Here is a 57,671-nt window from a genome sequence, read left to right on the forward strand (position 1 = left end):
CTGGGGATCGGGGCCTGCGCGGTTGCGCCACCCGGAGCCGGCGTCGTGAGACCCGGGATGTCGGGAATCTCGATCGGCGGGATCACGATGGAATCCGGCAACGGCAGGTATTTCAGATCGGAGAGCCGTAGATCGGGCAACGGCAGGCCGGTGAGCTCCTGCAGCGGAACGACGATGTCCGGTGCAGCGCTCAGCGCGGTCTCGACGATCTTCGTCGGCACGGTGACCGGGGTTGTCTCGTTGGCCGGTCGAACTCCGGTGGTCGTGCTGTCTGTCAGCCCTGCGACCGCAAACGGGGTCGCGACGGCGAGTAGTGCGACAGCACCGAGAACGATCGACGGCTTCGTTCGACGGTTCGGCAAGGCGGTACTCCCTGGTTGGTGGTAGGTACGCGTCGTAGGATCTCCACTGCTGAACAACATGAATCACATCAGCAACATGAGTCCCATCAGACACAAGGCTAAACCTTAGCTTGACAGTTAGCCACAGCCGGGAAGTTCCAGTGGCGCGGCGCGTCGGGGCTTGCATTCCTGGGTCATTCCGCAGGCTCCACTCCCGCCTTCATGGGTCATTCCGCAGGCTCCACTCCCGCCTTCATGGGTCATTCCGCAGGCTCCACTCCCGCCCCCTACGCTTTCCACCTGTGACTGTGCACTTCATCGGAGCCGGACCCGGAGCGGCAGACCTGCTCACGTTGCGGGCCGTCGAGTTCCTGCGATCCAGTCCGGTGTGTGTCTACGCCGGTACCTATATCGACGACGCGATCCTCGAACATTGCTCGGCCGGTACTCGCCTGGTCGACACCGCGAAGCTCGATCTCGATGCCATCACCGCCGAACTCGTCGCCGCCGACCAGCGCGGGGACGACGTCGCGCGCCTGTGCTCGGGTGATCCGTCCCTCTACTCCGCGATCGCAGAACAGTCGGCTCGACTCGACGCCGCGGGTGTGCCGTGGGACATCACGCCGGGAGTGCCCGCCTACGCGGCCGCTGCGGCCACGTTGGGCGTCGAGCTGACCGTTCCCGAAGTGACGCAATCGGTGGTGCTCACCCGCGCGCAGGCCCGCTCGACGGCGATGCCCGATACCGAAGCGCTGAAGAACTTCGCCGCTACCAGGGCAACGCTTGCGCTGCACCTGGCGATCACACGCACCCGCATCATCGCCGACGAACTGACGGAGTTCTACGGTCCGGAGTGCCCCGCCGCAGTCGTCTTCCACGCCAGCAAGCCGGACGAGCTGATTCTTCGCGGCACCCTGGGCGACATCGCCGACCAGGTCGAGGCCGCCGGGCTGCGGCAAGCTGCGGTGATCCTCGTCGGTCCTGCTCTGGCTCGTCGCGTCGTCGCCGAATCCCACCTGTACGACGCCTGCCGGGACCGCTCGTGAAAATCCATCTGATCGGCATCGGCGGTGGTCACCCGGATCAGGTGACGGTGCAAGCCGTCGAGAAGCTGCGGGCTGTGGACGTGTTCATCGTGGCCGACAAGGGCGCGTCCGTCGGGGATCTGGCAGCAGCCAGGCAGGAGATCCTCGAGCGCCACCACGGTGGCAGCTACCAGGTCGTCGAGGTGCCCGACCCCCCACGCGACCGGTCACCTCGGCAGTACGAGACCGCCGTCCTCGATTGGCACGACGCCCGCGCCCGGGCGTACGCCGACGTGCTCGACGGTCTCGCCGACGGCACCGTCGTCGGGTTTCTCGTCTGGGGCGACCCGGCGCTCTACGACAGCACTATCCGCGTCGTCGAGCGGATCGCCGAACTGCGCGGCGACATCGAGTTCGATGTCACACCCGGCATCTCCAGCGTGTCCATGCTGGCGGCGAGTCATCGACTCGTGCTCAATCGCATCGGGGGCCCGATCGTCATCACCACCGGCAGAAACCTGGCCGGCGACGTCGCAGCCGGGCTGGACAACCTCGTCGTCATGCTCGACGGCAACCTGGCCTGCAGTGCGCTGACCGGCGCAGGCTGGGGCATCCACTGGGGAGCCAACCTGGGTACGACCGACGAGAAGCTCGTGGCCGGGCCGCTCGACGCCGTGCTCGACGACATTCGCCGCGCCCGCGCCGAGGTCAAAGAGGCGCACGGCTGGGTGATGGATACCTACCTGCTCCGACGCCTGCCAGGTTGACACCGGACCGGCCGGGCGGTGCCTGGCGGGGTGGAGCCGTCACGATCGTCGGATACCCTGGTTGCCCGTGACTGCTGTAAGCCCCGAGACCACCTCTTCCGACGCCACCGCGACCGGCCGCTACGACCTCATCGTCGTCGGATCCGGGTTCTTCGGTCTGACCGTGGCAGAACGGGCGGCGTCCCAGCTGGGCAAGCGTGTTCTCGTTCTCGATCGGCGGCACCACCTGGGCGGCAACGCGTACTCGGAGGCCGAGCCCGAGACGGGTATCGAGATTCATAAGTACGGTGCGCACCTGTTCCACACGTCCAACAAGCGCGTGTGGGACTACGTCAACCAGTTCACCGACTTCACCGGCTACCAGCACCGCGTCTTCGCGCTGCACAACGGTCAGTCGTACCAGTTCCCGATGGGCCTGGGGCTGATCTCGCAGTTCTTCGGAAAGTTCTTCTCCCCGGCCGAGGCGCGGGCCCTGATCGAGGATCAGTCCAGTGAGTTCGACTCCAAGGACGCGCAGAACTTCGAGGAGAAGGCGATCTCGCTGATCGGACGTCCGCTGTACGAGGCATTCATCCGGGACTACACGGCCAAGCAGTGGCAGACCGATCCGAAGGAACTCCCCGCGGGCAACATCACCCGGTTGCCGGTGCGCTACACCTTCGACAACCGCTACTTCAACGACACCTACGAGGGTCTGCCGGTCGACGGCTACACCGCGTGGCTCGAGAACATGACACGCGACGAGAAGATCGACGTTCGCCTGAACACCGACTGGTTCGACGTTCGCGACGAGTTGGTCGCCGAGAGCCCAAACGCCCCGATCGTCTACACCGGGCCGCTGGACCGCTACTTCGACTACTCCGAGGGCGAACTGGGCTGGCGCACCATCGATTTCGAGACCGAGGTGCTCCCGGTCGGCGATTTCCAGGGAACGCCGGTGATGAATTACAACGACGGCGACGTGCCGTTCATTCGGATCCACGAGTTCCGCCATTTCCATCCCGAGCGTGAGTACCCGACCGACAAGACGGTCATCATGCGCGAGTTCTCACGTTTCGCCGAGAGCGGCGACGAGCCGTACTACCCGATCAACACCCCCGACGACCGGCAGAAGCTCGAGGCGTACCGCAACCGCGCGAAGGCCGAAACTGCCTCCAACGGAGTGCTGTTCGGTGGCCGACTCGGCACGTACCAGTACCTCGACATGCACATGGCCATCGCGAGCGCACTGAACATGTACGACAACACCCTGGCCCCGCACTTCGAGACCGGCACCGCCCTGGCGGGGGACAAATGACCGCCAAGCACCTGCTCGAGGACGGGGTGGCAGACGTCGCGCCGGTCCTCGGAAAATCGCTGTTGCAGCGTGTACTGCTGCCCCGTTCGGGTGAGCCGCTCGACGTGCGCACGCTGTACCTCGAAGAAGCGACCACCAATGCCAAACGCGCGCACTCGCTCTCGCGTACCTCGCTCACCATCGGCGGCGAGTCCGAGGTGTCGTTCTGCACGTACTTCAACGCATTCCCGGCGAGCTACTGGCGGCGCTACAGCATCCTGAAGTCCGTGGTGCTGCGCGTCGAGGTGTCCGGCCACTGCCGAATCGACGTCTACCGGTCCAAGGCCGATGCGTCGCGCATCCACGTCGAGGGCCGCGAGGCCGTGGACGGCGATGCGGCGCAAGAGTTTCTGATCGACCTCGGCCCGTTCGAGGACGGCGGGTGGATCTGGTTCGACATCACCTCCGATTCCGAGGTGGTCCTCGAGAGTGCCGGTTGGTACGCGCCGATCGACGCTCCCGGTGAGGCGACCGTCGCCGTGGGTATCCCCACATTCAACCGACCGACCGACGCCGTCAAAGCGCTTGTCGCCCTTGGCTCGGACCCGCTGGTGCTCGACGTGATCCAGGCCGTCATCATGCCGGATCAGGGCACCCGCAAGGCAAAGGACGAACCCGGCTTCGACGAGGCCGCAGCGGCCCTCGGCGGGCGACTCGCCATCCACGATCAGGCGAACCTCGGTGGGTCCGGCGGCTACAGCCGGATCATGTACGAGGCGCTGAACAACACTGCCTGCCAACACATTCTGTTCATGGACGACGACATCGAGATCGAGCCCGACTCGATTCTGCGGGCGTTGGCGATGTCGCGTTTCGCCAAGGTGCCCACGCTCGTCGGCGGCCAGATGCTGAATCTGCAGGCGCGTAGTCACCTGCACGTCATGGGTGAAGTGATCGACCGCGGGAACTTCATGTGGACCGGCGCGCAGAACGTCGAATACGACCACGACTTCTCCGAGGATCCGCTGCGCACCAGCAAGCTGCTGCACCGCCGCATCGACGTCGATTACAACGGCTGGTGGATGTGCATGATCCCGCGCGTCGTCGCCGAGGAACTCGGGCAGCCACTGCCCCTGTTCATCAAGTGGGACGACGCCGAATACGGCTTGCGTGCACGCGAAGCCGGCTACCCGACGGTGACGCTGCCGGGTGCCGCGATCTGGCACATGGCGTGGAGCGACAAGGACGACGCCATCGACTGGCAGGCGTACTTCCACCTGCGCAACCGTCTCGTTGTTGCGTCGCTGCACATGCCGGGCGACGGCAAGGGCCTGGTGCTCGACACGATCAAGGCCACCGTCAAGCACTTGCTGTGCCTCGAGTACTCGACGGTCGCCATCCAGAACCTCGCGATTCGTGACTTCCTGGCCGGTCCCGAGCACATCCTCGAGATCTTGCCCACGGCACTTCCGACGGTGCACGCACTGCGCAAGGAATTCCCCGACGCCGTCGTCGTCGGCAGTTCCACGGAGTTGCCGCTCGCATCGGGTGAGGAAGTCGGAGCCGTCGGCCTGCCGACCAACCCGATCTCCAAGGTCCGTCGTCTGGCCAAGGGCTTGTTGCACAACGTCAAGCCTGCGCACGAGCAGCACCACGAGCGTCCGCAGCTCAACGTGCCGACTCTCGACGCACGATGGTTCCTGCTGTCCCAGGTCGACGGCGTCACCGTCACGACAGCGGACGGCCGAGGTGTCGTCTACCGCAAGCGCGACCGCGCGCAGGCCGCGGCATTGCTGAAGGAAGCGCTGTCGTTGCGCAAGCAGTTGGCAGCCGAATTCCCTGCTCTCAAGGCTCGATACCGTGATGCCGTGCCGCACCTGACCAGTAAGGAAACGTGGGAACGTGTCTTTCGTTACCAGGCGTAAAGGCCAGACCGAGGTGCCGACCGAAGTGCGCATCCTCGAAAAGGTGCAGGCCACGGTCGGTAGCGCCCCCGGTGCGATCACCGTCGCGCGCGGGATGTCGCACTTCGGCGAACATGCCCTCGGCTGGGTGGCGATCGCAGGTATCGGCGCTGCTCTGGACGCGCCGCGGCGACGCCAGTGGGCGTCGGTGGCCGTCGGTGCCGTCGGATCACATGCCGCGTCCATCGTCATCAAGCGCATCGTGCGCAGGCCGCGTCCCCACGATCCGGCCGTCCGGATCAATGTCTCGACGCCGAGCAAGCTGAGTTTCCCGTCGTCGCATGCGACATCCACCACAGCGGCTGCGGTTCTCCTCGGCCGCGTGACCGGGCTACCGTTACCGGCGGTCCTCGTCCCACCCATGTTGCTCTCGCGCTTGGTGCTCGGAGTCCATTACCCCACCGATGTGCTGGCCGGATCTGCACTCGGCGCGTTGACGGCTGCTGCCGTCGTGAAGTTCGAAGGAGACAAATGAGCGAGGATGCCGCACCCGTAGGCGCACCGCCGAAGAATCTGGCGGACGGCATCGTCAAGGCGCTTCGCCCGCGTCAGTGGGTCAAGAACGTGCTGGTCCTGGCCGCGCCGTTGGCGGCAGGCTCGGTCACCGATCGCGACGTGCTGCTGTCCGTCGCGCTCGCGTTCATCGTGTTCTGCTTCGCCGCCTCCGGTGTCTACCTGGTCAACGACGCCATGGACGTCGAGGCCGACCGCGCGCACCCCACCAAGCGGTTCCGGCCGATCGCGGCAGGAGTCCTGCCCGTCACGATCGCCTACGCGATGGCCGTGGTGTCGCTCGGACTCGCCGTCGGCCTGTCGTTCTTCGCGAACTGGAAGCTCGCGCTGGTCATCGGCGTCTACATCGTCATCCAGCTGGCGTACTGCTTCGGCCTCAAGCACCAGGCCGTGCTCGACATCTGCATCGTCTCCTCGGGCTTCCTGCTCCGCGCGATCGCCGGTGGCGTCGCTGCCTCGATCCCGCTCTCGCAGTGGTTCCTGCTGATCATGGCGTTCGGCTCGCTGTTCATGGCGGCGGGCAAGCGCTACGCCGAGCTGCAACTGGCCGAACGCACCGGGGCGAAGATCCGTAAGTCGCTCGAGAACTACACCACGACATATCTGCGCTTCGTGTGGACGCTGTCCGCGACGGCCGTCGTCATCTGCTACGGCCTGTGGGCTTTTCAGCAGGACGCCGAAACGGACTCCAACTGGTTCGCCATCTCGATGATTCCGTTTACTATCGCAATCCTGCGATACGCAGTGGATGTAGACGGCGGCGAGGCAGGCGAACCCGAAGAGATCGCGTTGGGAGACAGGGTTCTCCAGCTACTCGCCATAGCGTGGATCGGAGTGGTTGGTGTCGCTGTCTACCTCGCCTGACCAGCGAGACACGCGAGAAGACACCCCGGCACCGGCGGTCTCGACCAGGGCGGTCTTCTGGGTCGGGACCGTCGTCACCGGTGCCCTGTTTCTGTGGGGTGCCTGGGAACGTCGCTGGATCGCCGACGACGGCCTGATCGTCCTGCGCACCGTCCGCAACCTGTTGGCCGGCAACGGCCCGGTGTTCAACGCGGGCGAGCGGGTCGAGACCAACACCAGCACCATCTGGACCTACCTCGTCTACGCGGGTAGCTGGCTCAGCGACGGCCGGCTCGAGTACGTGGTCCTGACGATCGCGCTCGTGCTGTCCACAGCGGCCGTCGTCATCGCGATGATCGGCACATTCGCCCTGCGTGGGCGCACTGCGTCACGCACTCTCTTCCTCCCCGCGGGCGTCCTGGTGTACATCGCGGTACCGCCGGCCCGTGACTTCGCGACGTCCGGGCTGGAGACCTGCCTGGTCATCTTCTGGCTGGCGGTTTTGTGGCTGCTGATGGTGCGCTGGGGGCAGCGCCGCGGAGGTGGCGTCGAACTGCTGCTGCTGGCCTTCTTCGCGGGCCTGGGCCCGCTGGTGCGCCCCGAGCTGTCCATCGTGTCGGTTCTGGCACTGGCGATGATCTTCCTCGCCCCGCAGACGTGGTTGTCGAGGCTGCGCGTGTTCGCATTCGCGGGCGCGGTTCCCGTGCTGTACCAAATTTGGCGCATGGGCTACTACGGCCTTCCGTACCCCAACACCGCAGTGTCCAAGGACGCCGGCGGTGCCAAGTGGTCGCAAGGGTGGGCGTATCTGACCAACCTGATGGGACCGTACCTACTGTGGCTCCCGCTGGTGCTGCTCCTGCTCGGTGCCGCCCTGTCGGTGACACGAGTGCGCCCGACGCTGCCCAGAACAGTGGGCGGCCTGCTCGCCGCGTTGCGCACGCCGACCGCTGTCGTCGTATTCGTGCTCGTCAGTGGATTGTTGCTCGCGGTCTACGCGATTCGAGTCGGTGGCGATTTCATGCACGGGCGAACATTGTTGCCCGCCCTGTTCACGCTGCTGTTGCCCATTTCGATATTGCCCGTCGCGCTCCCGCAACGATGGTCCGGTAATCGTGCGACTGCTGTTTTCGTCGCAGATGTATTCGTCTGGGGTGGGATCGTCGTCTGGGCTCTGATTGCGGCGAACACGACGGGAATGCCCCAGGGCTCGATCGTCGGACGAAGCGGAATCGTCGACGAACGAGCGTTCTATTCGCTCAACACCGGGCACGCTCATCCGATCCTGGCGTCGGACTATCTCGACTATCCGCGGATGCGGGCAATGGTTCAGGCGATCGACGACACCCCGGACGGCGGATTGCTGCTGCCGTCCGCGCAATTCACCTACTGGGATGTCGTCCCGCCGCCCCTCCCGATCCCCGAGGGTGGATTCGGTCACACCGTCTACTTCCTCAACCTGGGGATGACGAGCATGAACGTCGGCCTCGACGTGCGGGTCATCGATCAGATGGGGCTCGCGTACCCGTTGGCATCGCACACCGAACGCCTCGAGAACGGCCGTATCGGTCACGACAAGAACCTCTACCCGGACTGGGTCGTCGCCGATCTGGGACTGGTCGGCATCCATCCGTACCTGCCCTGGTACATGGACGAGGACTGGGTGACCGAAGCTCAGGTGGCGTTGACCTGCCCGGACACCCAGGAAATGCTGACGTCCTACCGAGCACCGTTGACGAAGGATCTGTTCGTCCGGAATGTGAAACGTTCGTTGTTCTATGCCGGTTATCGATTCGACCGGGTGCCGAAATACGAAATACAGCGATGTGATCTTCCGGCGCCTGTATTGAAGGCCGATAATTAGCCAGCAGAACACGAGAAGATCACCGGGTTGCGCCGATTCGGTCTCGACGCGAAGATGAGCTGTCTCGATCCTGTAACGGACGACGTACTTCGTGCGATAAGTGCGGAGGATATGTATGCGCCAGACCCTGGGTCGGGCGCGTACATGATGAACTTGCGAGATCAATCGTTGATTGCGTAACCGATGTGACGAAGCTGCTGAGAGGTCGAGTGCATGCTGGGTAGATGGAAGAGCCGGTCCGGGGACAAGCGAGCGGGCTCCTGGGGACGCCGCGCCGCAACATCCATGCTGATGGCAGTGGTGCTACCACTGGGATTGGCCGTGGCGGGCGGTGGCGCAACTGCCAACGCAGCGTTCGACGGCAATGCCATCGACGTCTGGACGGACTCGAGCATGGGCCCGATCAAGAGCCGGGTGTGGCGGGCAGCGGACGGTAACACCAACCGCGTCGTCTACCTGCTCGACGGCCTGCGCGCCACGACGGACATCTCGGGCTGGGAGCACGAGACCGACGCCGGAGCAGTTCTCGCCTCGTGGAACATCAACGTCGTCGAGCCGGTCGGTGGACAGTCGAGCTTCTACTCCGACTGGTACGCACCGTCCAACTTCAACGGTCAGAAGACCACCTACAGGTGGGAAACCTTCCTGACGCAGAACCTCCGCGAGAACCTGCGCGCGAACTACGGCTTCAACCCGAACCGCAACGGTGTCATCGGCATCTCGATGGGCGGCTCCGCAGCCCTCACGCTGGCTGCATACCACCCGGACCAGTTCAGCTATGCCGGTTCGCTGTCGGGCTACCTGAACATCTCCGCACCCGGCATGCGCGAGGCCATGCGCCTGGCACTGCTGGACTCCGGCCGCTACAACATCGACGCGATGTGGGGCCCGCCGTGGGATCCGGCGTGGCTGCGCAACGACCCGTTCGTCTTCGCGCCTCGCTTGCGTGACAACGGCACGCGCGTGTGGGTCTTCGCAGGCAGCGGTCTGCCCGGCGGTCTCGATCGCCCGCAGAGCTTCATCGATTACTACAACACCGCGAACGGTATGGGCCTCGAGGCCATCGCCTTGGCGAACAGCCGTGCCTTCCAGATCCGCATGGCGAGCATCGGTGCCAACAACGTCACGTATGCATTCCCGGCCGTCGGTACCCACCAGTGGGGCTACTGGGGCGAGCAGATCCGCGTCATGGCACCGGACCTGAGCGCCAACATCGGTAACTGATCCACCCGGCAGCGTTTGCTGTCGCAGTCCCCGCTTTCGGCCCTGTAGTGATATTTCACGACTTTTCAGGGCTGTTCAGCGGGGACCGCGCAGGATAGTCTCCTGTTTCAGAAACTCGCAGAGGCGAAACTGGGACGCTGATCACAGTTTTGCCTTGGAACCGCTCGATGGAATAACCTCCATCGAGCGGTTCGCCTGTTATGCAGCAGAACCTCGACGTTTCGACACACCACAGCTTCACCCCGGCCTCATGGGCCGTCAGTCAGCCCTGTTCGATTGCCGGGGGCCGCTACGACAGCGGAGACCGCGTAGATGAGAGAGAGCACGATTCATGCGATTTGCCGGCCTCAGCAGTAACCCGAAGGCGTCATCACGCTGGCGTCAGCGCCTGCTCGGCGTGGGTGCTGCCGCACTCGTTCTGCCGATCGCAGCCGGTGTCGTCGGCGGCGCAGTCGCAGTCGCTGCCCCCACTGCCGTCGTCCATCAGACCCCGGCCGGTGGCCGCGAGGACCTGATCGTCCCGTCCGAGATGGGTCCGATCAAGGTCCAGGTCCAGTGGGCGGCACGCGGCGGAAACGCTGCTCTCTACCTGCTCGACGGCCTGCGTGCCCGCGACGATCGCAACGCCTGGACCTTCGAGACCAACGCGCAGGATCAGTTCGCCAACGACGACGTGACTCTGGTCATGCCCGTCGGTGGACAGTCCAGCTTCTACAGCGACTGGTACACCTCGTCGAACTTCAACGGCCAGGAAGTCACCTACAAGTGGGAAACGTTCCTGACGCAGGAGCTCCCGGCGTTCCTGGAGAACTACGGCGTCTCGCGCAACAACAACGGTGTTCTCGGACTGTCGATGGGTGGTTCGGCTGCCCTGACGCTCGCCGCGTACCACCGCGACCAGTTCAAGTTCGCCGGCTCGCTCTCGGGTTACCTGAACATCTCGGCCCCGGGCATGCGTGAGGCGATTCGTATCGCGATGCTAGATGCCGGCCGCTTCAACGTCGACTCCATGTGGGGACCGCCCTGGAACCCGGCGTGGCTGCGCAACGACCCGTTCGTCTTCGCACCCAGGTTGCAGGGTCTGTCGCTGTACATCTCCGCAGCCAGTGGCCTGCCCGGCCAGTTCGACCGCCCGGCCGCGCCGATCGATTTCTACAACACCGCCAACGGCATGGCGCTCGAGGCACTCTCGCTGGCCAACACCCGTGCATTCCAGATCCGCATGGGCACCCTCGGCATCCCGGCGACCTACAGCTTCCCGGCCAACGGAATCCACGCCTGGCCGTACTGGGGTGCCGAGCTGTGGAAGGCACGCACCCAGATCCTGGACGCGCTGAACGCCTGATTCGGTTCCGTAACGTGCTCTTCGACAATGCCGCCCCACGCTCTCGCGTCGGGCGGCATTGTCGGTTCGAGCGCCGGCTCTCCGAGCCTCCCCAATTCACATTCGCACCACCAGTCACAGCGAGTCTGCTGTTCGTGGCCATCGGGCACGTGTAGAAAGACATACGAAGCATGTCTCGAGACGAGACCTTCGGTTGTCACAGGAAAGAGAGTCACCATCATGCGCACTGGGCTTGTTCGGTTCGGTCGTACCCCATCGGCCGGCACACGGGCTCGGCGAGCGGCAGCAGCAGTGACTGTCGCCTCCGCGCTGATGATTCCCTTCGCGACGACGACGCTGGCCACTGCAGCCCCGGTTGCTCATGCCGCCCCGATGGCGCAGACCGGCCCCGCCTACACCCAGACCGGTGGAGCAACCGTCACCTCGGTGGACTGGCTCTCCGATCGCCGCGTCGCGCTGTGGATCCAGTCGCCCTCGATGGGAACGCCCATCCAGGTGCAGCTGCTGCTCGCGCGTGACTGGAACATCAACCCGCAGGCCACGTTCCCGCAGGTGTACATGTTGGACGGCCTCCGGGCGACCGACCAGGAGAACGGCTGGACGGCCGAGACCGACGCCGAGGCCTACTTCGCCGACAAGAACGTCAACGTCGTGCTGCCGATCGGCGGACAGTCCAGCTTCTACTCCGACTGGGTCGATCAGGACAACGGCAAGAACTACCAGTGGGAGACGTTCCTGACCAAGGAGCTGCCGCCCATCCTGGCCAAGGACTGGCGCAGCACCGACAACCGTGGCGTCGTCGGGTTGTCGATGGGTGGCACGTCGGCGATGTTCCTCGCGGCCCGCAACCCCGGCTTCTTCAAGTTCGCCGGTTCGCTGTCGGGCATCCTGACCACCACCTCGCTCGGCATGCCGCAGGCCATCCAGTACGCGATGACCGACGCCGGCGGCTACAACTCCAAGGCCATGTGGGGCGCACCGTCCAACTCGCTGTGGGCTCAGCACGATCCGTACCTGCTGGCCGACAAGCTCAAGGGCGTCAGCCTCTACATCTCGAGTGGCAACGGCTCGACCGGCCCGTACGATCAGCCGTCGCCGATTCCGGGCGTCAGCACCAACTACGCGGGTATGGGGCTCGAGATCCTCTCGCGACTCACTTCCCAGTCCTTCGCCACCAAGCTCAACCAGCTCGGAATCCCCGCGCAGGTCAACTACCGCCCGTCTGGCACGCACTCGTGGCCGTACTGGCAGTTCGAGTTGCACCAGCTGTGGCCGCAGCTCGCCACGGCACTCGGCGTCGAGGTCGACAAGCCCGCCTGCAGTGTCGCGGGCATGATCGGCAATGCGAGCGGCGCGAACTCGTGGCTGGGTCCCTGCCTCACCGCGGAGTACAACGTCGCAGGCGGACGAGCTCAGGACTTCACCTTCGGTCGGGTCTTCTTCACGCCTGACACCGGGGCGCAGGTGGTTGCCGGCGCTATCGGCGGTATTTACCAGGGCAACAAGGGCCCCGAGGGTGCGCTCGGCTTCCCGAAGACCGGCGAGATCGCCACTCCCGACGGCCGCGGCCGCTTCAACGCCTTCCAGAACGGCATGGTCTACTTCACGCCGCAGACCGGAGCCCATGTGGTCAAGGGTGCCGTGCTCGACGAGTGGGCAGCCCAGGGGTACGAGGGCGGTCCTCTGGGATACCCGGTGCTCGACGAGGTGGCAACACCCAACAAGCCCGGCTCGGTGCAGGGCTTCGAGATCGGCGCGATCTACACCTCGCCCGACGCGGGCGTGCATTCTGTGCAGGGCATGATTCTCGGTAAGTACGGTGAATTGGGTTGGGAGAGTGGACCTCTCGGGTTCCCCAAGTCCAACGAGATCGGCCCCATCCGGGACGGCGGACGGTTCAATCAGTTCGAGACCGGCAACATCTACTGGAGCCCGGTCAGCGGAGCCTGGTCCATGCCGTACGGCCCGATCTTCGACGCCTGGGGATCGGTGGGCTACGAAGGCGGCCGCCTCGGCTACCCCACCAGCGATCAGTTCGACATCGACGGTGGCGGTAAGCAACAGAACTTCCAGTTCGGCATCATCACCGTCAAGGACGGCAAGGCCACGATCGCTCCGTGACCGGAGCAGTCACGGCTTCAGAGTTCTCTCAGAGCGTGGCTGTACTCTCGCCTGCGACCCGACGACCGAAGGATTTCGATCGATGACGCGTAACTCTCTGGCCAGAACTCTGTCACTCGGCGTGCTCGCCGTGGCGGCGAGCTCGATGCTGGTGGCGTGTGGAAGTGACGACTCGACGGCCACCGGCGCGCCGACCAGCACCACCACGGCAGCTGCGACGACGACCGAGGCGAGTTCGTCGACGTCGGCGGCCGAGAGCACCACCACTACTGTCGCTCCGACCACCAGTCCGGGCGAGGCGGCGACGGCACCGCCGGAGCAACCCCAGGCCGTGCCGGACGACTTCCCGGGGCCGACGGAGAGCCAGATCGACAACCGTGGCCAGAGGTTCCTCGACGAGCTGAAGAGCAAGGGCGTCACTCCGGCGGGCAACGGCGACATCGCGGTGTCGACGGCCAACTACATCTGTGCCGCGCAGGCGCAGGGCGTCGCAGCCGACGAAATCACGACCTACGTCACCGCGAACGTCGGCGTCGAGGCGAGTGCAGCCGGAACGCAGATGAACGAGACGCAGGCCCAGCAGGCTGCCCAGACCTACATCGCCGCCGCGCAGGCGACGTACTGCACGCCGTAGTTCGCGCTGATGGCCAAACGTAAACGCAGAGTTCTGCCGGTGATCGCCTTCGCGGTGATCATCGGGCTCGTCATCGTGGCCCTGTGGTACCTCCTCGCCGGGCGTCTCGGACCCGGACCGGGACCGGTACCGCCGCCGGGGCCCGAGCAGCCGACCTCACAACCGGCGGACTGCCCGGACGTTCAGGTCATTGCCATCCCGGGTACGTGGGAGTCCTCGTCGACCGATGACCCGTACAACCCGACCGCCAATCCGGTGTCGCTGATGCTCAACGTCACCCGGCCGCTGCAGGAGCAGTTCCCCGGATCTCGCGCGGACGTCTACACGGTGCCCTACGTCGCACAGTTCTCGAACCCCATCGCGCTGCCGCCGGACGGCCAACAGTCGTACAACAACAGCCGTACCGAGGGCAAAAGCGTTGCGGTGCAGAAGATGTCGGACGTCGCAGCGCGGTGCCCACTGACCAACTTCGTCATGGCCGGCTTCTCTCAGGGAGCAGTCATCTCCGGCGACATCGCGGCCGACATCGGCGCGGGTAACGGACCCATCTCCGCCGATCGTGTCCTCGGCGTCACCCTCATCGCCGACGGCCGCCGCGACGGAGTGTCGGGTACCGACGTGCCGGGACCGCTCGACGGTGTCGGAGCCGAGGTCGCCCTCGGGGGACTCGACCTCCCCGGCATCACCATGACGGGGCGTCGGGACGGCGGATTCGGCGCGCTCGACGACCGGACCAATCAGATCTGTGCGCCCGGCGACCTCATCTGTGCGTCCCCGTCGGATGGACTGTCGCTACGCAACATTCCGCAGAGCATCCAAATTCTGATCGGGGCGGCGGGCAATCCGGTGCACGCGTCGTACAACAGTTTCGTCGTCGACGGTTCCGGCACGACGGCCACCCAGTGGACGGCGGCATGGGCGGCCGATCTGATCGAGAATGCGCCGACGCCTCCGCACTCGTGATCGGGTCGTGTGGACGACGGCGTGATCGGGGTCGTGGGTAGCGCAGTGACCGGTGTCATCGATAACGGACAGGTCACAACGCGGCGTGTCGCCAACTGGTGCAGGGCACAAACCTGTGGTCTGCGACCCCCAGTCGGTGGGATCCGCTCCCGCGAGCGGCTAGAGTGACGCCTTGGACCTGCGCGGATCGGCCCCGGCCGACTGCCCCGCACGGTGTGCCCAGACCCCCGGTGCCGACCACCTCAGACCCCAGGTGCCGGCCGCTCCAGACCCCAGAGGAGAGCAATAGATGAGTTCCGCCGAGGCCGCGACCCCCGGGCCGCGCAAATTCCGCTTCGCTGCAGGCGGAGAGGGAAACGCGGAGGAGGGCGGGGCTCGGAAGTTCATCAAGCTGGCTCAGCAGGCCGAGGAACTGGGTTACGACAGCTTCATGATTCCCGATCATCTCGGTAATCAGGTCGGGCCGATCGCGGCGCTCGGAGCTCTCGCCGTCGCCACCGACAAGATTCGGCTCGGCACGGCGGTGCTCGCCAACGGCTTCCGCCATCCCGCGGTGCTCGCCAAGGACGCGGCGACCATCGATGTGCTCTCCGGCGGACGGCTCGAACTCGGACTCGGCGCGGGCTGGATGCGCGAGGAATACGACAAGGCCGGCATCACCTACGACCGTCCCGGCGTCCGCATCGAAAAGCTCGCAGAGACCCTCGACATTCTCGACGTGTTGCTGCGCGGTCAGGAATGCAACTACGAGGGCAAGCACTACACGATCACCGGTCTCAAGGGCAGCCCTCGTCCGCGTCAGGGACCGCGTCCGCCGATCTGCATCGGCGGCGGCGGCCCCAAGATGCTCGCGCTGGCGGCCAAGCACGCCGACATCATCTCCGTGGTGCCGAGCACCTCGAAGGAAGGCAAGTTGCTGCTGTCGGGCATGACCATCGAGAAGACTCTCGAGCGCGTCGAGCTCATCCGGGCTGCCGCAGGGGATCGGTTCGACGACATCGAGCTGAACTGGGCGATCACCACCATCGTAGTCACCGACGATCGCGAGCAGATGGCCGAGATGGCGTTGGCCGCGCTGGACAACGGTTATCCGCCCAACGTGGACGTCGACGTCAAGCTCACGGTCGAGGACATTCTGTCGTCGCCGTACCTCGCCTTCGGAACGTACGAGGAAATCGCCGATCAGATCCGTAACGTTCGCGCGCGGACGACGATGTCCTATGTCGGGGTTTTCCCCACACAAATGGAAGCATTCGCTCCGGTTGTCGACTTGCTGAAAGGCGAGTGACGCAGGCGCGTGTCGGTAGCATGGAGTCGGCCTCGAGGTCGACCGAAACCGCCACCGCTGGAGTTACCACTTAGTAACATAAAACGCTGTTCGGGGTCTGCATCGATGAACGTCGTCAATGCAAGGCCAGGTCACGCACGATGTGTGGCAGCGATTCGTGTCGGAGGAGATTGAAGCAAATGAGCCACACGTTCGATGATTTCATCGATGAGAACGGCCACATCACCATCGGTGAAGGGCAGACACTCGTCCGCCACGTCGAGGCGAACGTCGAAGAGAACGCCGACACGCTCGCGTACCGGTTCATGGACTACTCCCGGGAACGGGACGGTGAAGCGCACGAGTTGACCTGGTCACAGTTCGGCAAGCGGCTGCGCGCTGTCGCCGCCCGTCTGCAGCAGGTCACCGAGCCCGGTGACCGCGTGGCGATCCTCGCTCCCCAGGGCCTCGAGTACGTCATCGCGTTCTTCGGTGCGATCTACGCGGGCACCATCGCGGTGCCGTTGTTCGATCCCGACGAGCCCGGCCACACCGACCGCCTGCATGCCGTCCTCGGCGACTGCAAGCCCAGCGCGATCCTCACCGCCAGCAACTCCGCGGCGGGCGTTCGGGCGTTCTTCCGCGCGCTCCCCGCTGCCGAGCGGCCCCGCATCATCGCCGTCGACGCCGTTCCCGACAGCGTCGGCGAGACGTGGGTCGAGCCCAATGCAGGGTTGGACGACATCGCCTACCTGCAGTACACGTCCGGTTCGACGCGAACCCCGGCCGGCGTCGAGATCACGCACCGCGCGGTCGGCGTCAACGCGCTGCAGATGGTCGACAGCATGGAGATCAACTACGACTCGCGCGGCGTCACCTGGCTGCCGATGTTCCACGACATGGGTCTGCTCACCGTCATCCTCCCGGCCCTCGGTGGCAAATACATCACGATCATGAGCCCGCGCGCGTTCGTGCAGCGGCCGTGGCGCTGGATCAAGGAACTCGCCGCTGTCTCCGACGGAGCAGGCACGTTCGCCGCGGCACCGAACTTCGCGTTCGAGCACGCCGCCCAGCGCGGACTGCCCAAGAACGGTGAAAGTCTCGACCTGTCGAACGTCATCGGCCTGATCAACGGCAGCGAGCCCGTCACCACGTCGTCGATGAAGAAGTTCAACGAGGCCTTCGGCCGGTACGGTCTGCCGAAGTCCGCGATCAAGCCGTCGTACGGCATGGCCGAGGCGACGCTGTTCGTCTCGACGAGCAAGCACGCCGACGAGGCCAAGGTCGTCTACGTCGACCGTGTCGAGCTGAACGCAGGCAACTTCGTCGTCGTCGCACCCGACGATCCCGGAGCCATCCCGCAGGTATCGACCGGAACCGTCGCCCGGAGTCAGTGGGCCGCGATCGTCGACTCCGAAACCGCCACCGAGGTGCCCGACGAACACGTCGGCGAGATCTGGCTGCACGGCGAGAACATCGGCAAGGGCTACTGGGGTCGCGAGACCGAGACCAGCGAAACCTTCCACAACAAGCTCGTCCACCGCGTCGCCGACGGGTCGCACGCCACCGGGGCCCCCGAGGGCGCCAACTGGATGCGCACCGGAGACTTCGGCGTCTATCACGACGGCGAGCTCTACATCACCGGCCGCGTGAAGGACCTCGTCATCGTCGACGGCCGCAATCACTACCCCCAGGACATCGAGTTCTCGGCGCAGGAAGCAAGCAAGGCTCTGCGGCCGGGCTTCGTGGCGGCGTTCGCGGTGCCGCTCAACCAGCTGCCCGACGTCGTGTTCGAGTTCAGTGGTGCCGCGTTGACCAAGGATTCGGACGACAGCTCCGAACAGCTCGTCATCGTTGCCGAGCGCGCTCCCGGCTCGGGCAAGGCAGACCCGGCTCCGATCGCCGACGAGGTGCGCACCGCAGTCTCGGCGCGGCACGGCGTCACGGTCCGCGACGTCCTGCTCGTCCCGGCCGGTTCCATCCCGCGTACGTCGAGCGGCAAGATCGCCCGACGCGCGTGCAAGGCCGCCTACATCGAGGGCACCCTGCGCGGCGGTTACCAGCAGACGGCATTCCCGGACGCCGAACTACCCGACTGATCTCTGGGCCTCCCGTTCCTTCGATACATAGCTTGGTGAGTAATGGCTGAACAAGAGACAGACAAGATTCAGAGTGCCGACGGGACGGACCTCACGGTCGCCCAACTGCGGGATTGGCTACGCAACTGGGTTGCAGACGCGACGGGTCAACCCGCGTCGGCCATCTCCGACGACCGTCCAATGGAGGAATTCGGTCTGTCCTCTCGCGATGCCGTCGCACTGAGCGGTGAGATCGAGGAGCTGGTGGGGGTCACGCTGACCGCGACCGTCGTCTACCAGCACCCCACCATCGCGTCTCTGGCCAAGATCATCATCGAGGGCGAACCCGACGAGCCGGTGGGTACCGTCGACGACGCGTTCTACACCAGCGGAGTGCAGTCGGGCGACGCCCACGACATCGCGATCGTCGGACTGTCGTCGCGCTTCCCCGGCACCGGTCACACCCCCGAGGAGATGTGGTCGCTGCTCATCGAGGGCCGCGACGGCATCACCGACCTGCCCGAGGGCCGGTGGAAGGAATTCACCTCCGATCCCGTCATCGCCGCAGCCGTCGATGCGACGGTCACCAAGGGTGGCTACCTCGACGACGTCAAGACCTTCGACGCAGAGTTCTTCGCGATGTCGCCCAACGAGGTCGTCAACGTCGACCCGCAGCAGCGCCTCGCGCTGGAACTGACCTGGGAAGCGCTCGAGCACGCGCACATCCCGGCCAGCTCGGTCAAGGGCAGCCAGGTCGGCGTCTTCATCGGCAGCTCCTCCAACGACTACCAGCTCATCGCCGTCAGCGACCCGGCCGTGCACCCCTACGCACTCACCGGCACCTCCACCGCCATCGTCGCCAACCGCGTGTCGTACTTCTACGACTTCCGCGGGCCGTCGATCGCCGTCGACACCGCCTGCTCGTCGTCTCTCGTGGCCGTTCACCAGGCAGTACGCAGCCTGCGCACCGGCGAATCCGATCTCGCCGTCGCAGGCGGGGTCAACATGCTGCTCGCCCCGCCGATCACCGTGGGCTTCGGTCAGACCGGCGTCCTCGCTCCCGACGGCAAGATCAAGGCGTTCTCGTCCGACGCCAACGGCATGATTCGCTCCGAGGGCGGCGGACTCGTCGTGCTCAAGCGACTCGAGGACGCCGAGCGAGACGGCGATCAGGTGCTCGCCGTCATCGCCGGATCCGCCATCAACCAGGACGGCCGCTCCAACGGACTCCTCGCGCCGAACCCCGACGCACAGGCCGACGCACTCCGATTCGCATACCGCGACGCCGGCATCAACCCGTCAGGCGTGGACTACATCGAAGCGCACGGCACCGGAACCATCCTGGGCGATCCCATCGAGGCCGACGCGCTCGGCCGCGTGGTCGGCCGTGGCCGCGACGCGGACAAGCCGGCACTGCTCGGCTCGGCGAAGACCAACTTCGGACACCTCGAATCTGCTGCGGGCGCAGCAGGTTTGATCAAAGTTGTGCTGGCGATGCAGGAGAACAAACTCCCGGCGTCACTGAACTACGTGGGCCCCAACCCGTACATCGACTTCGACAAGGCACACCTGAAGGTCATCCCGGAGGCCACCGACTGGCCGCGGTACACCGGCAAGGCCGTCGCCGGCATCTCCGGTTTCGGCTTCGGCGGCACCAACGCCCACGTCGTCGTGCGCGAGTACGTACCGGGTGAGACCTCGGCCGAATTCGACTCTGCTGCCGTGGATCCCGAGGCCGCGGTGGTGGAGGGCGTCTACGAGGAGCAGCTCGATGCCGAGACGACCAGCCCGGTCGCCGAGGCCGAGACCATCCTGGCGGAGTCCGACAGTGCGCCGGAGACAGTGATTCTCGCGGTGTCGGCCGCGTTGCCGTCGCGTCGTAAGCGCGCGGCGTCGGAACTGGCCGACTGGCTCGAGACCGAAGAAGGCAGCACGACGCCTCTCGTCGATGTCGGCCGCACGTTGGCTCGGCGTAACCACGGGCGTTCGCGCGCAGTGGTTCTCGCGTCCACCACAGCCGAGGCCATCGCCGGATTGCGCGCCATCGCGGCAGGCAAGCCCGGACCGGGCGTGTTCTCCGCGGACTCGCCTGCGTCCAACGGCGCAGTGTGGGTGTTCTCCGGATTCGGCTCGCAGCACCGCAAGATGGCATCGCGGCTGTACCGAACCAACGCCGTGTTCGCCGCCGAGGTGGACAAGGTGGACGAGCTGCTCGTCGACGAAGCCGGCTACTCCATCCGCGAGATCATCCTCGACGACTCGCAGACCTACGAGTTCGAGAACTCCCAGGTCGCCATCTTCGTCATCCAGATCGCCTTGGCCGCAACGCTTCGCGCACACGGTGCCGAGCCGTCGGCCGTGATCGGCCACTCGATGGGTGAGGTCGCGGCAGCGTATGTCGCCGGAGGCCTCAATCTCGAAGACGCCGTCCGCATCATCTACGCCCGCTCGCGGCTGCTGGCCGAGGGCCAGGACGGCCTCGGTGCCGCCTCGCAGGGGGCCATGGCACTCGTCGAGTACACCCCCGACGAGGTCAAGACCCTCACCGATCAGTTCCCGAACGTGGAGCCCTGCGTGTACGCCGCGCCGACGCACACCACGGTCGGTGGACCCCGCGCCGAGGTCGAAGCCCTCGTCGAAAAGGCCGAGGCCGCAGGCAAAATGGCCCGTCTGCTCGACGTCAAGGGAGCAGGACACACCGCAGCCGTCGACGTACTGCTCGGTGAGCTCGCCGCCGAGCTCGCCGGAATCGAACCGAGCAAGCTCACCGCCGGGGTCTACTCCTCGGTCGATCGTGAGGCGCACTACCGCGTCGGACATGCGGCGATTCACGGCGTCGACTACTGGACCAAGGGAATGCGTCACCCGGTCTGGTTCACCCAGGCCGTCAATGTTGCTGTGGGAGACGGGCACACAACGTTCGTGGAGCTCGCCCCGAACCCCGTCGCGCTGATGTCGGTCGCTGCTACCGCGTGGGCTGCCGGCCTGGCCGACGCCACGTTGATTCCGACGCTCAAGCGCAAGGAAGACGAGGCAGACACGTTCCTCGCCGCGCTGGCGCAGCTGTACGTGCACGGTCATGCGCTGGAACTGGCGACGCTGTTCGAGTCGGGTCCGTACGCTGCAATCCCGCGAACTGCGTACTTGCGCAAGGAGTTCTGGCTCAACTCGCAGGTCAGCTCCAGCGGTAACTCTCGCGTTCCCGGTGCCCGGGTGGCACTGCCCGACGGCCGCCATGTCTGGGAAGTCCAGGCCTCGGCCGTCTCGGGATTCGATGCGTTGGTCACCGCCGCTGCCTCGCAGGTGTTCTCCGATGTGGCGCTGGGTGCTTCGGTCTCGCATGCATCGGTGCCAGCGGTCGGCACGGTCGTCACCACGTTGACCTCGCACCTCGGTGGTGCGTCGGTCCAGGTCCATGCACACGAGGGCTCGGCGTTCACCCTGCTGCACGACGCTGTCGTCACCTCGGGCGATGTGCGGCCGGAACCCGTTGTCGCAGTGGAGGAGCGATCCTCGTCTCCGATGGAAGAGTTGCCCGAGGTCGTCGAGACGTTCGGTGACCGCTGGGATCCCAACGGCAATCAGAAGCTCGAAGATCGACTGGCGATCATCGTCGCCGAGTCGATGGGCTACGCACCCGAGGACCTGCCTCCCGAGGTGCCGCTGATCGAACTGGGGCTGGATTCGCTCAGCGCCGTTCGGATCAAGAACCGCGTCGAGTACGAATTCGACATCCCCACAGTGCAATTGCAGGCCGTGCGTGATGCGAACCTGCGTGAGGTGGAGAAGTACCTGCGCTACGCGATCGAGAACCGCGACGAGGTGCAGGCGCTGGCAGACAAGCAGGCAGCCGAAAAAGCTGCCGAGCAGGCTGCCGAGAGTGGCGCGACTGCACGCGACGAAGCGTTGGAGACGGCCGTCGCCGCACCGGAGACCGCGGTGCCGAGTGCGGAATACCAACCCGCACCGGTGGTCGCAGCGCAGACCGACCTGGGCGGCAAGGAAGCGTTCGCCGAGGCCGCCGGATCCGATGTGCCCCCACGTGACAACGCCGAGCGGATGACGTTCGCGACGTGGGCAGTGGTGACGAAGGAATCGGCCAAGGGCATCTTCAACACCCTGCCGATCCTCGACGACGAGACGGCCGAGAAGTTGGCCGCTCGCCTGACCGAGCGGGCCGGCGGCGAGATCACCTTCGACGACGTACTGGACTCGGAGACCATCGAGCAGCTCGCCGACAAGGTGCGCCCGCACCTCGAGGACGGCGAGATCGACGGTGTCGTGCGCAATCTTCGGGCCCGTCCCGAGGGCTCCACGGCCACACCGGTATTCGCGTTCCACTCGGCCGGTAGCTCCACCGTCGCCTACGAGCCGTTGCTGCGGAAGTTGCCGGCAGGCACGCCCATGTACGGCCTCGAGCGCGTCGAAGGACCCATCGCCAAGCGCGCCGCGGAGTACGTGCCGCTGATCAAGGCGATCCAGCCCGAAGGACCGTACGTGTTCGTCGGATGGTCGCTCGGCGGCATCCTCGCCTACGAGGTGGCGCGTCAGATGGAAGAGGAAGGCATCGAGGTCGCCTACGTGGGGCTGCTCGATACCGTCATGCCCGGCACCAAGATCCCCGACACCAAGGACGAAGTCCGCAAGCGTTGGGAGCGGTACGCCGCGTTCGCGAAGAAGACGTACAACGTCGACTACCCGATCCCGTACGACAAGTTGGTCGACTCCGACGACGAGGGTCAGATTCGGATCATCACCGATCTGGTCAAGCTCAGCGGGGCAAAGATTCCCGGCGGCATCATCGAGCATCAGCGGACGTCGTGGCTCGACAATCGGGCTATCCAGACGGCCGAGCTCAAGGAGTACGGCGGGCACGTCACGCTGTACCTCGCCGACAAGTACCACGACGACGCGATCGCCCTCGAGCCCGCATACGCCACCCGCGAAGAGCACGGTGGTTGGGGACCGGTGGTCAAGGACCTCGAGATCGTCTACGTCGGAGGCGACCACCTCGCGGTCGTCGACGAGCCGTACATTGGAAAAATTGCGGCCCATCTGTCGAAGACGCTCGAGAACATCGAGTCTGCAAGAACCGGAGCGTAGATTTTGAGTGGCACCACTGCGGAGAAGCTGGCCGAGCTACGGGCGAGGCTGGAACTGGCCAAGGAACCGGCCGGCGAGATCGGCATCGCCAAGCGCGCCAAGAAGGGCATACCCAGCGCCCGAGATCGCGTGAACTCGCTGCTCGACCCCGGCAGTTTCGTCGAGATCGGCGCGCTGGTGAAGGCCCCGAACGATCCGGGTGCCCTCTACAGCGACGGCGTCGTCACCGGGCACGGAACCGTCGACGGCCGTCCGATCGCCGTGTTCTCGCACGATCAGACCGTGTTCGGCGGAACCGTCGGCGAGATGTTCGGCCGCAAGGTCGCCGGCATCATGGACTTCGCGATCAAGATGGGCTGCCCGGTCGTCGGCATCAACGACTCCGGTGGAGCTCGCGTGCAGGACGCCGTCACCTCCCTCGCGTGGTACGCCGAACTGGGTCGACGCCACGAGGCGCTCTCCGGCCTGTGCCCGCAGATCTCTCTGATCCTCGGTAAATGCGCCGGTGGCGCGGTGTACGCACCGATCAACACCGACATCGTCGTCGCCACCGAAGAGGCGTACATGTTCGTCACCGGACCGGACGTCATCAAGTCCGTCACCGGCGAGGACGTCAGCCTCGACGAACTCGGTAGTGCCCGTGTCCAGGCCATCAACGGCAACGTGCACCACGTCGCTGCCGACGAGAAGGCCGCATTCGACTGGATTCGGAACTACCTGAGCTACCTGCCGTCGAGCTGCCAGGAAGAGGCACCGGTGATCAACCCGGGGCTCGAGCCGGAGATCACCGAATCCGATCGCACGCTCGACTCGTTCATGCCCGACGCCGACAACGCCGGTTACGACATGCACGACATCATCCTGCGCATCTTCGACGACGGCGAGTTCCACGAGATCGCCGCCCAGACTGCACAGAACGTCATCACCGGCTTCGCCCGCGTCGACGGTCGGCCGGTGGGAATCGTCGCCAATCAGCCGATGCACCTGTCCGGGGCACTCGACGCCAAGGCAGCGGACAAATGTGCGCGGTTCATCCGCCTCAGCGACGCCTACAACATTCCGATCATCTTCCTCGTCGACACACCCGGCTTCCTGCCCGGCGTCGACCAGGAAACCCTCGGCGTCATCCATCGCGGTGGCCGCTTCATCTTCTCGTTCGTCGAAGCGACGGTGCCGAAACTGACTGTCGTGATCCGTAAGTCGTACGGCGGCGGATACGCGGTGATGGGCTCGAAGCAGCTCGGATCCGACATCAACCTCGCCTGGCCGACCGCCCGCATCGCCGTCATGGGTGCCGAAGGTGCCATCAACATCATGAGTCGCAAGCAACTCGCCGAGGCGGGCGAAAATGCTCCGGCGCTGCGCAAGCAACTGATCAACTTCTACAACGAGCATGTCGCAACGCCGTGGATCGCCGCCGAGCGTGGTTACATCGACGCCGTCATCGAGCCCTCGCAGACGCGCCTCGAAATTCGCAAGGCCTTGCACATTTTGAAAGACAAGGAAGTACACAAGAGTCCGCGTAAGCACTCTTTGCTCCCGATCTAGCCAAGCGCGCCCGTCCCCACGTCGGGGTCGCTTCGCTCCCTTTTGGGATCAATGTGGGTTTCAGTCGCTCTGACTGCAACAAAGCCGCATTCATTCGTCTGTCTCCCCGAGCCAGAAGCGAATGAATGCGGCTTTGTTGCAGTTGAAGTGCTTGCAAGAGACATTCATCCGGTCGACGTCGCGCTCCGTCGAAGAACGAGGTTCGGACGGGGCCGCGCCAGAGCCTGTTGATAGCCGGCCCGGAGATCCGCGAGCACGCGCTGGGGGTCGTCCCGGATGTCCTGCGGCAGATGTGACACCACGATCGCGCCGTGGCGTTGCAGGAGAGCTCGGCGAGCCATCGTGTTCGCATGATCGATCGGCGAGAGGTGATGAGCGAGGGAGTCGATCTCCCACCCGAAGCAGACTGTGTCGAGGAAGCCGTCGGGGCTACCGAGGAATGTACCGTCCGAGGTGAACAGCCGGGCATTGTGAATCATTGGTGGGAGTCCGCTCGATCGGTAGAGCCGTTGAGCGTCCGCCTCGGCGACGGAGTGAGCGTTTCCTTCCAGATCCCTGATCGCCAACCGTGTCGATGCGCTGTAGCGTCTCGGCCCCTCCGCCAATTCGATTGCCAGCTCTTCGAGTGATGCCGCACCCCGTCTGATGATCTCCGCAATCAAAGCCGTGCACTGAGATCGTCCGCGTAGTGCGCGGGTCGCGTCGACGACACTCCGGGATACCGGAGCGCAGCGCGGACCGTGGTCGAACACCGTTTCGGGCATGCGCCAGGTGCGTTCGGATCGGACGAACTTGACGGATGCTCGCTGCATCTCGTTCGGGACGAGAATGTGAACTTCATTCGACGGTGGATTCGGCCCCAAGCCATGCACACTCAATGCCGCGTTCCCAGTGAGGATGCTGTGTGGACCGCCGTACGCCAGGGCAGCAGCCATTCGCTGTCGGTGAGATGGGAAGCCGTTGTGCAGCAGCACCACCCCTGGGAGCAAGTGCTGCCAAGGTCCGCCGGCTGCGCATCGGCCGGCTACCGTCCCGTCCGCGACACCGGCCGAGCAAAGCTGTGCCCTTGTCACGACGCCGTGATCGGCGACGTCCTCGAGCATTGATAGGTCTGTGGCCCAAACTCCCCGTTTCATGCCTCGACTGTCGAACGCGACACTGACACTTCGACGTCGAAAACGGCCGTTCAGGGGTTCCCTGTGGATGGTCGACGAGGTTGTGCACAAATGTCTCGAGGGCGTGTCTTGTGCACCGAAGACTGTCGGGGGTCGGTGGTAAGCCCCCGATCCATCGATCGTGCGCCAAACCCCGCTCCATCGGCCGTACGCCAACCCCCGTCCGCATGAATGCGGGATTCAGTCAGTCAGAGTGCAACAAAGGGACATTGATCCCAAAAAGGAGCGGGCGACACCACGCGGAGGGGCGGGCGGGGCTGGGTGGACTACTTCTCGAAGACTCGCAGCTTTCCGTCTTCGTAGAATCCCGATCGCGTGGTTTCTCCGGTTTGCAGGTCGGCGGGTACGGCGTTGGGGTAGTACTGCTCGTAGCGCTCCAGTGAGCCCCAGTCCCTGGCCCAGTCGTTTTTGAGGTAGGTGGGGACGGCAACAGGCTTGGCGAGTAGTTCGGACCATCCGAGCGGTCCGCCGTTCTCGCCGGACTGCCAGGTGTCGGTGGAGCTGACGGCCAGTGGGCGGTCGGGGAGGATGCGGTAGCCCGGTACCTCGGCGACGCCGTAGCGGTGGTCGAACGGCCGTTGGCACGGGAACTGGAGTCCGACAGCCCAGTCGAGCAGAACGGGCTGCTCACTGCCGATCATGGTGTTCAGATTCTCCATTACCGGTACTCGCGGCGGGGTGAATGCGAGCCACTGGTCGCCGGTGAGGTTGGGGTCGTTGGCGACGATGCGGACGGCGTCGGCGTCGGGTGCGATGTCTGCCAACGGAACTCGCAGGTTGCGCCACGAGGGTGCGGGTCCGATGTCCCGAGGTAGGTAGGTGCCCTGCGCCTGGACGCTTCCGTCGGGCTGACGCTTGCCGTATTCGAGCAGCAGCGACTGGCCGTAGGTGAGGGCACCGGTGTCGTCGTAGGACCAGATACGTCCGGCTGCGGAGAACACGACCAGTGGTGCGTCGTCGCTGCGGGCGGGTAGCTGGTACCAGCTCGAGGTGGCCTCGGCCGGTTCCTGGATTCCTTCTTGGTAGGAGCCGAGGACGGGTGTGGTGGCGGGGTCGAGTCCGAAGGGCAGGGCGGCGGTGGAGCCGTTGACGCCCAGTGCGCCGGTGCCTCCTGCTGTGCCCGAGCTCTGGCCTTCCTCGAAGGCGGGTCCGACGGCTTGTTGGTCGGTGTTGCCTTGTCCTGGTTTGACTTCCACGGCGTCGGCGCTGAGGTCGCTGGGGATTCCGTTGGCGGTGAAGTTGCGCAGGGTATCGCTGGCTCCGCCGAGGGGGCCTGCGACGGGATCGAATTCACCCGGCAGGGGGCTCAGTACATCAGCGTTGGGATCGGCTTCGACGAGCACGTCGTTGGCGAGTCCGCACGAATTGCCCAGTACCGATTGCACATTGGAGCGTGCGAGCGAGTAGGCGGGATATTGGGAGACGGCACCCTTGACGAGGGAGAGGACCTCGAACAGCACCATGATTCCGGCGATGACGGTCAGTGGTGCGGCAGCGAACTTGCGAATGCGTCTACCGCGGGCCGACGTCGGTTTCGGTTGTGGCGGTGCGTATCCCTCACGTAGGTATTGGAATGCCGCGACGGCGAGAACCAGTCCGAAGAGGACGAGGAACAGCGAGCCGGATTCGTTGCCGCCGAGCGAGACCGTCTTGTCGAACCACGGCACGCCGTAGCTCGAGACGTACCAGTACCCGTTGATGCCCGAGAACGACAGTGCGAGAACGAACATCAGGCCGGCCGTGAACAGTGATCGGTTCCGGCGTGAGCGCAGTGCACTGGCCGAGACGGCCACTGCGGTCAGTGCGGCGAGCCCACCGGCGATTCCGGCGTAGGAACCGAAGTGGTGAGTCCACTTGGTGGGGTTGAACATCATGAAGAAGATGGTTCCGAGGACGACGCCGAGCAGTCGCCACGCAGGCCCGTTCGCGATGCCGGGAATGCGCCGGCGGCGCAGGAGCACGAACAGCGTGGTGAACAGGCACAGGAGCATCGCGAGGAACGCGAAGCGGCGGGCCACGGAACCGTCGACGGTCTGGACGAAGAGGTAGTAGTACCGCAGGAAGTCTTGGTACCACGCCTCGTTGGGGCCGATGATGGTGCGCACTCGGGTGGATTCGATGACCGTCGCGAAGGTCTGGTCGGCGAACACGACGACGAGGACGAGTACTCCGGCAGCGGCCAACGGTGCCAGCATGGCGAGGGTGCCGACCTGCCGGTGGCGTCGGACCACGATGCGAGCGATGGGCCGGGCTCCGGCGAGAAGCGCTGCGACACACATCAATCCGGTGGGTGCTGCGGCCAGGGTGAAGGCACCGATGAGGCAGGCGGCGGCTGCGGGAAGCAGTCTGCCGGTGGCGATGGAGCGTTCGATCGAGCACCAGGTCAGCAATGCGCCGAGGGCGACGATCGGCTCGGGACGCAGTCCGTTGTTGTACGGGAGCCAGAAGGCGAGGAACACCAATCCGCCGGTCCACAGCGCCACGTTCGATTTGCGCACGGCGCGTCCGAGGCGCGGCACCACCTCGCGGCTGATCACCATCCAGCACAGGACTCCGGCGATCAGGGCGGGCAGGCGCATCCACGGGCTCGCGGTCGAGATCTTGGCGAAGACGGCCAAGACGTCGTAGTACCAGCCGAACGGTGCCTCGGGGACGCCGAACCAGCGGAAGTAGTTGGCCATGTAGCCGGAATGTTCGGCCGCGCGGGCCATGGTGAGCAGATAGCCGTCGTCGGAGGTGTTGGCACCGACGAAGTGCCAGCCGACGAGGACTCCGAGAACCGTGACGTCGACGCCGGTGAACTTCCACCAGTGCGACGGGAAGAAGCGGCGGTGCGCGCGGCGGTCGGTGCCGTCGAGCCGTGCGAGCGCGCCCATGGCCAGCAACGTGCAGGCGATCGCCAGCACCATGATCAACGACTTCAGGATGGTCGGAGTCGACGAGAAGCGGGAGTCGACGTCGACGGTGACCGACATGTCGGCCGGGGCCGCGCCACTGAGATCACTGAAGATGCCGACGACCTGCGGACGGAGATCGCCGTCGAGCCGACCCTGGACGGGTTGGCCGCTCTCGTCGGTCAGTCCGGTGAAGGCCGCGGAGGTGTACTGGTCGTTCGAGGTGATCTCGATGGCGGCGCAGCGCGTGCTCTGGACGTCGGCGCGCGGTGCCGTCGCGACGACGACGTTGCGGTCGAGGACATCGACGTTCGACTCGCCGACGCGAACGAACAGGCTGTTGAGGGCGGCACCCTCACCTTGCGGGGGTGCGGTCGCCAGCAATAGCCCGCCCGACGCGGGTAGTGCGGCCACAGCAGAGCACGGGAGGGTTGCGGACAGTCGCAGGGGTGCCTGGGACACCAGTGGGGCGTCCACGTCCTGTAGGAGGCCGTTCTGCGGCCACTCGATACTCGCGGTGGTCTGCGTGACGGGTGCGAACGGAGTGATCAGTGCGAACAGCACGCCGAGTATGCCGGCCACCATCGCGATCAGCCGGGGAATCCGTACCTGAGCACGAAGTTCGTCCGAGGCTCCGAGCGGAGCGGGGACGGGGGGACCAGCTGATGAATCTGTCACGACGTCGGGCACGATTGTCGATGTTATGCGAGCGTGACTTCGAGGTCACACAGGCGCCGTCCCCGGATCCGATGGAGAAACAGGGAATCAGCCGGTCTTCATCGGTCCGTCGCTGGACAGTCCCGACCGAGACTGTTGCTCGACGGTGATCCCGGCGGTCGCGGCAGCCGGATCGAGTGGCGTGTATCTCTCGATCGACCCCCAATCGCGGGCGTAGTCGTCGGCGAGATACGACGGCAGAGTCTGGGCACCGAGAAGCAGTTCGGTCCACCCCAGCGGGCCGCCGCCGAACGAGTCCTGCCATGCGTTGGTGGATTCGGCTCCGGTTCGGTCGGGCAGGATGCGGTACTTCGGCACCTCGGCGACGCCGTCACGGTGATCGAACGGACGCTGGCACGGGAACGCCAGCCCGACCGCCCAGTCGAGCAGAACGGGGTCGGTGGACCCGACCAGAGAATTCAGCGTCTGAGTTTTCGGGACGCGTGGGGGAGTGACGGCGAGCCACTGATCTCCGGCCAGGTCGTTGTCCTCGGCGACGATGCGAACGGCGTCCGCGTCGGCGGGTAGGTCGCTCATCGGTACGCGCAGGTTGCGCCACGACGGTGCCGGGCCGATGTCGAGAGGCGTGACACGGCCGAGTGCCTGGACGTCGCCGCCGTCGCGGCGTCCGTATTCCAGTTCGACGCGTTGGCCCGGGGTGACGATGCCGTCCTTGTCCACCGAGCGAATTCGGCCTGCGGCGGCGATGGCGATCAGGTCGCCCTCTCCAGGCAGCGAATACCAACCGGAGGTCAGTGACGCGGGCTCGGTGGCTCCGAAGCTGCCGAGGACCGGGGTCGTTTCGGGGTTCAGTCCGAACGGCAGAGCGACTGTGCTGCCGTTGATTCCGACGTTCTCGTTGGTTCCGCCCGAGGTGCCTGCGGAGTTCGACGAGGTGGCCGACGCGCTCTCTTCGGAGTCTTCGGGGCGGATGGAGTTGGCACTGCCCTGGGCGGTGTCCTCGGAATCGGCCGTGAGGTCTTCGGCGACGCCGTCCGGGGTGAATCCGGTGCTGCCGCCTGCTCCCAGCGCGTCCGGGGCGGGGTCGATCGGCTGCAGGACGGATCCGTTGACGTCGGTCTCCACCTGCACGTCACCGGCGAGTCCGCACGAGTTGCCCGCGAGTGCGGAGAAGTTGGATCGCGCGATGGAGTACGCAGGGTATTGCGCCACAGCACCTTTGGCGAACGAGAGCACTTCGAATGCGACGACACCGCCGGCGACGATGGTCAACGCGGAGGGGGCGAAGCGTCGACGCGTGGTGGTTTCTGCTGTGCGATAAGGCAATCGGACATGTTGGTACGCGGCATACAGCAGGGTCAGCACGGTCAGGCCGAGCAGGATGGTCGAGAAGCCCTTGCCGGCAATGGACGGCGGCTTGTCGAACCACGGAATGCCGTAACTCGAGACGTACCACCAACCGTTCGAGCTGGTGAACGCCACCGCCGTCAGAAACAGCACTGCGGCGGTGAACAGCGTTCTGTTACGCGGGGATCGGACGGTGGCCGCCGTGACGGCCACCGCTGCCAGTGCGCCGAGAGACGCGGCGAGACCGGCGTACACACCGAAGTGGTGGGTCCACTTGGTGGGGGTGAACATCATCAAAGCCAGTGCGCCCAGCACGATTCCGAGTATCCGACGCGATGGCCCGGTGGCGGTACCGGGGATGCGTCCGTTCTTGCGGAGCATCACCGCGATGCAGACGACGATGCACAGCAGCATCGCGAACATGCCGAATCGTCGGGCGAGCGAGCCGTCGGGGGAGATGGTCATCAACGCGTCCCAGCGCACCCGTTCCTCGAACCAGGGCACGTTGGGTCCGAGAGCCGAGCGCACCCGGGTCGCTTCGAGCACGGTGCTCAGAGTTTGGTCGGCGAAGATCGCGATCACCACGGCCAGTCCCGACGCGATCAGCGGCGCGAGGACCGCGAGCAGCCCCACTTGGCGGGCTCGTTTGACGATGATCATCACGATCGGGCGCAGTCCGGCGAGCAGCGCGGCGACGGCGATCAGTCCGGTAGGTCCGGCGGCGAGAGAGAAGGCGGCGATCAGTGTGCCGACCGCGGCGGGCAGCAGTCGTCCGGTGGCGATGGCCCGCTCGATCGAGCACCACGTGAGCAGCGCGCCCAGGGCGATGACGGGTTCCGGGCGCAGTCCGTTGTCGTAGGGCAGCCAGAAGGCGAGGAACACCAGGCCTGCGGTCCACAGCGCGACGCGGTTGGTCAGTACCGCGCGCCCGAGGCGGGGGATGACCTCGCGGCTGATGACCAGCCAGCACAGCAGTGCGGCGATCGTGGCGGGCAGGCGCATCCAGATGCTGGCGGTGCTGACTTTGGCGAGGGCGGCCAGCATGTCGTAGTACGGCATGCCGAACGGTGCTTCGGGAACGCCGAACCAGCGGAAGTAGTTGGCCATGTATCCGGCGTGCTCGGAGACGCGTGCCATGTTGAGCAGGTAGCCGTCGTCGGAGGTGTTGGCACCGATGAAGTGCCACAACACCAGCACCCCGACGACGACGGCGTCGACGCCGGTCACCGACTTCCAGCGTGACGGCAGGAAGCGGCGGTGACGTCGACCGTCCACGCTGTCGAGGCGATGCAATGCGAACAGTGAGGCGACGACGGCCAGCGCGCCGACGATCATCGCCAGCAGCTTGAACGTCGTCGGGGTCGAGGAGTAACGGGAGTCGATGTCCACGCGCACGTTCAGACCGTCGACCGACGCGGTGAGGTCGGTGAAGATGCCGACGACCTGGGGTCGGACGTCGCCGTCGACAGTGGTGGCCGCGCCGCCGAGGTCGACCACCGTGCGAGCGGCGTTCGAGGAGATGGTCAGCGCGCAATCGGAGGCCAGGTCGGATACGGGAGCCTCGGCGAGAACGCGATCGCGCAGCAGCACCTGCAGTCGATCGTCGTCGACCCGCACGGTCAGTGCTCGCTGCTCGGTTTTCGCCGCCGCGATCGGAGCGGTGGACATCACCGTGCCGCCGCCGTCGAGCCGAGTGGCACTACTGCACGGGATCGTCGCGTTCAAATCGAGCGGGGAGTAGCTCACCAGCGGAGCGTTGACACTGCCGAACGAGCTCTGCGGCCACGATAGCGTGGAGACGTCCTGCTGCACCGGCAGCAGCGGAGTGGCGATGGCCAGAACGGCACCGATGATGCCGGTGACGATCGCTATCAGCCGGGCGGTCGTGATGTTCGGAGCGGTCGCAGGCACACCGGCGATGCTATTGGACGAGCGAGCGCACATCCCACACCCATACGCCGCCGGTGTATTGCGGCTGGACGTCGAGCAGCTCGGTGACCGTGCTGCGCAGGGCGACGGTGTTCTTGCTCGGCGGAAGTACCACGACGTCGGCTTCCCAGAAGCGCATGTCCTGCGCCGCCTGGCTGCGCTGATCAGCGGTGATCTCGGGGACGGTGCCGGAGTCGTAGACCGAGCCGAGCAGCAGCGCCGTCGGGCGATCCACGGCACCGTACTTGGCGACCTTCTCTTCCTGATCGCTCGGTCCGACGAAGTATCCGGCGGCCAGCGTGAAGCCCATGTCCGCGTCCATCTGCCAACGCAGCGGCCGGGCGTCCTCGGGCCGTGGGAGAGGGACGGTGACGACGGAACCGTCGTCGACGTAGTTCTGCCAATCGCCGTCGGCGAAGAACCGGGGTGTGGGGGATTTGTCGACGGTGACCAGCGGCGTCGGGATCAGCGGAACGAGGGCGAGGGCGAGTCCGGCGATCCAGAATGCCGGCAACGGCCGTAGTCCGTTGCGGAACGTCCGATCGGTGGCCAGGACGAGCAACAGAGCCAGCGCAGGGACCGCGCCGAGGGCGAAGCGGGTCTCGAGGACGGATTCGACGAGTGGGTATTCGGCGAGTTTCGTCCACGGCAGGGTGATGCCGGTGTCGTTCTTGCCGATCATCAGCGTCGCGCCGAGCGAGAGCACGCTCATGACGATGGCCGTGGCAGCCGCGGCTCTGGCGCAGGCAACACGCCACATCCACACTGCCGCCACGAGGCACAGCACGAGCAGCGGCCAGCCGAAGTAGGCGTTCTCCTCGGTGGCGTTGATCCGTACGTTCTGCCCCGGGGTGGCGACGCCACCGATGGATTGCGTCGGGAACTGGAACAGGGCTTTGGCGTCGTTGCCCATCGGGCCGTGTTCGAGGAAAGAATACGACTGCGGTCCGAAGAACTGCCACCACAGCGGCAACGCGACGATGGCCAGCGCGATGCTCGCCGACACCGCGAGTCGGGGTACGGCATTGCGGACGGCCGGCCACAGGGAACGCGGCCGGGACAGGTAGTAGACGACGGCGAAGATGGCGAACGACATCGCGAAGATCAGCAGCGGTTCTTCGCCGAGCAGGATCTGCAGCGCGACGATCAGGCCGAGCCCGACGGTGTTCTTGGTGGTTCCACCGCCGTGTGCGACGCGGGTGACCAGCATCGCGATGACCGGGAGCAGGAACAGCACCACGAAGTTGGGGTGGCCGTTGGCATGGGAGATGGCACCGGGCGCGAAGCCGCACAGTGCGCCGCCCATTGCGGCGGCACCCTTGGACGCGTTCAACTGACGCGAGAACAGCCAGTACCAGGCGAACGAGGTGCCTGCGAGGCCGATTGTGAGGGCAATTGCCCAGGTCACCGTTGGTCCGAAAAGTAACGTGATCGGGGCCAGCGGAATGGAGATGCCGAACATCGCCGTGTTCGCCATCAGATTCACCCCGAGTGGGTAATTCTGCAGGTCACTGGACAGTGGATTGTCCAGATGCGCGACGGCATGGGCGGCGACGGAGAAGAACCACTCCCACATCGTCTGGTCCTGGCCGCTGTTGTAGAGGTAGCCACCGTTCAGATTGCGCCACTGACCCTGTAGGACGTACACGGCGGCGATCAGAAATCCGACGGCCGCCACGAGGTCGCCTCGCCCGACGCCGGAGTGTCGAGCCGGTGCCGTGGTCGGCTGCCGCTCGAGAACTCTCTGGTCGTGGGTGGTCATCGCGTCGAGGTTACAGAAAGATCACGGTGGGCGAAAACTCGAACGTGCTGGGTCACACCGGCTGGAGTGCGACGCCGCCCCACCCGTATGTACAGATCAGTCACCGATCCAGGTGGCCACGTTCGTCACGTCTGCTCGTTCGGTTCGGAACGAGTTGATCGGGTGCTCCAGGTCCGCGTATCCGAACGAGATTCCGAGCACGATGCGCCGGTGCTCCTGTATGTCGAAGTAGTCGTGCAGAAAATCGGAGTACGACGCGAGGGCGGCCTGTGGGGCGGTGGCGATGCCGAGGCTGTGTGCACTGAGCAGAAAGGTGTTGACGTACAGACCGCAGTCGATCGCTCCGTACTCGCCGAGATCGGCCTCGGTGGTGATCACGGCGACGTGTGGCGCATCGAAGAAGTCGAAGTTGCGGAGCATCTGAGCAAGGGCGCGCGGATCCCCCTTCTCGATGCCGACACTGTCGTAGAGCTGCAGTCCGCACGCACGGCGACGGTCGCGATAGTCGCCGGCGTACTGGGTGGGGAAGGGGATGTCACTCTGCACGGGGCCGCCGCCGCGGACGTGGTCCTGGAGTGTCCGGCGGAAGCGGTCTGTCCCTTCCCCTTCCGTCACGATGACCTGCCACGGCTGGGTGTTGCACCACGACGGTGTGCGCTGGCTCAGCGCGAGCACACGCTCGATATCGCCGCGTGGCACTGCATCCGGCCGGAACTGTCGGCACGTCCAGCGTTCTTCGAGAATTCCGGCGAGTGCCGAGAATTGCTGCCCTCGATCGTCTGTCACAGCGTCCATGTACACCCCTGGTCTCATTTCGAGACTACAAAGTAGCAGCAATAGTCTCGTTTCGAGACTGCTGGGTAAGGTCGACGGTATGCGTCATGCGGAGCTGGCCGATGTGCCCTGCTCGATTTCGAGGTCTCTGTCCGTTCTGGGTGACCGGTGGACGCTGGTGATTCTGAAGTGGTCGTTCGCCGGGGTTCGCCGTTTCAACCACTTCCAGAGCGCCATGGGGATCTCACGAAGTCGGCTGCAGGATCGACTCGACCGCCTCGTCGAGCACGACATTCTCGCCAAGGTGCAGACCGATTCCACCTACGCGGAATACCGGCTGACCCGCAAGGGCCACGACATCTATCCGATTCTGATGGCCTTCAAGGACTGGGGCGACGCGTACATGGCACCCGACGGTGTCCCCGTGCACTACACGCACCGCGACTGTGGGGGCAATGCACACGTGAGGCTCGAGTGTGACTCGTGCGGCGATGAGATCACGGCTCGTCAGGTGCTGCCGGCACCTGACGCGGGTAACCCGCTTGCGCCGTGACGTACTCGGCCTGCGGCCGCGGTCTCGATTCGGCGCGCGGCGTTATGTAGTGCGTACGACCAGTGCGAACGGCCCGATATCGGTCACCGTGAAGCGTGGATCCTCGAACAGTGACTCGGGGAAGGTGACGGTGTAGCGCCGCACATTCGGATCGTTCGGGTAGACGTCCTCCGCGAGTCTCAAGGTGTAGCCGTCGGCGCCGCGGCGGAACAGGAAGGCGTCGGGGGCGCGCCACTGGCTGGTGTCGAGCGCCTCGATCATCTGGTCGGGAGTCTCGAGCTCGGTCCACCGCTCGATGGCGTCGGCCCGCCGATCGAACTGCGCCAGTGGATTGGCGTAGTGCGACGTCAGTCCTTGGAATCCGAAGTACGGGTAGTAGCTCAGGAACGAGGTGTCCGCAGTGAGCAAGACGGTTTCGTCGCGCGGTCGACCGGTCTGTTCGGTCAGGGCGTCGTCGACCTCGCGGTAGTACGAGACGGCGCTCGGCGGACGCATATCGGCACGGTTGCCATCACCGTCGGTGTCGGAGTACGCGACGGTGATCTCGCTCTGCAGTACCTGGGGGATGTTCTGCGCGAAGGCCATTGCGCCGATGGTCGCGACGACGACGGCAGCGATGCGGAACTTCGGTGGCTCGTTGATGGCCTGGTAGATCGCGTGGCTGCCTTCGAGGAATCCGAAAACGCCTGCGCTGCCGAGCAATACGATGAGAACCGCTTCGAGTCGGAACGAGAGCAGTGTGGTGCCCGCAGCCGTGGCCGCCATGGACAGCAACGTCCACAGGTAGACCGCGACGACGCCGACTCCGAGTGCCTGTGCTCGACGCGACGACGAGAAACGTACTGCGACCCATACCGTTCCGAAGAGGCACAGAATGCCCATCATCGAGAACTCGAACATCGGGAACGGAAGCGTTGCACCGGCCTCGGGCAGGTAGTGCAGCGCGGTGCCCGATGTGGACGGTGCGCCGCGGAGGAAGTCGACGAGATACGGCAGCCATACCGTCGCCGCTATGAGGCCCGAGATGACGGCGATCGCAGCCACTTTGAGTGCAATGGGAATCAGGGCCCGCCAGGTCTTGCGCTCGCGACAGGCGAGAACGGCGGCGAACAAGGCCATCAGCACGACGGTGAACGCGGCCAGACCCAGGTACAGGGTGTAGAACGTCGCGGCCAGGCCGAGGAACAGGCCGGTACCGATTACCGCTCCCCAGCCGCCTGCTGCGCGTCCCCCCGTGGGGATGAATGTCCCATTCTTGCCGTCTGACCGACTGGATGCCGCATTCATCCCGACGGGGGTGGCCGCTCCAGCCCCGTCGGAGACAGGAGTGACGGGGCGATGCAACGCGCCCCAGGCCAGGAGCAATGTCGGGGCGAACAGCAGCACGATGACGGCGCTGTAGGCCTCGGGGGAGGCGTAGGCGACAACCAATGCAGTCGTGACAGCGCTGACGGCGACAGCCCAGTCGCTGCGGATCAGGGCCTTCCACAGTACGAATGCGACCACCGACGTGACGGCAAGCAGTCCGATTGCGTACGGCTTGAACACTTCCCAGCCGTCCATACCCAGCAGGTTGCCGACCCGTCCACCGAGCCAGAACCAACCGGCGGGGTAGAACGGTGGGATGTCGGCGTACGTCATGTCGCGCAACGACGCCGAATCCGTCAGCCGCGTCAGGTATTCGGTGCGAAACTCCTGGTCGACGGAGATGCCGAACAGGTACAGCTTGGTTGCCGCCAAGGGCATTCCGAGGGTGACGGTGACGAAGCCGGAGAGCCCGACCCACGCCGAGAGTCGAGCGATCCACGGCCACTTGCGGATTCGGTACAGGTAGATCGACGACGCGAACAGTGCCGCGGCTACCACCTGGCCCAGAGTTGTCAGAGCGCGAGTGACGTTGGACGAGTTGAACGCCGGCCACTGAACCAGTGAGAAGGCGTACAGCCCGACCGTCGCCACCACGACTGCGACGAGCGCACCGAGAACGATCTCCCCGACGGCAGAGGCGGTTCTGCGAGCCGGTGCAACCCCGTCAGTCATCGAGATCAGATGGGCAGCTTGCGGAAGATCGGCCGCGGCACGTGTCGCAGCACCATCATCACCAGACGCCACGGTGCGGGAGTCCAGATGAGCGGGGTGCCCTTGCGCGAAGCGTTCACCGCGAGCTTCGCGATGACCTCCTTGTCGACGGTCATCGGCGCTTCCTTGACGTGGGCGCTGAACTTGGTGCGCACCATGCCCGGACGAACGACCGTGACCCGAGGGCCGAACTCGCGCAACGCTTCTCCGAGTCCGAGGTAGAAACCGTCGAGGCCGGCCTTGGTGGAGCCGTAGACGAAGTTGGAGCGACGGACCCGCTCGCCTGCCACCGAGGACATGACGATGATGCGGCCGTACGCCTGCGCCTTCATCTTCTCGCCCAGCAGAACGCCGACCGACACCGAAGCGGTGTAGTTGATGTTCGCGGCGAGGACGGCCTTGCGCTGGTCCTGCCAGAGCTGCTCGGCATCGAAGTCGACGGCGAAGGCGACGATGGCGACGTCGACGTCACCCTTGGCCCAGGCCGCGTCGATGACCTTCGGATGCGACGCGGTGTCGAGTGCGTCGAAGTCGATGACGTCCACGGACTTCGCGCCCTTGGCGGTCAGCTGTGCAACGGCACTGTCGCGCAGCGGATCGTTGGGCAGCGCGGCGAGAACGACGCGTGCCGGAGACTTCGACAGGTACTCCTCGGTGATCGCGAGACCGATCTCGCTGGTGCCACCCAGAACGAGAATCGTCTGTGGGTTACCTACGGCGTCTATCGTCACAGCAGTTCCAGCCTTCTAGCCATATCGGAGGCGAAAACGCCTGTGGGGTCTACAGATCGACGAACCTTGATCCATTCGTCGATCCGCGGGTACATCGAGTGGAACGTCTCGGCGTCGGTGCGCGAATCCTTCGCGGTGTACAGACGACCGCCGAACTCGAGCACACGCTTGTCGAGTTCGCGGACGAACTCGTTCAGGCCCGGCTTGATCGGGAAGTCCACGCAGATGTTCCAGCCTGGAATCGGAAAGCTCAGCGGCGCTTTGTTTCCCGGCCCGAACAGCTTGAACACGTTGAGGAACGAGTAATGCCCCGACTTCTGGATGTCGACGATGATCTTCTTGAACTCGTCGACGGCCTCCGGCGGCACCACGAACTGGTACTGCAGAAATCCCTTGGAGCCGTAGGCGCGGTTCCACTCACTGAACATGTCGAGTGGGTGGTAGAACGCTGTAAGGGACTGAACCTTGTTCCGATAATTGCCGGCCTTGCGGTACCAGGCCTCGCCGACGGCGGAGAACGTGTACTTGTTGGCGAGCCCGTTCGGAAAGATATCGGGGAACTTCACGAGCGGCTTGGCGTTGAAGCGCAGCGGATCCTTCTGCAGCTTCTCGGGAAGCTGGTCGAGGCGCGCCAACGATCCACGTGAGAGGGCTGCGCGGCCGAGCTTGGGGGGCGGAGCCACGGCGTCGAACCAGGCGCTCGAGTAGTCGTAGTTGTTCTCACTGCCGTCGCTGTGAAGGGCAATGGTCTCGTCGAGGGTGCTGGTGACGTCGCCGTCGGCGATGAAGTAGGCCGTTTCCGTGGGCGTCATCTCGATCGTCGCGCGCAGGATGATGCCGGTCAGGCCGTTGCCGCCGACCGTCGCCCAGAAGAGCTTGGCGTTCTTGCCCGTCGGCGTCAGGTGGCGGATCTGTCCGTCCGCGGTGAGCAGTTCCATCGAGCGGACGTGGTTGCCGAAGCTGCCCGCGCTGTGGTGGTTCTTGCCGTGGATGTCCGTGCCGATTGCTCCACCGATGGTGACCTGACGGGTACCCGGAAGCACTGGAACCCACAGACCGAACGGCAGTGCAGCACGCATCAGCTGGTCGAGGTTGACGCCACCGTCGACGTCGACGATGCGCGTCGACGCGTCGATGCTGTGAATGCCGTTGAGGGCATTCATGTCGATGACGAGTCCGCCGGAGTTCTGCGCGTTGTCGCCGTAGGAGCGGCCGAGGCCGCGGGCGATGACGCCGCGTCGGAGGTAAGCCGGCTTGGAGTCGTTCTGCTCGGCGACCTGCTTGACCGCGTTCGCGATGAGCTCGGGGTCGGAGGTCGAGAGCACCTCGCCGGTGGAGGGCGCAGTGCGGCCCCAACCAGTGAGTGTGCGGGTCTGCGTGGGTAGCGGCGCAGTGTTCCCGGCCTGTGGTTCCAGGGGGAAGAGTGCGTCGTCGGCTGTCGTGGACATCGCTCAAGAGGGTACCCGCATTGCGATAGCAGCTAATGTCAGTCCTCGTGTCCACCCCTGATCGCTCCATCGAAGACGGCTCCGGGAACGACGACTGGTCGCCCGAGGACGACGAGCTGCAGCATCACGTCCCGCTGCCCGTCGAGTTGCCACTGACCGAGAACATCGCCGACGCGGCCCTCGATCTCAAGACGCAGGTGGTGCGGTTCTTGGCGACGGGTGTGCTGTCGGCGATCGTCGATCAGGGCGTCAACCTGATCCTGCATTTCGTGTTCGGCGTCGGTGTGACGCTGGCCAAGGCGATCGGCTTCGTGCTCGGCACCACCACGGCGTACCTGATCAACCGGCGGTGGACGTTCAACGCGGCACCGTCGCGGGCCCGGTTCCTCGCTGTCGTCGCGCTGTACGGAGTCACCTTCGCCGTCCAGGTCGGCATCTATACCTGGCTCTACCAGGTTCTTCCCGACGGCTTCTGGTACGCCAACGTGGCATTCGTCGTCGCGCAGGGAACGGCGACGGTCATCAACTTCCTGGTGCAGCGGTTCGTGATCTTCAAAATTCGGTAACTGTTGTGGGGCACTAAGTTTCCTTGATCCCGGGCCGAAGTCCTGGTTCAATATGGTCTCAGGAGGGGAGTACCCCCAGCAGCTTCGTCGTCACCACGGCCCGGCAATCCGGGCCCGGCGAGCGGCCCACGTCGGGCGGGAGAGACCTCCAGTTCACAGAACTGGAGGTTGTCATGTCCGTTCCATTCTGGGCTTGGGTGGCAGTACTCGGCTTCATCGTCGCCATGCTGGCGGTCGATTTGTTCGCCCATCGGCGAGCACACGTCATCGGAGTGCGCGAAGCGGCTGTCTGGTCTGGTATCTGGGTCGCTTTCGGCGTTGGATTCGGGGCACTGATCTGGGCCACCGCCGGTGCCGAGTTCGGCCAGCAGTACTTCGCCGGCTACCTGATCGAGAAGTCGCTGGCGGTCGACAACGTGTTCGTGTGGGCCATCATCTTCACGTATTTCGCGGTGCCCAGAGAGTTGCAACACCGCGTCCTGTTCTTCGGCGTACTCGGTGCGCTGGTCTTTCGTGGCATCTTCATCGCCGGGGGATCTGCCCTCATCGCCAGCTTCAGCGCGGTGCTCTACCTCTTCGCGGCCTTCTTGATCTTCACCGGATACCGCATGGTGCGTCAGCGCAACGAGCATCTCGATCCCGAACAGTCTCGTACGCTGCGGTTGTTCCGTCGCTACGTTCCCATGACCGACGCGTTCTACGGGCAGAAGTTCGTGGTGCGCATCGGGGGCGTTGCGTTGGCCACTCCACTGTTGGCGGTGCTCGTACTCGTCGAGGTCACGGACATCGTCTTCGCTGTCGATTCCATCCCGGCGATCTTCGCCGTCACCGACATCCCCTTCCTGGTGTTCACCGCCAACGCATTCGCCATTCTCGGACTGCGCGCGATGTACTTTCTGCTCGCGGACCTGATGCACCGATTCGTGTATCTGAAGGTGGGACTGGCGTTGGTCCTGATCTGGGTCGGCATCAAGATGGCACTCAAGGTCGACGTGTTCTACATCCCCACCGCCGTCTCGCTCGATGTCATCTCGTCGATTCTCGCGATCTCCGTGATACTCAGTTTGCGAGCCACCCGAGGGCAGGATGCGCACCCGGAGGTCGACCAGTCGGCGTCTCCGTTCCGGACGGCGACGGAAACGGAACTTGCTGCGGCTCAACCTTTGTGGAGCACGCGCGGTCGACGGAAAGACCGTCTGTAGCCTTCGCATCGGGTGTTGGGGCGACGCCGCACGACCGCGGTGTCGCCCCAACAACGACCAACTCAGAAGGTGGGCAGGTTTCCTGCTTCGAGGGCTTCGGTGAGGGTGGGGGCGGCTTTGTCTTTGGCGGAGAGCTCGTAGGTCAGGGGCGATCCGTCGCGGCCGGTGGTGGGCCAGTCGATGCCCAGGGCGGGGTCGAGGGGGTTGATGTCGCGGTCCAGTGCCGGGGTGTATTCGAGGCCGCACAGGTACATGACGGTGGAGTTGTCTTCCAACGACAAGATGGCGTGCCCGAGGCCTTCGGAGAGGAACACTGCTTTGCGGTCGATGTCGTCGATCAGCACGCTGTCCCATTGCCCGAACGTCGGGGAGCCGACGCGTAGGTCGACGATGACGTCGAGGAACGCTCCGCGGGCGCAGGTGACGTATTTCGCTTGCCCGGGTGGGTTGGTGGTGAAGTGGATCCCGCGCAGCACTCCGGCGGCGGAGACCGAGCAGTTCGCCTGCTTCAGATCCAACGCTCGCCCGGTGGTTTCCTCGAAGAGGCTCGCTTTGAACCATTCGAAGAACACGCCGCGGTCGTCACCGAACTGGCGTGGGGTGTATTCGTAGGCGCCGGATATTGTCAGTTCACGAAAGGTCATCGGTTTCCTCGGTCGATCAGGTCCAGCAGGTAGCGGCCGTAGCCGGATTTGACGAGTGTCTCGGCGCGGGCGCGGAGTTCGTCGTCGGTGATGAATCCTCGCCGCCAGGCGACTTCTTCGGGGGATCCGATCTTGAGTCCTTGGCGTTGTTCGATGGTGCGCACGTAGTTGGAGGCGTCGAGGAGGGAGTCGAAGGTGCCGGTGTCGAGCCAGGCGGTGCCGCGGGGCAGGACTTCGACTTGGAGGCGGCCGGCGTCGAGGTAGTGGCGGTTGACGTCGGTGATCTCGTATTCGCCGCGGGCGGAGGGGGCGAGGTCGCGGGCGATGGCGATGACGTCGTTGTCGTAGAAGTACAGGCCCGGGACGGCGTAGTTCGATTTCGGGGCGGTGGGTTTTTCTTCCAACGACACGGCTTTTCGGTTGTCGTCGAATTCGATGACGCCGTAGGCGGTGGGGTCGGAGACCTCGTAGGCGAAGACGGCTCCGCCGTCGATGGTGTCGAAGCGTGAGAGTTGGGTGCCCAGGCCGGGGCCGTAGAAGATGTTGTCGCCGAGCACCAGGGCGGCGGAGTCGGTGCCGATGTGATCGGCTCCCAGGACGAAGGCTTGGGCGAGGCCGTTGGGTTCGTGTTGGACCTTGTAGGTCAGGGAGATGCCGAATTGGGAGCCGTCGCCGAGCAGGCGCGTGAACTGGTCGGCGTCCTGGGGTGTGGTGATGATGAGGATCTCGCGGATGCCGGCGAGGATCAGGGTCGAGAGGGGGTAGTAGATCATCGGTTTGTCGTAGACCGGGACCAGCTGTTTGCTCACTCCCATCGTGATCGGATGAAGCCGTGAGCCCGTGCCGCCCGCCAGAATGATTCCCCGCATGAGCCCGAAGTCTTCCAGACCCTCCGATCACCCGCTCGGTCGTGCACCTTCGTTTCCGGCGCGCGAGGTGGCAACTGCCCATAGACTCCGGCCAGCCCTGCCCCGTTCCGACGGATCCGCCCGTCGACCGAACAAAGGACAAGCCACGTGACGACGAGTAGCCAGATCGCCACCGGTGCCACTCAGATCACCGAACTGCTGGCCGCAGTGACCGACGCCGAGCGCGCGTCGGCCACGCCCTGCACGGAGTGGACAGTCGCTGACCTGACGGACCACCTGGTGCACACCGCGGCCAACCTGGTGACGATGGCGCGAGGTGGGGAGCTCGACTGGTCGGCCGCACCCGAGCCCTCCTCGGATCCGGTTCCGTTGTGGACCGCCCGGACCCGCGAACTGCTGACCGAGCTCGACGCAGGTTCACCGCTGCCGGCCGGCATGGTCGCTGCTGAACTTTCGGTGCACGCGTGGGACCTTGCGACCGCGCTCGGGCGCGGTACCGACGACTTCGACCAGACCGTGGCGGAGGAGGGGATGGTGTTCATGTCGGCCAATATGACCGATGAGCGCAGGGGTGGTGCCTTCGATCCCGAGCAGCCTGCACCCGACGGAGCAAACGCGTACGAGCGCATCGCGGCTTTTGCCGGGCGCACTGTTCGACGGTCCTGACACGTCCAGCGGCACTCACTCCCACGGGATTCGATAGGGCTGAGACGGGGCTTCGGTCGTCGATGTCGGCCATTCCGACGGCCACACGATCAGCGGATCGGCTGTGAGCTCGTCCACCTCCGGAGGCAGCGGATTCGCGTCCACCTGGATTCGTTCCCAACTGCATTCACCCGACGCGACGCGGCGTGCGTAGTGGATCAGGTCGGCCGACGCTCGCGGTGAGGACGCCACGCGGGCGAGTAGTTCCGTTGTGACGGTCCGTGTTTTCAGGTCTGCGTTCGAGGCGCGTGTACGCGTGGCTTCGAGCTCTCCGCAGGATGCCATCAGTCGGTCGTAGGCAGCGCGGGCGTGCGGAGGCAGTGACTCGATCATGCGTCCCGCCATGGTTCGTCGCCGGTGCCGACGGAGAAGTCCTCGTCCGGTGTGTCGAGTACCGGTCGGATATTCGCGGTCTTGCCCGCTTCGACGGCTTGCTTGCCGTAGTCGAGGAGGTCGTTCAGCGGTCGCAGTGTGTCGTCGATCTTCTGGCCCACCTGGCCTTCGGGGTCGCCGAGCGCGTCGAGGAACCCGCCGAAGTCATCGACCACCTGCTCGATCTTCACAATGAGATCCTTGGTCAGATCCATTGCCGTCAAGCATATTTCGATGATGCTCTCCACCTGCCATGCAGTGCCGACCACCGGCACTTTCTTGAGCACGACCTTCAGCGCACCGCGGGCGTTGTCGAGGGCCACTTCGGACTCGAGCAATTCGACGATCTTGCGGACCACTGCCAGCGCTGCGCCACGAAGTTGCTCGGCGATGGCTGTACAGATTGCGGCGATCGTTCGGCCAGCATGCCCTTCCCATCGCATTGCGGCGAGTTGTCGGTCGGCATAGTCGGTGAATGCCTGTGCGGCTGCACCGTTCCAGTGACCGTCGACGCGGCGTACTCCTGCAGCCAACGACTCTGCTGCGGCTTCCATGGCGTCGCCCGCAATCTGGTACGCCTGACCGATTCGACGGATTTCGTTCCAGTTGCCGGTGACAGGAATGGTCGCTTCGCGTAGCGGACTCCACCCGGAGAGTTCGAAGATCGTTCGGTCGATCTCGCCGAGCCACTCGGAGGCATCGGCGAGCACGTCGCGGATGTCGTCGATGGCGGGATTGGTTGGAGGATAATCGATTCCGTGAGTATGACCGTAGTCAGCGGCACCGTCGAATTCGTCTATATGCCCGGCCGCGGCGTGATCCGAACTCCCGCGGTCGCTGCCGGGTAGCGGTGGCACAGATGTGTGGGCGTTGAGCAGGTCGTAATTCTTTCGATCTTGATCGGCATACAACCAGGCAGCTTTGTTCAGCTCGGCCCCCATCTCGCCGCAGTTGGCCGATAGGTGAACGTGTCGGGTGCGGGTCATCTCTTGGAAGCGCGCGATATACGGACGCAGCTTCTTCAGAATCTCTCCGACCACGTTCTCGCCGAGGCCCGCGTTGTCGAGCAAGTAGTGGTGACTGGCCAGGGTATCGGCACCGATGCGATCGAGAAGATTACCGAGACCGGCGATTTCGGATGTTTTTGCCGCGAGCTGTTCGGTCATTCCGTCGAGCTCTTCCGTAGTGAGGAGATGAGGCCTTCGACGTCTTCGTCGGTCAGTGCGTTCTCGACATCACGGTCGGCAAGCACGACGAAGACCGCGACCTCTGCGGTGGCGAAACCGGTAGTCGTGACGACGTCGAATGTCGCTCGGGGAGGAGGGCAGTACGGCGAATCCGGTATGTCTTCCACCAGGGCTGTGTAGTGGACAGCCGGAGCTCCGTCGATCTGCAGATACTTGGGGTCCCCGATCCGAACGGTGGGTTCCAGAGACCCATCTTCGTTGGTGAAGATCATCGACGCTTTCTGCACCTCTCGATAGGCGAGGACAGTCAAGTCACCGGCACGACGACCGGTCATTCCGCTGATTGCCGAAGACTCGAACTCACCGCCTTCGCAATCGAATCGTCCGTGGAGACCCATTGCGCCGTATGTTGCGGTCGATCCGTCCTCGCCGACCCACTCCGAGAATCCGTCGTTCCAATTCTCCCAGTCAGCCGGAATGTCGTAAGTCCAGCCGAATTTGGTGGCGATGGGCTGCGGCTGCCCGTCGGGCACCTCGATTTGCGGTGGTGGGCGTTCCATCGACGGAAAACCCGGCGGCAGGGGCGGCGGCACTGTCGTCGAGCCCGTGGGTCTGGGTGACACCGGTGGCAGAGTCCGTACACCCTCGAACGGTTCCGGCACTTGCGGAGCCAGCTGCGGAATTGCCCACATGAGCCCGAACAGCAGCGTTATCAGTGCCGCGAGACGGACAAGAATTTTTCCCAGACCCATTGACGTACTCCCCCCGAAGTCGAACAGAAGCTAGCACGCGCGCCCGACAAGAACGGCCCACACGAGCATCCCCCGGTAAAGTGCCTGTTCATGAGAATTCTCGTCACGGGTGGGGCCGGGTTCATCGGCGCGAACTTCGTACATCAGACCCTCGCGCAGCGCCCCGACTCCCAGGTCACCGTGCTCGACAAGCTCACCTACGCCGGCAACAAGGCCTCTCTGGACCCCGTCGCCGATCGCATCGACTTCGTGCACGGCGACATCGCCGACGCCGATCTCGTCGACCGCCTCGTCCGCGAGACCGATCTCGTCGTCCACTTCGCCGCCGAATCCCACAACGACAACTCGTTGACCGACCCGTGGCCGTTCGTGCACACCAACGTCATCGGAACCACCACGTTGCTCAATGCGGTCCGCGAGCACGACGTCCGCTACCACCACATCTCCACCGACGAGGTCTACGGCGACCTCGAACTCGACGACCCGGCGAGATTCACCGAATCGACCCCGTACAACCCGTCGAGCCCGTATTCCTCGACCAAAGCCTCGAGCGACCTGCTGGTGCGCGCCTGGACCCGCTCGTTCGGGGTCCGCTCCACCATCTCCAACTGCTCCAACAACTACGGCCCGTACCAGCACGTGGAGAAGTTCATCCCGCGTCAGATCACCAACATCCTCAGCGGCTCACGCCCCAAGCTCTACGGTGCTGGGCAGAACGTGCGCGACTGGATCCACGTCGACGACCACAACAGCGCCGTCTGGGCCATCATCGACGGCGGCCGCATCGGCGAGACCTACCTCATCGGAGCCGACGGCGAAGCCAACAACCGCACTGTCCTCGAAGCGATCCTCGAAGAAACCGGCAACGCACCCGACGCCTTCGACTTCGTCACCGACCGCCCCGGCCACGACCTGCGCTACGCCATCGACTCGACGAAATTGCGCACCGAATTGGGTTGGACACCAACCTATGTCGACTTCCGCGCAGGGTTGAAAGCGACCGTCGACTGGTACCGCGATAACGAGCAGTGGTGGCGACCGCAGAAGGACGCCACCGAGGCCGTCTATGCGACGAAGGAATCCGTACTGCCCTGAAAATCCGAAACGCTAGCTGCTGCGCGACATCCGATGTCGCAGCAGCAGGTACACGGCTCGCCGCATGAACGAGGTCATGAGTGCCTTGGCGTTCCCGATGCGAACGTCACTGTCGGACAACAACGTCGGGTCGCTCGCCTGGAGGGAGCGGTGGAAGTCGGCGGCCTGACGGGCCTGCTGGGTGGCCAGCTCGACGCTCCACTGTCCCGAGTTGATGCGAAACGACGCCAGCGGCTGGGGAATGGCAACGATGTCGCCGCGCAGCGCTACGGCGATGAAGGTGGCCTGGTCGATCAGGTACGGATGACTGTTGTCCCACAGTCCGACTGCGCGCAGTTCCGAGAGCTTCATCATGACGCCGCCGGGTTCACCGAAGATGTTGGCTCCGGCCCGAACTGCTGTTCTCGCGGCCACTCGACCCGACGTCTTTCCCTGTAGTCCGCCGAGTCCGCGCGCGGCGATGACGGTTTTGCTGTTGGCGTCGATCAACGTGCGTTGCGCGGCGACGAGTACCGCGGTCGGATGGGCGTCGAAGGCCTGTACCTGGGCGGCGAGCGCGGTGCGGTGGATGGTGTCGTCACCGCACACGAGTTTGATCAGCTCGCCCGATGCTTCCTCGGTGACGCGATTCCAGTTGGCCTGTGCCCCGCCGCCCGCGGGTGTGGTGAGGAGGCGAATGCGTGGATCGTCGTACTTCTGGGCAACGGCCAGGGTGCCGTCGGTCGACGAGTGGTCGGCAATGACCAGCTCGAAGTCCGTGAACGTCTGGGCGAGAATCGAATCGATGGTCTCGGCCAGGTATTCGGCGTTGTTGTACGCCGGGACGACGACGGAAACTCGGGGTGTCATGGTGTGGGGTCCTGGCTCTTTCTGCGAAACGAGAAGTCGCGGTAGCCGAAGAAGCTGACGACTGCCATCACTGCTGTGACGACCAATTGGGAAGGGATGGGCGGGAAGTGGAACACCGAGACAGCGAGGGTCATCAGTGAGATGTTGGCGAGGAACGCTCCGAAGTTGACCACGAAGAACCGGAGCAGATCTCTGAAAAAGTGCCCGCGAACGCGAAACACGAGGTAGCGATACATCGCGAACGCGCACAGTACGTTGCAGAGATACCCGAGCACGATGGCGGCGTGGTAGCCGTATCGCTCGCCGATCAGCAACTGCCACACGATGAACCATGCGGTGCCCAGTGCGGTGTTGACGCCGCCGACGAGCAGAAATGCGATCTTCTGATTCTTGACGATGCGCATCAGTGGTCCCGGTGCACCGTTCATGCCGGCCGGAGGCGCGGGAGTCTGCGGTTCGGTCATCGGCCCACCGCCAGTGCCTGACGCGTCGCGAACAGGGTCGAGGCGATACCCGCAGGCAGTGTGCGGTGGGTGCGTCGATCGATCTGCGGCCAGACGGTCGACCGCAGTCGTAGGTCGCGTCCTTGGAACGCCGCGAGGGGAGAGGCGGCAAGCACTACGTTGGGGCGTCGACGAAAGACCGTTCGGCAGGCACCGAGAATGGAACCGATGGTGACGGCCTCACCCGAGGCGAAGATCTTGACGGTCGGAGCGATACGTCGTTCGGCGGAGACGGCGAGAGCGTCGGCCACCATTTCGGCGGCGTCGCTGACGTAGAGGTAATCGCGCAGGGTGTCCATGGGGACGTAGATCGACACCGGTGAGGCCATCAGGTATCCGCGGCACAGGTGCGAGATCAACCCCTGAGGTTTCGCGAGATTCTGTCCCGGGCCGTAGAGGTTGGCGAATCGTCCGACGACAACGTTGACCCCGGTGCGGATGCCGAATTCGGTCGCGACCGACTCGGACTGCAGTTTCGCGAAACCGTAGTCACCCAACGGGATCGGCGGTGTTTCTTCGTCGTGTGGGGCTCCCGGTGCGCCGGCGTAGACGCCTCCGGCAGACGACGCGAGAAACACCGTTCCGGTGTCCGTGCGGTCCGCAGCGACGGACTCGACCCGGGCCAGAACGGTCCGGATCAGATCGTTCTCTTCGGCGAATTGTGCTGCGCTGGTGCCGTTCACGCCGGCTCCGGCGGCCCAGACGACGTTCCACGCGCCGGTCCGGAACGAGTCGAAGAAGGCCGAACAGCGTTGCAACAGAGTTTCTTCGGCCAGTGATCGGTCGGACCACGGGATTGCACTGGTGTGCACGTGATGTCCGCGTCGTCGAGCTTCCCGCGTCACCGATGCGCCGAGCAGTCCGCCGCTGCCGACGACCCAGGTGTGCGTCGCGTTCACGCCGGCGGTGCGGGATCGGTCGACGGTTCGGTGCGTCCGAGCGGCCCGTTTCCAGGGTCGGTCACGATCAGGTAGGGCGGCTTGCCCATGGCGGTCTTGACGTTGACGCCGACGTACTCGGCCACCACTCCGAGTGAGAACAGGGTGGCTCCGAAGCCGAACAGCAGGATCACCATCGTCGATGCCCAGCCTCGCACTTCGGCACCGGAATCGAAGACGAAGTACGACACCAGCACGTAGGCGACGAGAACGAGGCCCAGTAGCGCGAAGGCGATGCCGATGAAGGACACCAGTCGCAGACCTTTGGTGCCGCTGGAGAGCACCATGCGCCAGAAGTGCGACAGAAGCGTCCGCAGCCGGTATCCCGATCGACGGTCCACTTCTTCTCGCAGGGCCACCGGGCTCGTCGTGACGTCGCCTGCAATCCACCCGAGTGCGATGTCGAGGTATGCCTCGGAGCCGGCGTAGGCGGCAACGGATCGACCGACTTCGCCGAGGACCAGGCGGTAGCTCTGGTAGTCGACGGTGTTGTCCCCGGCCAGAGCCTTGGCGATGAGCCACTTCGCTCCGCGTGAGGCGGCGTTGCGCCAGAGTCCGTGCGGTGCGACGTTCGTCGGCTTGGCGTAGACGACGGTGGATTGCCGGTCGAGGGCGGTATCGAGCATGCCGCCGATCGCGGCCGGGTCGTGTTGGCCGTCCTCGTCCATCGTGACGATCCACTCGCCGCCGCTCGAAGCCATGCCGGCAAGGGTGGCGGGGTGTTGGCCGAAATTACGACTGAGCCACACGCCACGAACGAACGTATGCGCCTCGGTCAGCTGCCGGATCACGGCTGCGGAGTTGTCGGGTCCGTGATCGAACACGAGGAGAACTTCTTCGACGATCATCGGCCGCCCGAGGGGCGTGTGGGTGACCTGCGTCAACGGGATGATCTCGTCCATCAGCGCGCTGAGCGTCCGTTCGCCCTGGTAGACCGGAACCACGATGGAGATGCGGTGCGGAGCAGCAGCGTCGGACGTCACGAGGTCTGACCCTATCTGCTGGACGTCGTACTGCCGAACTCCGGCGCGGAGGGGCGTCGACGTCGTCGAACATCGAGTACGACCAGGCCGATCAGCACCATCACCCCACCGGCCATGGCAGCGAGTCCGAGTCGTTCACCGGGCGGCCGGAAGGTGAGTTCCAGGTCCGCTGCGTCGGTGCCGGGCGGCAGGTCGACGTACAGGAAGATATCGGCCAGGCCTTTCGTCTGCAGCGGCTCACCGTTCAGAGTGGCGGTGTAGCCGGGCCAGGCCAACCGCGAGAAGACGACGCTGCCGCCGGCGGGCGCGGAGACGGTGACGTGCTCGGAGTCCGCGTCGGACGAGATCGGGTCGGCGGAGGCGTTCACCGTCGCTACGACGCGTCCCGACGCGGCAGGAATCAATCCATCGACGCGTTCGAGGACGTAGACCTGCCGAGCAGAGTCGGGGGTGGGCGCGGTGACCCACTGCCAGCCTGCGGGCGCGGCCTCCCTCTCGGCCAGCGGATACTGCAGTTTCTGCAGCACGACGCGGTCCAGCTGCATCAGATCGGCATAGGTCTTGCCGGTGTACGGCTCGATCTCGAAGAGCCGATCGAAGGCGTCGGTGCAGGTCGAACCCTCGTGCTCGAAGCACAGCAGGTTTGCGAAATCGAGGTAGCCGACGGGGGTGTAGGCGTTGACGTAGTCCAGGCCCATCACCTTGGCGGAGTTGCCGTAGACCTGCGAGTGCCACGGCAGTTGCGGGTCGTCGGGCCCGTCGGCTTCGGTCTCGGTCAGCGCACGACTGCCGAGCTGCAGCGTCGAGCCCTGCCACTGCGGGAACTGCGCCTTGGCCTCGGACTGCGAGGTGGGGAGCCACCATTTGGCGAACGGCGGTTGGTATCCGGCCACCTGGTACATCGCGATCGGCGCGATCGTCACCAGGATGAGCGCGGCGGTGGCCCGGGTGGAGAAGCGGTGGGCGAGCAGCAGGGCGAGTGCGCCGACCAGCAGGATCGCGAGCGCAGCAACGATGTGGCGGCCGAAGAACTCCGGACCCGACGAGCCGGCACGCAGCAGCAACACCAGCGTCAGCAGGCCGGCGGCGAGCAGTCGGGGCCGCAGCTTGTCCAGAGTTCCGTATCGGCTGATCAGGGTGACGACGAGGATCAACGCGACGATGGCGACGAAGGGGAGGATGCGCGCGGGCCAGCGGATGGGGCCGATATCGCTGGGGCCCGCGGTGAAGACCAGCGCGAACGCCAACAGAATCAGTGGTGCGGCCAGCTCACGCAACGCCGTGGGCACCCGACGCCACGCGATGAACGCGAGCGCAGGGACGAGGAACCAGGCGATGTAGGTGACCGGGGCTTCGGTGGTCTCGCCTGCCCACGATTCGATGCTGGTCACGGCCGTCGGGATACTGGCGGTCAACGATTCCGACCACGGTGCCGTCAGGAAGTTGTCGTTGAACGTTCCCTCGTCACCGCTGCGCCACGTGACCGCGGAGGTCAGTACTCCCGGCAGGAAGGTGACGGCCCCGCAGGCGGCCGCGGCGATGCCGACGCTGCACACCTTCAGCGCCGGACGCCACAGGCGCTGGAACAACCGTTCGCCGATCGCGACCGAGCCGATCATGACGCCGGCCATGACCGCGGCGTGGACGTATCCCACGCTGATGGCCAGGTAGAGGAACACGAACGGCACGACGGGGCCGCTGTGGCCGCGGGCGTACTTCACCGAGCTCGCCCATGCGTTGGTGATGTACGCGGTGCCGATGAGGGCCGTCACCCACGAGGTGTTCTCGAAGAACAGGGTGAAGCCGACGAACGGTGCGCTTGCGCCTGCGACGGCGGCCCAGTTGGCGCGTGCCCCGTAGACGAGCGCGACGCGGTACACACCCCAGGCCAGCAGGATCGAGAAGCCCAGTTTGACGACCGTCGCGAGCAGGACCAGGTTGTCGATCGAGGGCGAGACGTAGTTGATCGCCATCTGCACCGGGTTCCACAGTCCGCCCTGGCCTTCGACGGGATAGTTGCCCGCCATCCACTGATCGAGCACGAGGGACGGGAAGTGACCGTCGCGCATGATGCGCCCGAGTTGAAGCCAGTTGGGGATGGCACCGGATTCGGTGTCGTCGATGTAGAAGAAGCGAGGGTCGACGCTGAGCACCAAGAGATAGCCCAACACGACGACGGCAGCAATTGCCGCTCCCCATACGAGGCGCTCTCGTCTGCTGTCGGGCAGGGAGCTGCTCGCGATCTGGGTATCCGTGGTGGGCAAGGGTCAACTCCGTGAGTTCGGGCAAAGACACCCGACTGTAGCTGTCGTCTTGCTCCCGAGCCGAAACGCCGACGCATGCATCACGCAGATGTCCGCAGGAAAGCGGCTATTGCGAGTGACCACTCTCTAAGTTACTGTTTCGTCATTCTATGACGGAGGTCACATGAACCCGAACATTCCTTTCGATGTCGTCATCACCGGCGGAACCGTGTACGACGGATCCGGCGGTCCTGGAGTTCGAGCGGATGTGGGCATCGTCGACGGCGTCGTGCGGGCCGTGTCGTCCACTCCCCTCGAGGCGGGCGCGACGACCGAGGTGGTCGATGCCACCGGCAAGTGGGTCACGCCGGGCTTCGTGGACGTACACACCCATTACGACGCAGAGGTGTTGGTCGGGCCGGGTCTCGAAGAATCCGTCCGGCACGGGGTCACGACGGTTCTCCTGGGCAACTGTTCGTTGTCGACGCTCTATTCCACTCCGGTCGACATCGCGGACCTGTTCAGTCGGGTCGAGGCGCTGCCGCGAGATCATGTCCTCAAAGCCGTCGATGCGCACAAAAATTGGAACAGTCCCGACGAGTACATCGCAGCCCTCGAGCGCCTGCCTCTCGGGCCCAATATTGCTGCGTTGGTCGGTCATTCGGATCTGCGCGCGCACGTGATGGGGTTGGATCGCTCAACCGATCGCAGTCAGAAGCCCACTCGCGAGGAATGGCATGCCATGTCCGACGCGCTCGAGAAGGCGCTCGATGCCGGGCTGCTCGGAATGTCGACCATGACGAACCCATGGGACAAGTTGGACGGCGATCGATACCGGTCTCGTTCGTTACCGTCCTCGTATGCGCGGTGGAGCGAATTCCGTTCTCTGCACAAGATTCTGCGTCGACGCGGTCGGTTGTTGCAGAGCATTCCGAACCTGAACACCAAGTACGACATGTTGTTCTTCCTCGCCTCGGCCACCGGGGTCGGCCGCACTCCGCTCAAGATCTCGTTGCTGGCGGCGGCCGATGCCAAGGCGTCGCCGTGGATCCATCGCGTCTTCGGCCCGCTCGCCCGGATGGTCAACGGCCCGGGCAAGGGCCAGTTCCGCTGGCAGCACCTCCCCACCACGTTCGACGTGTATTCCGACGGCATCGATCTCGTGGTGTTCGAGGAGTTCGGCTCCGGCCGCGCCGCACTGCATCTTCGAGAAGAGTTGGGACGCAACGAGTTGCTGTCCGACGAGGCCTACCGCCGCTGGTTCCGTGCCGACTTCGAGAAGAAGTTCAGCTCGCGCGTCTGGCATCGCGACTTCGCCGACGCCGAGATCACCGAATGCCCCGACGCGTCGGTCGTCGGAAAGAACATCGCGGAGGTCGCAGCCGAACGTGGTGTGCACGTGGTCGACGCATTCCTCGATCTGGTGGTCGAGCACGGCCGAAAGTTGCGCTGGCACACGACGGTTGCCAATCACCGCAAGCGGCAGATGGACAAGCTGATCAATCAGCCCGGGGTGACCGTGGGGTTCTCCGATGCCGGTGCTCATCTGCGCAACATGGCGTTCTACAACTTCGGCATTCGGTTGCTGCACCGCGTGCACGACGCGCGAAACGATCGCCGGCCGTTCATGACCGTCGAGAAGGCCGTGCACAAGCTCAGCGGCGAACTGGCCGACTTCTACGGTGTCGACGCCGGGCACCTGCGGGTGGGGGACCGTGCCGATATCGTCGTGATCGACCCGAAGGGGCTGAACGAGGATGTCCTGGCCTATCGCGAGGAGACCATGCCGGAATTCGGTGGCCTGAGCCGCATGGTCAATCGCAACGACCGAGCGGTCACCGCCACTCTGGTCGCGGGCCGAGTCGTGTTCTCCGGCGGCACCTTTGCGCCCTGGTTCGGTGTGTCCGAGCGGGCCGGTAGCTTCCTGCGGGCAGGCACTCCCACGGCCCCTCGACGCCGGGAGCGTGTGTGAGTGGCGAGTCAACACCAGCGCCGAACCGAGACCATCGGAAAACTGCTCGACGCGACTATCGCATCGTTGTGCGAGAAGGGTTACGCGGCAACCAGCGTCAGTGAAATCGTCAGCCGGGCCGGAGTGTCGTCCGGGGCCATGTTTCGGCATTTCGACACCAGGCTCGACCTGATCGTCGCCGCAGCCGACGAGATTCGTCGACGTCAGTTCGAGGAGTTTCGCCGCGGCCTGTCCGGTTTCGGCAGTGCGTCCATCGAACACTGCCTCGAACTGCTCAGAGCAGCGTGCCGCGCCCCGATCAACGGGGCTTGGTACGAGCTGTTGACCGCCGCCCGCAGCGACGACGAGCTGCGAGAGAGACTGCAGCCGTTCACCGTTCGATATCATGAGCAGATCGCCGAACTTGCTCGTGCGCTTCCCGTTGCCGGCGTGATCGATCCGCAGCATCTGGAAACGGTGGTCTTCAGCGTCGTCCACCTGCTCGACGGCGAGGCGTTGGCAGCCGTGGTCCATCCGCAGCCCGAGCAGGAAGCCATGCGGCTGAAGATGATTGCTCACCTGTTGCGCGGCGGCGCACTGCATGCCCTGACCGACGCGGGATGACTCACTGGACGGTATGCATCGCCGGTGCCGAGCTTCCCGTTTTCGAGTACGGGAACCCGACAGCCCGCTCGACGGTGTTGCTGGTGCACGGCTATCCCGACAACCGTCACGTGTTCGATCCGCTGATCACCGCGCTCGGCGACACGGTCCGGGTGATCGCCTACGACACACGAGGTAGCGGAGCGTCCGTGCTGGAGCCTGCGGCAGACGTCGCCATCGATCATCTGGCGCGGGACGCCTTCGCGGTGGTCGAGTCGATTCCGGGCCTGACCGGCAAGGTCCACGTCTTCGCCCACGACTGGGGGTCGGTCCAGATGTGGGAGGCGATGGCCTCGCCTCGGGCGAGCACCGCATTCGCGTCGTACACGTCGGTGTCCGGGCCGAGTCTGGATCATCTGCGGCAGGTGGCACGGGCGCGGTCGGTCCGGCCGCATCGATGGCCGTCGCTGGTGGGGCAGTTGGCCAGGTCCTGGTACGTCTTCGGGTTTCACGTGCCCGTCCTGCGAACGCGAATACCGGCTCTGCTGGCCCGACTGCGGGCCGAGGGCGAGCCGACCCCGACGGCGGCCGACCAGCAGCGCGGCATCGCGCTGTACCGGGCCAACGTGCTGCGGCGGGTGTTCCGTGGACCCGATCCGCGCTGCGTCGTCCCGACCACCGTGGTGGTCCCGGCACACGACCCGATGCTGTCGACGAACCTCACCGACGGTCTCGATCGGTGGATCCCCGACCTGCGCGTCGTTCACGTCGAGGCGGGCCACTGGTGGCCGTACACGCACCCGGCCGACGCCGCTCGGGTGCTGATGGAGAGGGTGCGCGAAGGGGAGTAGGTGGCGGGCAGTGCGGCGAGCGTCGGACGGATCGGCCTCGGGCTGTGCAACCATGGTCAGTGGTCTTCTTCTCGGTACGGCCACACCTGTGATCGCTCGAACTGTCACTACTCGAACTGGATGGGGTATTTCTCGGTATGGACGGCACTGCTCTCGATCGTCTCGGTTCCTCGGACGTGCCGGCTGCCGCCGGCGGTGACGATACGGCCGAACTGACAGTTCAGAGGCTTCTGTTCGACGGCCCGTCGCCCCTGGTCAGCGCAGATATGTACAGCGAGGTCCGCAAGGGCAACGCCGAGCGCACCCGCACCGGTGTCCGGATCGCCAAGCGCAGCGTCGTACATACCAACAGCTACTTCGGACGGTTCCCGGCCAGCTACTGGCAGCGGTGGACGACGGTGACCGAGGTGGTCTTCCAGGCCACTGTTGCAGGCGCGGGCCGAGTGGATCTGGTGGCCACCGACTACAAGGGCCACCAGCGCACGATGGCCAGCACCACCGTCGATTCCGCGAACGCGTCGACGCGATTGTCGGTCCCCGTTGCGACGACGCAGTTCCTCGACGGCGGCGCTCTGTTCGTACGCTTCACCACGACGTCCAGCGAGTTGTCGGTGCAGGACGCGGAATGGACCGTCGCCGCACCGGAGAAGCTGCGTCCCACCTCGGTGGTGATCTGCACGTTCAATCGCGCCGACGACTGCGCCAACACCGTCGCTGCTATGGCCGACGATCCCATCGCTCTGCTCGGTGTCGACAACGTCTACGTCGTCGATCAGGGCACCGATCAGGTGCAGACGCGCGAGAAGTTCCAGCGCGTCGCGGCCGAACTGGGCGACAAGCTCGTCTACATCACGCAGCCCAACCTCGGCGGCGCGGGCGGATTCACTCGCGGGCTCTACGAGGTGCAGGGCAAGGGCGGCGATCCGGCCAACGTGATCTTCATGGACGACGACGTGCTGTGCGAGCCCGAGGCGATCGTGCGCATGAACTCGTTCGCCAACATGACCGTCGAGCCGGCGATCATCGGCGCGCAGATGCTGTACCTGCTGCACCCCGACCGCGTGCACGTCGGTGCCGAGGTGGCCAACCTGCAGAAGCTCGAGGCCGGAGTC

44 protein-coding genes (2 of these 44 only partly in view) are annotated in these 57,671 nt (G+C 65.0%); 25 read left to right on the plus strand and 19 right to left on the minus strand.

The features are described from left to right. Positions 1–362, minus strand: partial view of a peptidoglycan recognition protein family protein gene (locus tag CH281_RS06285; RefSeq protein WP_094693450.1) — the beginning only. The gene continues 1,825 nt to the left of window position 1, outside the view; the window shows 362 of its 2,187 coding nt (coding positions 1–362); it begins with the start codon at positions 360–362; its stop codon lies off the left edge, out of view. Positions 363–643: 281 nt separating this feature from the next. Between CH281_RS06285 and cobM the strand changes: the two genes are divergently transcribed. The 16 genes from cobM (at position 644) to CH281_RS06365 (ending at position 24,876) form a co-directional block, all read left to right on the plus strand. Beyond that, positions 644–1,387 (plus strand): precorrin-4 C(11)-methyltransferase, encoded by a 744-nt coding sequence (cobM, locus tag CH281_RS06290; protein WP_094693452.1) that lies wholly within the window; start codon positions 644–646, stop codon positions 1,385–1,387. After that, the gene (cobF, locus tag CH281_RS06295; protein ID WP_032407198.1) at positions 1,384–2,133 is read left to right on the plus strand and encodes a precorrin-6A synthase (deacetylating); all 750 of its coding nucleotides are present in this window, start codon (positions 1,384–1,386) and stop codon (positions 2,131–2,133) included. The genes cobM and cobF overlap by 4 nt, the downstream gene beginning before the upstream one ends. A gap of 67 nt (positions 2,134–2,200) precedes the next feature. After that, complete coding sequence (gene glf, locus CH281_RS06300) at positions 2,201–3,430, plus strand: UDP-galactopyranose mutase (protein WP_032366753.1); 1,230 nt, start codon at positions 2,201–2,203, stop codon at positions 3,428–3,430. Next, positions 3,427–5,334, plus strand: a complete 1,908-nt coding sequence (locus tag CH281_RS06305) for a glycosyltransferase (protein ID WP_032374176.1) — start codon at positions 3,427–3,429, stop codon at positions 5,332–5,334. Before glf ends, CH281_RS06305 begins: the two co-directional genes overlap by 4 nt. Then, the gene (locus tag CH281_RS06310; RefSeq protein WP_174557191.1) at positions 5,312–5,848 is read left to right on the plus strand and encodes a phosphatase PAP2 family protein; all 537 of its coding nucleotides are present in this window, start codon (positions 5,312–5,314) and stop codon (positions 5,846–5,848) included. The genes CH281_RS06305 and CH281_RS06310 overlap by 23 nt, the downstream gene beginning before the upstream one ends. Then, positions 5,845–6,750, plus strand: coding sequence for a decaprenyl-phosphate phosphoribosyltransferase (locus CH281_RS06315; RefSeq protein WP_027494814.1), 906 nt, complete (start codon positions 5,845–5,847; stop codon positions 6,748–6,750). The genes CH281_RS06310 and CH281_RS06315 overlap by 4 nt, the downstream gene beginning before the upstream one ends. Then, on the plus strand, positions 6,728–8,593 hold the full coding sequence (gene zomB, locus CH281_RS06320) for a flagellar motor control protein ZomB (RefSeq protein ID WP_306427544.1): 1,866 nt from the start codon (positions 6,728–6,730) through the stop codon (positions 8,591–8,593). Before CH281_RS06315 ends, zomB begins: the two co-directional genes overlap by 23 nt. Positions 8,594–8,806: 213 nt before the next feature. Continuing rightward, the gene (locus CH281_RS06325) at positions 8,807–9,817 is read left to right on the plus strand and encodes an alpha/beta hydrolase (RefSeq protein ID WP_179274130.1); all 1,011 of its coding nucleotides are present in this window, start codon (positions 8,807–8,809) and stop codon (positions 9,815–9,817) included. 331 nt (positions 9,818–10,148) lie between these two features. Next, on the plus strand, positions 10,149–11,162 hold the full coding sequence (locus tag CH281_RS06330; protein WP_027494811.1) for an alpha/beta hydrolase: 1,014 nt from the start codon (positions 10,149–10,151) through the stop codon (positions 11,160–11,162). Positions 11,163–11,381: 219 nt separating this feature from the next. Beyond that, positions 11,382–13,283: an alpha/beta hydrolase-fold protein gene (locus CH281_RS06335; RefSeq protein ID WP_094693454.1), complete on the plus strand. Its 1,902-nt coding sequence runs from the start codon at positions 11,382–11,384 to the stop codon at positions 13,281–13,283. Positions 13,284–13,365: 82 nt separating this feature from the next. After that, positions 13,366–13,917, plus strand: coding sequence for a DUF732 domain-containing protein (locus CH281_RS06340; protein WP_032374174.1), 552 nt, complete (start codon positions 13,366–13,368; stop codon positions 13,915–13,917). A 9-nt stretch (positions 13,918–13,926) separates the two neighbouring features. Next, positions 13,927–14,880 carry a cutinase family protein gene (locus CH281_RS06345; protein WP_094693456.1) on the plus strand — a complete coding sequence of 318 codons (954 nt, stop codon included), beginning with the start codon at positions 13,927–13,929 and terminating at the stop codon, positions 14,878–14,880. Positions 14,881–15,169: 289 nt separating this feature from the next. Next, complete coding sequence (locus tag CH281_RS06350; RefSeq protein WP_027494807.1) at positions 15,170–16,168, plus strand: LLM class F420-dependent oxidoreductase; 999 nt, start codon at positions 15,170–15,172, stop codon at positions 16,166–16,168. Between the two features lie 179 nt (positions 16,169–16,347). Continuing rightward, positions 16,348–18,246: a long-chain-fatty-acid--AMP ligase FadD32 gene (fadD32, locus tag CH281_RS06355; RefSeq protein ID WP_094693458.1), complete on the plus strand. Its 1,899-nt coding sequence runs from the start codon at positions 16,348–16,350 to the stop codon at positions 18,244–18,246. Between the two features lie 42 nt (positions 18,247–18,288). Beyond that, positions 18,289–23,328, plus strand: coding sequence for a polyketide synthase Pks13 (pks13, locus tag CH281_RS06360; RefSeq protein WP_094693460.1), 5,040 nt, complete (start codon positions 18,289–18,291; stop codon positions 23,326–23,328). A gap of 3 nt (positions 23,329–23,331) precedes the next feature. Beyond that, on the plus strand, positions 23,332–24,876 hold the full coding sequence (locus tag CH281_RS06365) for an acyl-CoA carboxylase subunit beta (RefSeq protein ID WP_027494804.1): 1,545 nt from the start codon (positions 23,332–23,334) through the stop codon (positions 24,874–24,876). Positions 24,877–25,040: 164 nt separating this feature from the next. Here the strand turns inward: CH281_RS06365 and CH281_RS06370 are convergent, their stop codons facing one another. From CH281_RS06370 to CH281_RS06390, 5 genes are all read right to left on the minus strand, one after another. Beyond that, on the minus strand, positions 25,041–25,811 hold the full coding sequence (locus CH281_RS06370; RefSeq protein WP_256983381.1) for a hypothetical protein: 771 nt from the start codon (positions 25,809–25,811) through the stop codon (positions 25,041–25,043). 506 nt (positions 25,812–26,317) lie between these two features. Beyond that, the gene (locus CH281_RS06375; RefSeq protein ID WP_094693462.1) at positions 26,318–29,635 is read right to left on the minus strand and encodes an arabinosyltransferase domain-containing protein; all 3,318 of its coding nucleotides are present in this window, start codon (positions 29,633–29,635) and stop codon (positions 26,318–26,320) included. 75 nt (positions 29,636–29,710) lie between these two features. Next, a complete protein-coding gene (locus CH281_RS06380; protein WP_256983382.1) occupies positions 29,711–32,881 on the minus strand; it encodes an arabinosyltransferase domain-containing protein in 3,171 nt (1,056 codons plus the stop codon). A gap of 10 nt (positions 32,882–32,891) precedes the next feature. After that, entirely contained in the window at positions 32,892–34,661 is a 1,770-nt protein-coding gene (locus tag CH281_RS06385) for a glycosyl transferase (RefSeq protein ID WP_094693466.1), read from the minus strand. A gap of 96 nt (positions 34,662–34,757) precedes the next feature. Then, a complete protein-coding gene (locus CH281_RS06390) occupies positions 34,758–35,456 on the minus strand; it encodes a nitroreductase (RefSeq protein ID WP_094693468.1) in 699 nt (232 codons plus the stop codon). Between the two features lie 79 nt (positions 35,457–35,535). On the opposite strand from CH281_RS06390, the gene CH281_RS06395 reads away from it, so the two are divergent. After that, positions 35,536–35,988: a winged helix-turn-helix transcriptional regulator gene (locus tag CH281_RS06395; protein WP_094693470.1), complete on the plus strand. Its 453-nt coding sequence runs from the start codon at positions 35,536–35,538 to the stop codon at positions 35,986–35,988. 42 nt (positions 35,989–36,030) lie between these two features. On the opposite strand, the gene CH281_RS06400 is transcribed toward CH281_RS06395, so the two are convergent. Genes CH281_RS06400 through CH281_RS06410 form a run of 3 tightly spaced genes read right to left on the minus strand, consistent with a single transcriptional unit; the run spans position 36,031 to position 40,246 of the window. After that, complete coding sequence (locus tag CH281_RS06400) at positions 36,031–38,028, minus strand: galactan 5-O-arabinofuranosyltransferase (protein ID WP_094693472.1); 1,998 nt, start codon at positions 38,026–38,028, stop codon at positions 36,031–36,033. Positions 38,029–38,033: 5 nt separating this feature from the next. Then, a complete protein-coding gene (locus CH281_RS06405) occupies positions 38,034–38,798 on the minus strand; it encodes a decaprenylphospho-beta-D-erythro-pentofuranosid-2-ulose 2-reductase (protein ID WP_032366765.1) in 765 nt (254 codons plus the stop codon). Beyond that, positions 38,795–40,246 (minus strand): FAD-binding oxidoreductase, encoded by a 1,452-nt coding sequence (locus CH281_RS06410; RefSeq protein ID WP_027494795.1) that lies wholly within the window; start codon positions 40,244–40,246, stop codon positions 38,795–38,797. The genes CH281_RS06405 and CH281_RS06410 overlap by 4 nt, the downstream gene beginning before the upstream one ends. Before the next feature lie 47 nt (positions 40,247–40,293). Here CH281_RS06410 and CH281_RS06415 point away from each other — a divergent pair, with 47 nt between their 5' ends. Both CH281_RS06415 and CH281_RS06420 read left to right on the plus strand, forming a co-directional pair. Continuing rightward, positions 40,294–40,812, plus strand: coding sequence for a GtrA family protein (locus CH281_RS06415; protein WP_080729430.1), 519 nt, complete (start codon positions 40,294–40,296; stop codon positions 40,810–40,812). Positions 40,813–40,985: 173 nt separating this feature from the next. Further along, positions 40,986–42,014, plus strand: coding sequence for a TerC family protein (locus CH281_RS06420; RefSeq protein ID WP_094693474.1), 1,029 nt, complete (start codon positions 40,986–40,988; stop codon positions 42,012–42,014). A gap of 62 nt (positions 42,015–42,076) precedes the next feature. Here the strand turns inward: CH281_RS06420 and CH281_RS06425 are convergent, their stop codons facing one another. Both CH281_RS06425 and rfbA read right to left on the minus strand, forming a co-directional pair. Then, positions 42,077–42,658, minus strand: coding sequence for a dTDP-4-dehydrorhamnose 3,5-epimerase family protein (locus CH281_RS06425; RefSeq protein WP_032385367.1), 582 nt, complete (start codon positions 42,656–42,658; stop codon positions 42,077–42,079). After that, the gene (gene rfbA / locus CH281_RS06430) at positions 42,655–43,527 is read right to left on the minus strand and encodes a glucose-1-phosphate thymidylyltransferase RfbA (RefSeq protein ID WP_094693476.1); all 873 of its coding nucleotides are present in this window, start codon (positions 43,525–43,527) and stop codon (positions 42,655–42,657) included. Before rfbA ends, CH281_RS06425 begins: the two co-directional genes overlap by 4 nt. A 147-nt stretch (positions 43,528–43,674) precedes the next feature. Here rfbA and CH281_RS06435 point away from each other — a divergent pair, with 147 nt between their 5' ends. After that, entirely contained in the window at positions 43,675–44,193 is a 519-nt protein-coding gene (locus CH281_RS06435) for a maleylpyruvate isomerase family mycothiol-dependent enzyme (protein WP_052063015.1), read from the plus strand. 15 nt (positions 44,194–44,208) lie between these two features. Here CH281_RS06435 and CH281_RS06440 read toward each other — a convergent pair whose 3' ends face one another. The 3 genes from CH281_RS06440 to CH281_RS06450 are packed head-to-tail and all read right to left on the minus strand — an operon-like array spanning position 44,209 to position 46,543. Then, a complete protein-coding gene (locus CH281_RS06440; protein ID WP_032374279.1) occupies positions 44,209–44,565 on the minus strand; it encodes a hypothetical protein in 357 nt (118 codons plus the stop codon). Then, positions 44,562–45,770 (minus strand): WXG100 family type VII secretion target, encoded by a 1,209-nt coding sequence (locus tag CH281_RS06445; RefSeq protein WP_094693478.1) that lies wholly within the window; start codon positions 45,768–45,770, stop codon positions 44,562–44,564. Before CH281_RS06445 ends, CH281_RS06440 begins: the two co-directional genes overlap by 4 nt. Further along, positions 45,767–46,543, minus strand: a complete 777-nt coding sequence (locus CH281_RS06450) for a hypothetical protein (RefSeq protein WP_094693480.1) — start codon at positions 46,541–46,543, stop codon at positions 45,767–45,769. Before CH281_RS06450 ends, CH281_RS06445 begins: the two co-directional genes overlap by 4 nt. A gap of 90 nt (positions 46,544–46,633) precedes the next feature. Here CH281_RS06450 and rfbB point away from each other — a divergent pair, with 90 nt between their 5' ends. Beyond that, positions 46,634–47,638, plus strand: a complete 1,005-nt coding sequence (gene rfbB / locus CH281_RS06455) for a dTDP-glucose 4,6-dehydratase (protein WP_032407817.1) — start codon at positions 46,634–46,636, stop codon at positions 47,636–47,638. 12 nt (positions 47,639–47,650) lie between these two features. On the opposite strand, the gene CH281_RS06460 is transcribed toward rfbB, so the two are convergent. From CH281_RS06460 to CH281_RS06480, 5 genes are read right to left on the minus strand one after another with little or no spacing between them, the layout of a single operon-like run. Further along, a complete protein-coding gene (locus CH281_RS06460) occupies positions 47,651–48,487 on the minus strand; it encodes a glycosyltransferase family 2 protein (RefSeq protein ID WP_032374163.1) in 837 nt (278 codons plus the stop codon). Next, on the minus strand, positions 48,484–48,951 hold the full coding sequence (locus tag CH281_RS06465) for a GtrA family protein (protein WP_032374162.1): 468 nt from the start codon (positions 48,949–48,951) through the stop codon (positions 48,484–48,486). Before CH281_RS06465 ends, CH281_RS06460 begins: the two co-directional genes overlap by 4 nt. Continuing rightward, positions 48,948–49,889: an NAD-dependent epimerase/dehydratase family protein gene (locus CH281_RS06470; RefSeq protein ID WP_094693482.1), complete on the minus strand. Its 942-nt coding sequence runs from the start codon at positions 49,887–49,889 to the stop codon at positions 48,948–48,950. Before CH281_RS06470 ends, CH281_RS06465 begins: the two co-directional genes overlap by 4 nt. After that, the gene (locus CH281_RS06475; protein ID WP_032367283.1) at positions 49,886–50,881 is read right to left on the minus strand and encodes a glycosyltransferase; all 996 of its coding nucleotides are present in this window, start codon (positions 50,879–50,881) and stop codon (positions 49,886–49,888) included. Before CH281_RS06475 ends, CH281_RS06470 begins: the two co-directional genes overlap by 4 nt. Positions 50,882–50,922: 41 nt before the next feature. Further along, the gene (locus tag CH281_RS06480) at positions 50,923–53,175 is read right to left on the minus strand and encodes a hypothetical protein (RefSeq protein ID WP_094693484.1); all 2,253 of its coding nucleotides are present in this window, start codon (positions 53,173–53,175) and stop codon (positions 50,923–50,925) included. 163 nt (positions 53,176–53,338) lie between these two features. Between CH281_RS06480 and CH281_RS06485 the strand changes: the two genes are divergently transcribed. The 4 genes from CH281_RS06485 to CH281_RS06500 all read left to right on the plus strand — a co-directional run. Further along, on the plus strand, positions 53,339–55,126 hold the full coding sequence (locus CH281_RS06485; RefSeq protein ID WP_094693486.1) for an N-acyl-D-amino-acid deacylase family protein: 1,788 nt from the start codon (positions 53,339–53,341) through the stop codon (positions 55,124–55,126). After that, complete coding sequence (locus CH281_RS06490; RefSeq protein ID WP_094693488.1) at positions 55,127–55,729, plus strand: TetR/AcrR family transcriptional regulator; 603 nt, start codon at positions 55,127–55,129, stop codon at positions 55,727–55,729. After that, on the plus strand, positions 55,726–56,559 hold the full coding sequence (locus CH281_RS06495) for an alpha/beta fold hydrolase (protein ID WP_094693490.1): 834 nt from the start codon (positions 55,726–55,728) through the stop codon (positions 56,557–56,559). Before CH281_RS06490 ends, CH281_RS06495 begins: the two co-directional genes overlap by 4 nt. Positions 56,560–56,696: 137 nt before the next feature. Then, positions 56,697–57,671 carry the 5' portion of a glycosyltransferase gene (locus CH281_RS06500; RefSeq protein ID WP_094693492.1) on the plus strand. Its footprint extends 915 nt past the window's final position, so 975 of the gene's 1,890 nt are visible here — the first part of the coding sequence; the start codon lies at positions 56,697–56,699; its stop codon lies off the right edge, out of view.

Origin of the sequence: Rhodococcus sp. 06-221-2 (assembly GCF_002258365.1) — a bacterium.
Lineage (GTDB): Bacteria > Actinomycetota > Actinomycetes > Mycobacteriales > Mycobacteriaceae > Rhodococcoides > Rhodococcoides fascians.

What these genes read in the sequence shown, in the direction of transcription:
- CH281_RS06305 (WP_032374176.1), top strand. Translation starts at nt 3,427, where the DNA reads ATGACCGCCAAGCACCTGCTCGAGGACGGGGTGGCAGACGTCGCGCCG.
- CH281_RS06315 (WP_027494814.1), top strand. Translation starts at nt 5,845, where the DNA reads ATGAGCGAGGATGCCGCACCCGTAGGCGCACCGCCGAAGAATCTGGCG.
- CH281_RS06325 (WP_179274130.1), top strand. Translation starts at nt 8,807, where the DNA reads ATGCTGGGTAGATGGAAGAGCCGGTCCGGGGACAAGCGAGCGGGCTCC.
- CH281_RS06330 (WP_027494811.1), top strand. Translation starts at nt 10,149, where the DNA reads ATGCGATTTGCCGGCCTCAGCAGTAACCCGAAGGCGTCATCACGCTGG.
- CH281_RS06335 (WP_094693454.1), top strand. Translation starts at nt 11,382, where the DNA reads ATGCGCACTGGGCTTGTTCGGTTCGGTCGTACCCCATCGGCCGGCACA.
- CH281_RS06340 (WP_032374174.1), top strand. Translation starts at nt 13,366, where the DNA reads ATGACGCGTAACTCTCTGGCCAGAACTCTGTCACTCGGCGTGCTCGCC.
- CH281_RS06345 (WP_094693456.1), top strand. Translation starts at nt 13,927, where the DNA reads ATGGCCAAACGTAAACGCAGAGTTCTGCCGGTGATCGCCTTCGCGGTG.
- CH281_RS06350 (WP_027494807.1), top strand. Translation starts at nt 15,170, where the DNA reads ATGAGTTCCGCCGAGGCCGCGACCCCCGGGCCGCGCAAATTCCGCTTC.
- fadD32 (WP_094693458.1), top strand. Translation starts at nt 16,348, where the DNA reads ATGAGCCACACGTTCGATGATTTCATCGATGAGAACGGCCACATCACC.
- pks13 (WP_094693460.1), top strand. Translation starts at nt 18,289, where the DNA reads ATGGCTGAACAAGAGACAGACAAGATTCAGAGTGCCGACGGGACGGAC.
- CH281_RS06370 (WP_256983381.1), bottom strand. Translation starts at nt 25,811, where the DNA reads ATGGCTGCTGCCCTGGCGTACGGCGGTCCACACAGCATCCTCACTGGG.
- CH281_RS06385 (WP_094693466.1), bottom strand. Translation starts at nt 34,661, where the DNA reads ATGACCACCCACGACCAGAGAGTTCTCGAGCGGCAGCCGACCACGGCA.
- CH281_RS06390 (WP_094693468.1), bottom strand. Translation starts at nt 35,456, where the DNA reads ATGGACGCTGTGACAGACGATCGAGGGCAGCAATTCTCGGCACTCGCC.
- CH281_RS06395 (WP_094693470.1), top strand. Translation starts at nt 35,536, where the DNA reads ATGCGTCATGCGGAGCTGGCCGATGTGCCCTGCTCGATTTCGAGGTCT.
- CH281_RS06400 (WP_094693472.1), bottom strand. Translation starts at nt 38,028, where the DNA reads ATGACTGACGGGGTTGCACCGGCTCGCAGAACCGCCTCTGCCGTCGGG.
- CH281_RS06410 (WP_027494795.1), bottom strand. Translation starts at nt 40,246, where the DNA reads ATGTCCACGACAGCCGACGACGCACTCTTCCCCCTGGAACCACAGGCC.
- CH281_RS06420 (WP_094693474.1), top strand. Translation starts at nt 40,986, where the DNA reads ATGTCCGTTCCATTCTGGGCTTGGGTGGCAGTACTCGGCTTCATCGTC.
- CH281_RS06425 (WP_032385367.1), bottom strand. Translation starts at nt 42,658, where the DNA reads ATGACCTTTCGTGAACTGACAATATCCGGCGCCTACGAATACACCCCA.
- rfbA (WP_094693476.1), bottom strand. Translation starts at nt 43,527, where the DNA reads ATGCGGGGAATCATTCTGGCGGGCGGCACGGGCTCACGGCTTCATCCG.
- CH281_RS06440 (WP_032374279.1), bottom strand. Translation starts at nt 44,565, where the DNA reads ATGATCGAGTCACTGCCTCCGCACGCCCGCGCTGCCTACGACCGACTG.
- CH281_RS06445 (WP_094693478.1), bottom strand. Translation starts at nt 45,770, where the DNA reads ATGACCGAACAGCTCGCGGCAAAAACATCCGAAATCGCCGGTCTCGGT.
- CH281_RS06450 (WP_094693480.1), bottom strand. Translation starts at nt 46,543, where the DNA reads ATGGGTCTGGGAAAAATTCTTGTCCGTCTCGCGGCACTGATAACGCTG.
- rfbB (WP_032407817.1), top strand. Translation starts at nt 46,634, where the DNA reads ATGAGAATTCTCGTCACGGGTGGGGCCGGGTTCATCGGCGCGAACTTC.
- CH281_RS06460 (WP_032374163.1), bottom strand. Translation starts at nt 48,487, where the DNA reads ATGACACCCCGAGTTTCCGTCGTCGTCCCGGCGTACAACAACGCCGAA.
- CH281_RS06465 (WP_032374162.1), bottom strand. Translation starts at nt 48,951, where the DNA reads ATGACCGAACCGCAGACTCCCGCGCCTCCGGCCGGCATGAACGGTGCA.
- CH281_RS06485 (WP_094693486.1), top strand. Translation starts at nt 53,339, where the DNA reads ATGAACCCGAACATTCCTTTCGATGTCGTCATCACCGGCGGAACCGTG.
- CH281_RS06495 (WP_094693490.1), top strand. Translation starts at nt 55,726, where the DNA reads ATGACTCACTGGACGGTATGCATCGCCGGTGCCGAGCTTCCCGTTTTC.